Annotated in this window: 39 protein-coding genes (1 of these 39 only partly in view); 19 read left to right on the top strand and 20 right to left on the bottom strand. The window is 64.5% G+C overall.

What is annotated here, in order from left to right; genetic code table 11:
- Positions 1 to 324 precede the first annotated feature (324 nt).
- Both oxlT and C5N93_RS14190 read right to left on the bottom strand, forming a co-directional pair.
- Positions 325 to 1,653, bottom strand: coding sequence for an oxalate/formate MFS antiporter (oxlT, locus tag C5N93_RS14195; protein ID WP_242559765.1), 1,329 nt, complete (start codon positions 1,651 to 1,653; stop codon positions 325 to 327).
- Between the two features lie 1,008 nt (positions 1,654 to 2,661).
- Positions 2,662 to 3,504, bottom strand: a complete 843-nt coding sequence (locus tag C5N93_RS14190) for a FadR/GntR family transcriptional regulator (RefSeq protein ID WP_242559764.1) — start codon at positions 3,502 to 3,504, stop codon at positions 2,662 to 2,664.
- Between the two features lie 335 nt (positions 3,505 to 3,839).
- On the opposite strand from C5N93_RS14190, the gene C5N93_RS14185 reads away from it, so the two are divergent.
- The 8 genes from C5N93_RS14185 (at position 3,840) to C5N93_RS14150 (ending at position 13,235) form a co-directional block, all read left to right on the top strand.
- Positions 3,840 to 5,381 (top strand): FAD-linked oxidase C-terminal domain-containing protein, encoded by a 1,542-nt coding sequence (locus C5N93_RS14185; protein ID WP_150719756.1) that lies wholly within the window; start codon positions 3,840 to 3,842, stop codon positions 5,379 to 5,381.
- The gene (gene glcE, locus C5N93_RS14180) at positions 5,381 to 6,571 is read left to right on the top strand and encodes a glycolate oxidase subunit GlcE (protein ID WP_242559763.1); all 1,191 of its coding nucleotides are present in this window, start codon (positions 5,381 to 5,383) and stop codon (positions 6,569 to 6,571) included. The genes C5N93_RS14185 and glcE overlap by 1 nt, the downstream gene beginning before the upstream one ends.
- Positions 6,572 to 6,589: 18 nt before the next feature.
- Entirely contained in the window at positions 6,590 to 7,858 is a 1,269-nt protein-coding gene (gene glcF / locus C5N93_RS14175; RefSeq protein ID WP_242559762.1) for a glycolate oxidase subunit GlcF, read from the top strand.
- A gap of 218 nt (positions 7,859 to 8,076) precedes the next feature.
- Positions 8,077 to 8,481 (top strand): DoxX family protein, encoded by a 405-nt coding sequence (locus C5N93_RS14170; RefSeq protein WP_242559761.1) that lies wholly within the window; start codon positions 8,077 to 8,079, stop codon positions 8,479 to 8,481.
- 146 nt (positions 8,482 to 8,627) lie between these two features.
- Entirely contained in the window at positions 8,628 to 9,455 is an 828-nt protein-coding gene (locus C5N93_RS14165) for a class III extradiol ring-cleavage dioxygenase (protein WP_242559760.1), read from the top strand.
- An 87-nt stretch (positions 9,456 to 9,542) separates the two neighbouring features.
- The gene (locus tag C5N93_RS14160) at positions 9,543 to 10,490 is read left to right on the top strand and encodes a LysR family transcriptional regulator (protein ID WP_242559759.1); all 948 of its coding nucleotides are present in this window, start codon (positions 9,543 to 9,545) and stop codon (positions 10,488 to 10,490) included.
- 103 nt (positions 10,491 to 10,593) lie between these two features.
- Complete coding sequence (locus C5N93_RS14155; protein WP_242559758.1) at positions 10,594 to 11,952, top strand: hemolysin family protein; 1,359 nt, start codon at positions 10,594 to 10,596, stop codon at positions 11,950 to 11,952.
- Between the two features lie 140 nt (positions 11,953 to 12,092).
- Positions 12,093 to 13,235: a PAS domain-containing protein gene (locus tag C5N93_RS14150; RefSeq protein ID WP_242559757.1), complete on the top strand. Its 1,143-nt coding sequence runs from the start codon at positions 12,093 to 12,095 to the stop codon at positions 13,233 to 13,235.
- A gap of 123 nt (positions 13,236 to 13,358) precedes the next feature.
- Here the strand turns inward: C5N93_RS14150 and C5N93_RS14145 are convergent, their stop codons facing one another.
- The 3 genes from C5N93_RS14145 to C5N93_RS14135 form a co-directional block, all read right to left on the bottom strand.
- A complete protein-coding gene (locus C5N93_RS14145; RefSeq protein WP_242559756.1) occupies positions 13,359 to 14,126 on the bottom strand; it encodes a flagellar brake protein in 768 nt (255 codons plus the stop codon).
- A gap of 312 nt (positions 14,127 to 14,438) precedes the next feature.
- Entirely contained in the window at positions 14,439 to 15,077 is a 639-nt protein-coding gene (locus tag C5N93_RS14140; RefSeq protein WP_069342236.1) for a LysE family translocator, read from the bottom strand.
- A gap of 268 nt (positions 15,078 to 15,345) precedes the next feature.
- Positions 15,346 to 15,549, bottom strand: coding sequence for a cold-shock protein (locus C5N93_RS14135; protein ID WP_044456973.1), 204 nt, complete (start codon positions 15,547 to 15,549; stop codon positions 15,346 to 15,348).
- A gap of 596 nt (positions 15,550 to 16,145) precedes the next feature.
- Between C5N93_RS14135 and C5N93_RS14130 the strand changes: the two genes are divergently transcribed.
- Entirely contained in the window at positions 16,146 to 16,868 is a 723-nt protein-coding gene (locus tag C5N93_RS14130) for a peptidoglycan DD-metalloendopeptidase family protein (RefSeq protein ID WP_347403307.1), read from the top strand.
- A 163-nt stretch (positions 16,869 to 17,031) separates the two neighbouring features.
- On the opposite strand, the gene mdoH is transcribed toward C5N93_RS14130, so the two are convergent.
- The 3 genes from mdoH to C5N93_RS14115 all read right to left on the bottom strand — a co-directional run bounded on the left by mdoH (position 17,032) and on the right by C5N93_RS14115 (position 22,239).
- Positions 17,032 to 19,662, bottom strand: a complete 2,631-nt coding sequence (mdoH, locus tag C5N93_RS14125) for a glucans biosynthesis glucosyltransferase MdoH (RefSeq protein ID WP_242559754.1) — start codon at positions 19,660 to 19,662, stop codon at positions 17,032 to 17,034.
- Positions 19,659 to 21,182, bottom strand: coding sequence for a glucan biosynthesis protein G (locus tag C5N93_RS14120; protein WP_139133190.1), 1,524 nt, complete (start codon positions 21,180 to 21,182; stop codon positions 19,659 to 19,661). Before C5N93_RS14120 ends, mdoH begins: the two co-directional genes overlap by 4 nt.
- 397 nt (positions 21,183 to 21,579) lie before the next feature.
- A complete protein-coding gene (locus C5N93_RS14115; protein ID WP_242559753.1) occupies positions 21,580 to 22,239 on the bottom strand; it encodes a LysE family translocator in 660 nt (219 codons plus the stop codon).
- Positions 22,240 to 22,536: 297 nt separating this feature from the next.
- On the opposite strand from C5N93_RS14115, the gene C5N93_RS14110 reads away from it, so the two are divergent.
- Entirely contained in the window at positions 22,537 to 23,439 is a 903-nt protein-coding gene (locus C5N93_RS14110) for a LysR family transcriptional regulator (protein WP_242559752.1), read from the top strand.
- Between the two features lie 16 nt (positions 23,440 to 23,455).
- Here C5N93_RS14110 and C5N93_RS14105 read toward each other — a convergent pair whose 3' ends face one another.
- The 6 genes from C5N93_RS14105 to C5N93_RS14080 form a co-directional block, all read right to left on the bottom strand.
- A complete protein-coding gene (locus C5N93_RS14105) occupies positions 23,456 to 25,039 on the bottom strand; it encodes an MATE family efflux transporter (protein ID WP_242559751.1) in 1,584 nt (527 codons plus the stop codon).
- Positions 25,040 to 25,047: 8 nt separating this feature from the next.
- On the bottom strand, positions 25,048 to 26,079 hold the full coding sequence (locus C5N93_RS14100) for an alpha/beta hydrolase (protein WP_242559750.1): 1,032 nt from the start codon (positions 26,077 to 26,079) through the stop codon (positions 25,048 to 25,050).
- A 319-nt stretch (positions 26,080 to 26,398) separates the two neighbouring features.
- Positions 26,399 to 27,685 carry an MFS transporter gene (locus C5N93_RS14095; RefSeq protein ID WP_242559749.1) on the bottom strand — a complete coding sequence of 429 codons (1,287 nt, stop codon included), beginning with the start codon at positions 27,683 to 27,685 and terminating at the stop codon, positions 26,399 to 26,401.
- On the bottom strand, positions 27,682 to 28,899 hold the full coding sequence (locus C5N93_RS14090; protein ID WP_242559748.1) for an amidohydrolase family protein: 1,218 nt from the start codon (positions 28,897 to 28,899) through the stop codon (positions 27,682 to 27,684). Before C5N93_RS14090 ends, C5N93_RS14095 begins: the two co-directional genes overlap by 4 nt.
- Positions 28,896 to 30,371 carry a sodium:solute symporter gene (locus C5N93_RS14085; RefSeq protein ID WP_242559747.1) on the bottom strand — a complete coding sequence of 492 codons (1,476 nt, stop codon included), beginning with the start codon at positions 30,369 to 30,371 and terminating at the stop codon, positions 28,896 to 28,898. The genes C5N93_RS14090 and C5N93_RS14085 overlap by 4 nt, the downstream gene beginning before the upstream one ends.
- Complete coding sequence (locus C5N93_RS14080; protein ID WP_150719773.1) at positions 30,368 to 30,625, bottom strand: DUF3311 domain-containing protein; 258 nt, start codon at positions 30,623 to 30,625, stop codon at positions 30,368 to 30,370. The genes C5N93_RS14085 and C5N93_RS14080 overlap by 4 nt, the downstream gene beginning before the upstream one ends.
- 427 nt (positions 30,626 to 31,052) lie before the next feature.
- On the opposite strand from C5N93_RS14080, the gene C5N93_RS14075 reads away from it, so the two are divergent.
- From C5N93_RS14075 to C5N93_RS14060, 4 genes are all read left to right on the top strand, one after another.
- Positions 31,053 to 31,838, top strand: a complete 786-nt coding sequence (locus tag C5N93_RS14075) for a GntR family transcriptional regulator (protein WP_242559746.1) — start codon at positions 31,053 to 31,055, stop codon at positions 31,836 to 31,838.
- A 120-nt stretch (positions 31,839 to 31,958) separates the two neighbouring features.
- Positions 31,959 to 33,260, top strand: coding sequence for a UDP-N-acetylglucosamine 1-carboxyvinyltransferase (locus tag C5N93_RS14070; protein WP_069342225.1), 1,302 nt, complete (start codon positions 31,959 to 31,961; stop codon positions 33,258 to 33,260).
- A 298-nt stretch (positions 33,261 to 33,558) separates the two neighbouring features.
- The gene (locus C5N93_RS14065) at positions 33,559 to 34,512 is read left to right on the top strand and encodes a response regulator (protein ID WP_277990315.1); all 954 of its coding nucleotides are present in this window, start codon (positions 33,559 to 33,561) and stop codon (positions 34,510 to 34,512) included.
- Entirely contained in the window at positions 34,509 to 37,376 is a 2,868-nt protein-coding gene (locus C5N93_RS14060; protein WP_242559745.1) for a hybrid sensor histidine kinase/response regulator, read from the top strand. The genes C5N93_RS14065 and C5N93_RS14060 overlap by 4 nt, the downstream gene beginning before the upstream one ends.
- A gap of 13 nt (positions 37,377 to 37,389) precedes the next feature.
- On the opposite strand, the gene C5N93_RS14055 is transcribed toward C5N93_RS14060, so the two are convergent.
- The 3 genes from C5N93_RS14055 to C5N93_RS14045 all read right to left on the bottom strand — a co-directional run bounded on the left by C5N93_RS14055 (position 37,390) and on the right by C5N93_RS14045 (position 40,651).
- Positions 37,390 to 38,742 (bottom strand): MFS transporter, encoded by a 1,353-nt coding sequence (locus C5N93_RS14055; RefSeq protein ID WP_242559744.1) that lies wholly within the window; start codon positions 38,740 to 38,742, stop codon positions 37,390 to 37,392.
- A gap of 75 nt (positions 38,743 to 38,817) precedes the next feature.
- The gene (locus C5N93_RS14050) at positions 38,818 to 39,471 is read right to left on the bottom strand and encodes a DUF4286 family protein (protein ID WP_242559743.1); all 654 of its coding nucleotides are present in this window, start codon (positions 39,469 to 39,471) and stop codon (positions 38,818 to 38,820) included.
- Positions 39,472 to 39,697: 226 nt separating this feature from the next.
- Positions 39,698 to 40,651, bottom strand: coding sequence for a LysR family transcriptional regulator (locus C5N93_RS14045; protein ID WP_069342222.1), 954 nt, complete (start codon positions 40,649 to 40,651; stop codon positions 39,698 to 39,700).
- A gap of 307 nt (positions 40,652 to 40,958) precedes the next feature.
- Between C5N93_RS14045 and C5N93_RS14040 the strand changes: the two genes are divergently transcribed.
- The 4 genes from C5N93_RS14040 to C5N93_RS14025 all read left to right on the top strand — a co-directional run bounded on the left by C5N93_RS14040 (position 40,959) and on the right by C5N93_RS14025 (position 43,933).
- Positions 40,959 to 41,171 carry a hypothetical protein gene (locus tag C5N93_RS14040; protein ID WP_069342221.1) on the top strand — a complete coding sequence of 71 codons (213 nt, stop codon included), beginning with the start codon at positions 40,959 to 40,961 and terminating at the stop codon, positions 41,169 to 41,171.
- Between the two features lie 58 nt (positions 41,172 to 41,229).
- Entirely contained in the window at positions 41,230 to 41,580 is a 351-nt protein-coding gene (locus tag C5N93_RS14035) for a hypothetical protein (protein ID WP_242559742.1), read from the top strand.
- A 138-nt stretch (positions 41,581 to 41,718) separates the two neighbouring features.
- The gene (locus C5N93_RS14030; protein ID WP_242559741.1) at positions 41,719 to 43,023 is read left to right on the top strand and encodes an O-antigen ligase family protein; all 1,305 of its coding nucleotides are present in this window, start codon (positions 41,719 to 41,721) and stop codon (positions 43,021 to 43,023) included.
- 16 nt (positions 43,024 to 43,039) lie between these two features.
- Positions 43,040 to 43,933 (top strand): glycosyltransferase, encoded by an 894-nt coding sequence (locus C5N93_RS14025; protein WP_242559740.1) that lies wholly within the window; start codon positions 43,040 to 43,042, stop codon positions 43,931 to 43,933.
- A gap of 41 nt (positions 43,934 to 43,974) precedes the next feature.
- Here C5N93_RS14025 and C5N93_RS14020 read toward each other — a convergent pair whose 3' ends face one another.
- A complete protein-coding gene (locus tag C5N93_RS14020; protein WP_242559739.1) occupies positions 43,975 to 44,157 on the bottom strand; it encodes a DUF2333 family protein in 183 nt (60 codons plus the stop codon).
- Between the two features lie 128 nt (positions 44,158 to 44,285).
- Entirely contained in the window at positions 44,286 to 45,347 is a 1,062-nt protein-coding gene (locus tag C5N93_RS14015) for a YeiH family protein (RefSeq protein ID WP_069342216.1), read from the bottom strand.
- 244 nt (positions 45,348 to 45,591) lie between these two features.
- Here C5N93_RS14015 and C5N93_RS14010 point away from each other — a divergent pair, with 244 nt between their 5' ends.
- Positions 45,592 to 46,263 carry a 2-hydroxychromene-2-carboxylate isomerase gene (locus C5N93_RS14010; protein WP_242559738.1) on the top strand — a complete coding sequence of 224 codons (672 nt, stop codon included), beginning with the start codon at positions 45,592 to 45,594 and terminating at the stop codon, positions 46,261 to 46,263.
- A gap of 50 nt (positions 46,264 to 46,313) precedes the next feature.
- Here the strand turns inward: C5N93_RS14010 and C5N93_RS14005 are convergent, their stop codons facing one another.
- A protein-coding gene (locus tag C5N93_RS14005; RefSeq protein ID WP_242559737.1) for an SGNH/GDSL hydrolase family protein crosses the window boundary here: on the bottom strand, positions 46,314 to 46,987 show its end. Its footprint extends 748 nt past the window's final position; only the last 674 of its 1,422 coding nucleotides appear in the window; its start codon lies off the right edge, out of view; the stop codon is at positions 46,314 to 46,316.

The raw sequence follows: 46,987 nt of genomic DNA, 5'->3' as shown, positions 1-46,987 counted from the left end.
GGTAGAGCGCCGGACTGTTAATCCGTAGGTCCCTGGTTCGAGCCCAGGTCGAGGAGCCAAAACACGAAAAAGCCCGTCTTTGACGGGCTTTTTTGTTTTCTGCGGCCACGCAGCGAGCGAGATGGGTTTCCTAGCTGCCCCGTCGTCTATCTGACCTATATCCGATCGATGAGACGGCCACACAACGGCGCCTCATCACCCCAACGAAAACGGGGCGCCATCGCTGGCGCCCCGCTTCTGTCCTTCCGACGGACTCACGTCTTACTTCATCTCAATCACCGGCCAGACGCCTCACGGCAATCTGTCCGATGTCGAGCGTGACACTCACTCGCTGGCCGGTGCGCCGATGGCAACCGACGGGCTTGTGGACGCTTGTGCAGCGCTATTGCTGTTCTCCGACTCGATCCAGCGGCGGCGCATCGGTGCGAGCAGGAACTTCGCCGCCACCGCCGCCGTGATGCTGATCACCGCAGCCGCAATGAACACGCGATCCCAGTGACCGCCCACGGCGAGCACCGAAGCCAGCGGCACCAGCAAGGCTGCCGTGCCCTTCGCGGTGTACAACGTGCCAGCATTCGATGCTGCGTTCTTGCTACCGAACGTGTCGGCACACAACGCCGGGAAGATCGAGAAGATTTCGCCCCAGCACAGGAACGTCATCGCAGCGAAGAACACGAACATGTACGGATTCTGACCGAAGTGCATCAGGCCCAGCATCGCCACCCCTTCCCCAAGGAAGATGATGAACATCGCGTTCTCACGGCCGATCTTGTCCGAGACGAAACCACACAGCGGACGCGTGAAGCCGTTGCAGAGGTTGTCGATCGACAGGGTCATCGTCAGCAGCGGCAGCGTGGCGCCGAACAGCGTCATCGGCATCGATGCAATGCCATAGTCCTTCGCGATCGGCCCGATCTGTGCCGTCGCCATCAGACCGCCAGCGGCCACGGCAACGAAGCAGACGTAGATCACCCAGAACACCGGCGTGCGAATCATCTGGCCCGACGTGTAATCCTGCTTCGTCGCCAGATTGCGGCGCGACACGCTGACACCCTTCGGTGCACGCGGCTTGACCAGCAACAACGCGAGGATGAAGATCGCCACGCCCTGCACGATACCGAAGTTGAAGAAGGCCGCTTCGTAACCCGATTCGCGAATCATGTTCGCAATCGGAATCACCGTGATGGCCGCACCGGCACCGAAGCCTGCTGCCGTCAGACCGGCAGCCAGACCGCGCTTGTCCGGGAACCACTTCAGCGCGTTACCCACGCAGGTGCCATACACGCAACCCGCACCGATACCGGCGATGACAGCGGCCGTGTACAGCACGGTCAACGTCTCGGCGTACGAGTACATGATCCACGACAACGCCACGCAAATCGCGCCGCCCGCGACCACCGGGCGCGGCCCGAAGCGATCGACCAGCCAGCCCTCGATCGGGACCAGCCACGTTTCCACCACGATGAAAATCGAGAATGCCACCTGAATGGCCGCCACACCCCAATGGTGTTTGGCTTCCATCGGCTCGACGAACAACGTCCACGAATACTGCAAATTGGCCACCAGGCCCATACAGATGATGCCGATCACCAGTTGTGACCAGCGCCCTCCCAGAAAAGAGGTCTTCTCCTCCGGTTGCGCAGCTGCTTGCATGACTTGCCTCCTGTTCCTGTCAGACGATTGACGCCGACCCGCGATTCGTTGTGCGGTGCCCGACGTCATCGCGTGCTGCCGCGCGTCCCCGACGGGGATATGCGCAGACGGCACGCCTCCTGGCGTTGCGTGCGGCTCATGCTTGGCCGCTTGATCGCGGAGCACTGCCTGGCGGCAGGCTCGCAGGGCTTAAGCCCCGGCTGACTGACTCTCGGAAGTGCCAAAGGACACTTCCGGCCCCCACCTCGGCGCGGCGACGCAGACTTTTCAGGGTCCGCGCCGGCAAGTTGCCGGCTGCCAAGGGGTGACTGGTAAATAAATTCGAGTGCGGACCGGCTTGCGCTGTCGGCGTATCACGATGGATCGCATAGATCGCATCGCAAGCCAGATCCCATCACTCAGGCGGGCGCGCCTCGCGGACGCGTGATCGCCAGATCGCCTGCCCGGGACACGCAGCAGGCCGGTGAAGAACACCCCAGCACACGAACGACTTCCGTGAACACTGAAGGCGGATACGACAGGGCAGCCGGTGCGTCACAACCGTCGCACGAGGACTGCCCGAAAGAAAATGCGTGCTTACCCAACTGATGTCTCCGATGAATGCCGCGCCGACTCGACCACCACCCGGCAATTTCACGGGCACTTCCGGGGGCCGGTTCGTCACTTTGAATCTGATATACAAGATTCAATATATCGAATTAAGTATTTTTTATGGTTCCAAAATTAGTCCATGGCCGAACCACTGTCAACCCGAGAGCGCCCGCATACGGGAGACAAGCGCCGGGCGCGCGAGGGCGACTGCGCGTTCGCTGGTAAGCGCTCGATAACTTGAAAACCGAGGTAAACCGTGCCATTGCGGGGTGTGACGCCCCTGAGCGACGAGGAGATGGCATTCAGGCGACGAGCGTCGCCGGATGCACGAGTCAGGGAAAACGATGAGGGTTTGGCGGGATTCTTTTGCCCTCGGGCGAGGGCCCCGCCAGCAAGAAAAATCGGGGTCAGACGGGATCAGGCGGGATCGACGTCGCCCGAATTGTTGCGGATGAAGGTCAGATGCTCATGCAGGGATCGCTGCGCGCTGGCCGCATCGTGAGATGCCACCGCATTGAAGATACGCCGGTGCTGATCGATCAGTTCGGCCAGATCGGCGCCATGCCCGACGATCGCACGGTAGTTATCGACCACGGAGCCACGCAGCAGCTCGAAGATCGCATGCATCAGATGCACCAGCACGAGGTTATGCGTCGCCTCGGCCAGCGCCAGATGGAAGTGGGCGTCGAGTTCCGGCACGCGGGTCAGCAACGACTGCCCGCGAGCGTCGCCCTCGCCGTCGCGTCCGTCACGCCCCGCCGCAAAGGCGGCTTCCAGCGCTTCGAGCGCCTGTGCGAGACGGGCGATGTCCTCGGGCGTGGCACGCTCGGCGGCCAGTTCCACGGCCTTCGCTTCAAGCACTTCGCGCATTTCCAGCACGTCGTCGACGGTCTTGCTGTGACGCGACATCAGTTGCGACAACGGCTCCGCCAGCAGCGGCTGGCTGGCGTTGGCGACCAGATACCCGCCCCCGGCCCGGCCGACGATCAGTCCGCGCGACTCCAGCCGCAGCAGCGCCTCACGCAGCGACGGACGCGACACGCCCATCTGCTGCGCCAGATCGCGCTCCGACGGCAGCGCCGAGCCCGGCGCGAGCCGGCCTTCGACGACCATCGTCTCCAGTTGCTCGTACACCATGTCGGACAGACGCAGACGCGGCGGTGGCGTGACCGGTGCAAAGCTTGCGACGGCGCCCGGCAAATCGCCGACAGTCGGCGAAGTCGGGGAAGAAGCCGGGGAAGAAGACGAGAGAGAGGACATAGGCAGGGACGACTCGTTGGACGGCATAGTCGGCTTCGGTTCTCGACGGAAAAATCACAGACGCCACGATACAGGATGCGGCTTCGCTCAGGGCAGGCACACGGCCTCGCCTCCAGCACCGCTAGAGGATCTCCCTCAAATTACGGGTTAACCCTGTAGTTGAAATCGGATCATTCCCTTTACGATGACGTCATCCGACAACTGGTCGACCAGTCTACCAGTAGACCAAGAATGGTCAAATGTCCCATCACGTCAACGATCGTCCGAGAGCAAGCCCGATGACATCGAATGCGTCGCCCCTGACTTCTGCGCCGACTGCACCGCCCACTAGCGCGATGCCGCCCGTTCCTCTGTCACCACCGTCGTCGCTCCCAGCCACTGCGGTGCGTACCGACGAGCCGGTTTTCGACGCGCTGAGCGCCGCCACTCGCGACGCCCGACTCGCCGCCTTGCGCGCTGCGGTGCCGGACGCTCACTGGCTCACCGACCGCGAGCAGATCACGCCGTACGAGTGCGACGGCCTCGCTGCGTACCGCAAGTTGCCGTTGGCCGTCGTGCTGCCCGCCGACGAGGATCAGGTCTGCCGCATCTTGCGCGCCTGCCACGCGAACAACGTGCCGGTCGTGCCGCGCGGCGCCGGCACGGGCCTCTCCGGCGGCGCCATGCCGATCACCGACGGTATCGTGCTCTCGCTGGCCAAGTTCAAACGCATTCTCGATGTCGACGCCTACGCCCGTACCGCCACCGTGCAGCCGGGCGTGCGCAACCTCGCCGTCTCGGAAGCCGCCGCGCCTTACGGCCTTTACTACGCGCCGGACCCGTCGTCGCAGATCGCCTGCACCATCGGCGGCAACGTCTCGGAGAACTCCGGCGGCGTGCACTGCCTGAAGTACGGCCTGACGGTGCACAACGTTCTGCGCGTGCGCGCCGTGACGATGGACGGCGAGATCGTGGAGTTCGGCTCCCATGCGCTGGACACCCCGGGCCTCGACCTGCTGTCCGTTTTCATCGGCAGCGAAGGCATGTTCTGCGTGGTGACGGAAGTGACCGTGAAGCTCGTACCGAAGCCGCAGGTCCAGCAGGTCATCATGGCGAGCTTCGACGACGTGGAAGCCGGCGGCAACGCTGTCGCGGCGATCATCGCGGCGGGCATCATTCCGGCGGGTCTGGAGATGATGGACAAGCCGGCCACACAAGCCGTCGAAGAGTTCGTGCACGCCGGTTACGACCTCGACGCCGCCGCCATCCTGCTCTGCGAATCGGACGGCACACCGGAAGAAGTCGCCGAAGAAATCGCACGCGTCTCCGCAGTGCTGCGCGCTTCGGGCGCGACCCGCATCCAGGTCTCCGCCTCCGAAGCCGAACGCCTGCGCTTCTGGTCGGGACGCAAGAACGCCTTCCCGGCCGCCGGGCGCATCTCCCCCGATTACTACTGCATGGACGGCACGATCCCCCGCCGGACCATCGGCACCCTGCTCAAACGCATCGAGGCGATGGAAGCGCAATACGGCCTGCGGTGCATCAACGTCTTCCATGCCGGCGACGGCAACATGCATCCGCTGATCCTGTTCAACGGCAACGATCTGGACGAATGGCATCGCGCCGAAGCCTTCGGCAGCGACATTCTCGAGGCCTGCGTGGAACTCGGCGGGACGGTCACCGGCGAGCATGGCGTGGGCATCGAAAAGATCAACTCGATGTGCGTGCAGTTCTCGCCCGAAGAGCGCGACGCGTTCTTCGCCGTCAAGCGCGCTTTCGATCCGGCCGGTCTGCTCAACGCCGACAAGGCCATCCCCACACGGGCGCGCTGCGCCGAGTACGGCAAGATGCACGTACGCGGCGGGCTGCTGCCCCATCCCGATTTGCCGAGGTTCTGATGTCGCAAGTCTTCCAAGCCACGACACCGGCATCGTCCGTGTCCACGTGCGCCGACAGCGAAGCGAGCGCCGCCGCGCAGGCGCTCGCCGGGATTCGCGAACGCGTGCTGGCCGCCACCGCCAGCGGTGTGCCGCTCGACATTCAGGGCGGCAATACGAAGCGCTGGTACGGTGAGACGCCGATCGGCGAACCGCTCGACATGCGTGCGTATCACGGCATCGTCTCGTACGACCCTGCCGAACTCGTGATCACGGCACGCGCGGGCACACCGCTCGCCGAGATCGAAGCGGCGCTGGCCGAACGCGGCCAGATCCTGCCGTTCGAGCCACCGCACTTCGGCCCCGGCGCCACGCTCGGCGGCTGCATTGCCGCCGGACTCGCCGGCCCGCGTCGTCCCCATGTGGGCGCGCCGCGCGACTTCGTACTCGGCGCGGTCGTCATGAATGGTCAGGGACAGATCCTGCATTTCGGCGGGCAAGTGATGAAGAACGTCGCGGGTTACGACGTCTCACGTGTACTTGCGGGCGCGCTCGGCACGCTCGGCGTGCTGCTCGAACTCTCGATCAAGGTGCTGCCCTGCCCGGTGGCCGAAGCCACGCTGCGCTTCGAACTGCCGCAGGCGCAGGCCATCGACCAGCTCAATCGGTGGGGCGGCCAGCCGCTGCCATTGATGGGCTCGGCGTGGCACGATGGCGTGCTGAGTGTGCGTCTGGGCGGCGCCGCAGCCGCCATCGACGCCGCACGTGCCGCGATGGGCGGTCGCCATGTCGACGCCATCGAAGCGCATGATTTCTGGGTGTCGCTGCGCGAACAGACGCACGCGTTCTTTGCCGCAGCGCCGGTGCCGGTGGCGCCGATCGATGTGGCAGATGACGCACAGCCCCTGTGGCGCCTGTCGGTTCCGCCGACGACACCGCCGCTTGCGCACGGCGACGAGCATCTCATCGAATGGGGCGGCGCGCAGCGATGGTGGATCACGCGGCGTTCGGCGTCCGAAATTCGCGCAATCGCCGCAGCGGTCGGCGGGCATGCTACGCTGTTCCGCCATGGCCGTCGCGCAACCGGCATGTCGACCGACGCGGGGAGTGTGTTCACACCGCAACCGGCAGCGCTGCGCGCCATCGGCGAGCGTCTGCAACAAGCCTTCGATCCGAGCCGCATCTTCAACCGTCATCGGTTGTACCGGTAAATCGCCAGATATAAAACGATGCAAACGAACCTCGCAGAATTCCTCCGTCAGACACCGGACGGCGACGAAGCCGAAGCCATTCTCCGCAAATGCGTGCATTGCGGATTCTGTACCGCGACCTGCCCCACGTATCAGTTGCTCGGCGACGAGCTCGACGGCCCGCGCGGACGCATCTATCTCATCAAGCAGATGGTCGAAGGCCAGAGCGTGACGCGCGAGACGCAGCGTCACCTGGATCGTTGCCTGACCTGCCGCAGTTGCGAATCGACCTGCCCGTCGGGCGTGCAATACGGCCGTCTGGCCGACATTGGCCGCCGTCACATCGACGCCAAGGTCGGCCGCCCCGCCCGCGAACGCGCCGTGCGCTGGACACTCGCCCACGTGCTGCCCAACCGCACGCTGTTCTCGCCCGCGCTGCGCCTCGGTCAGCAGTTCCGTGGACTGCTGCCGCGCGCCTTGCGCGAGAAAGTGCCGCATCGCCAGCGTTCGGGGAGCTGGCCGCAGACGAAACACACGCGCCGCATGCTGATGCTCGAAGGCTGCGTGCAGCCGTCCATGTTGCCCAACGTCAACAAGGCGACCGCGCGCGTGCTCGACGCCCTCGGCATCGAGATGCTGCGCCCCTCGTCGGCCGGATGCTGTGGCGCCATTCGTCTGCATCTGAACTATCACGACGACGGGCTCGACGACATTCGCCGCAACATCGACGCCTGGTGGCCCGAGATCGAAGCGGGCGCCGAGGCGATCGTGATCAATGCCTCCGGTTGCGGCGCGACGGTCAAGGAGTACGGCCATCTGCTGCGTCACGATTCCCAGTACGCGGGCAAGGCACAGCGCGTCTCTGAACTCGCGAAAGACCTGTCGGAAGTCCTGCTCGACAATCTCGAAGCGCTGCAAAAGCGCGTGCCGAATCATAAGAACAGCAAGAATGGCAAGACCGGCAAGATCGCCTATCACCCGCCCTGCACGTTGCAACACGGCCAGCAGTTGAAGGGCGTGGTCGAGAAGGTGCTCGCCGGTGTGGGGGTGAGCGTCATGCTGCCGCAGGACAGTCACATCTGCTGCGGCTCGGCAGGCACCTATTCCGTCACCCAGCCGGAACTGTCCCATCAACTGCGCGATGCCAAGTGGAAGTCGCTCGACGCGCTCGATCCCGAACTCGTCGTGTCGGCCAACGTGGGCTGCATCTGCCATTTACAGGCGACGGCCAAAGGCGAACACGCCCGCGACCACGCGCCGGTGCAGCACTGGATCGAACTGCTCGACCGGATGATCGCATCGGCCTGAGCGACCGAACGGGCGACGCCGCCCCCTCACCGCTCGGTATGCGTCATCCCTGATTGATTGTCCCTATAGCCGGGACAATCAATCCCTTTCCCGCTCGTTTATCTGTACGATCCCGCTCCCTAGAATCGGGGCTAAGTCAGTCGTCAGCGTCGTTGAAGACGTTGCACGGCTGAGCCGACCCTTAGCCCGTAACACCGATTCCCTCACCGGAGCCCGTCATGATCGATACCAAAACCGCCCCGTACGCCGCCCTATTGCTGCGCGTCTCGCTGGGTATCCTGTTCCTCGCCCACCTGTCGCTCAAGGTGTTCGTCTTCACCATTCCCGGCTTCGTCGGCTTCATGGGCTCGCTAGGTCTGCCGCCGGCGCTCGCCTATGTCACGATGGCGCTTGAGCTGATCGGCGGGCTGATGCTGATCACCGGCTTCTACGCACGCTGGGCCGCCCTGCCGCTCGCCGCGCTGATGCTCGGTACCATCGTCTCGGTGCATGGCCACAACGGCTGGTTGTTCACCAACAAGGGCGGCGGCTGGGAATTCCCGGCGTTCTGGCTCGTAGGCCTGCTGTCGGTCGCCTTGCTGGGCGACGGCGCCTTCGCCATTCGCCGCGCTCGCGCCGAGTGATCCAGGCCGATGCCATCGGCCCCGCCATCACCCCGTCATCGCCCTGTCGGGGGATGATGGGGTGATGGCGATGCCAGTCCGTCGTTACCGCTGATTCGCGACGTCATGTCGCAACGTCGATTCGCTGTTTTGCAGGAGTGATTGCCATGTCTGCCCTTCCGACCCTCTTCGTCTCCCACGGCTCGCCGCTGCTCGCGGTCGATCCGGGCCGCACCGGCCCGTTGCTGACGGCGCTGGGGCGTGCGGTGCCGCGTCCCAAGGAAATTCTCGTGATTTCCCCGCACTGGTCGACGCCTGCACCGCGCGTGGGTAGCCTCGCGCAGCAACGCACGATCCACGATTTCGGCGGCTTCCCGCGCGAACTCTACGAACTGGAATACCCGGCGCCGGGTGCGCCGGCGCTGGCCGAGCGCACGGTGCAGCGCCTGCGCGATGCCGGGCTGCCAGCGGTGACCGACGATCAATGGGGACTCGATCATGGCGCATGGGTGCCGCTGAGCTACCTGTTCCCGGACGCCGATATCCCCGTCACGCAGTTGTCGCTCCAGCGGCACATGCGTCCGGAATATCAGTATCGGCTCGGGCAAATGCTCGCTCCGCTCGCCGACGACGGCGTGCTGATCGTGGCGTCCGGCAGCTTCACGCACAATCTGCATGAGGTGTTCCGCGCGCCGTCGGAGGACCGCGCCGAAGCGCCGTATCTCGCCGAATTCGTCGCCTGGTTCACCGAGCATCTGGCGAAGATGGATCTCGACGCGCTGTTCGACTACCGGGCACGCGCGCCGCACGCCGAGCGCGCCCATCCGACCGACGAGCACCTGCTGCCGATCTACATCGCGATGGGCGCGGCCGACAATGCGCTCAGCCAGACGCACTTCGACACCGGCTCGACCTACGGCGCGCTGCGCATGGACGCCTTTGCCTTCGGCAACGCGGCGCCGTCGCTCGCGCGCGCAAACGCGCTGGCACAATAGCGACAATGACAGCGACGGCGGACAAGGGTTGTCCGCCGTCGCTGTCGTGCCATCTCATCGCACGACTCAGAGGAGTATCGCCCCGGCATGAACAAACTTCGCGAGATCGAGTGCTTCATCGCCGTGGTCGAATCGGGCAGCTTCGTGAAGGCGGCCGATTCGTTGGGCATCTCGAAGACGGCCGTCTCGCGCTACGTTGCCGACCTCGAAGCGCGTCTGGGCACGCGCCTGCTTCAGCGCACCACGCGACGCCTGTCACTGACCGAGCCCGGCCAGCGCTATGTCGAGCGCTGCCGCCAGATCCTCGCGGAGCTGGACGAAGCCGACGCCATGGCCGGCGAGCAGGACGGCCAGCCCGCCGGCGCGCTGCGCATCAACGCGCCCCACACCTTCGGCGTGCTGCATCTCGCGCCTCTCTGGCCCACGTTTCTCGCGCAGTTCCCGCAGGTCTCCCTGGACATCACGCTGAGCGACCGGCTCGTCGATATCGTCGACGAAGGTTACGACCTCGCCATCCGCATCTCACGCCTGCCGGATTCGTCCCTCGTGCATCGGCGGCTGGCCGGCACTCGCTTGCTGCTATGCGCATCGCCGGGCTATCTCGCGCAGCACGGCACACCGGCGCATCCCAGCGAACTCACCCGTCACGAGACCGTCGGCTACAGCAACTTCCTGCACCGCCGCGAATGGCATTTCGACGGTCCGGACGGCCCCGTCTCCGTACAGACACATGCCCGGCTGATTGCCGACAATGGCGACACGTGCGTGGCGGCGGCCATTGCGGGCAGCGGCATCATCCTGCAACCGGCGTTTCTGGTGCAGGACGCCGTTCGCGACGGCCGTCTCGTCGAATTCCTGCCCGAGTACACGCAGGGTGAGCGCGGCATCTATGTGGTCTACCCGTCGCGCAAGTACCTGAGTGCGAAGGTCCGCGCGATGATCGACTTCCTCGTCGAGGCGTTCGCCATGCCCGGCTGGCTGGCGCTGGACCAGCCTGTCGCAAACCTGCCTGCATCCACCGCGAAAGCCCCTTGAACCACCTGCGAACGGTTGGCAAAACACCGCGAGACCACGGATATTTATTGGCGACGGCGTTTGTCACTTATACTGGTGGGCCTGTCGTCCCATTACTGATATTTTGGAAAACTTCTTACTGATCGTCGCTGCGATCCTGCTGGTGTTGCTCAACGGCTTCTTCGTGGCGGCGGAATTCGGCCTCGTCAAACTGCGCCAGACGCGCGTTCATGTCATTGCCCGCCAACGAGGTTGGCGCGGTCGTATCCTGGCCAAGGTCCACGGCCAACTCGATACTTACCTCTCTGCGTGCCAACTCGGCATCACCCTCGCCTCGCTCGGTCTTGGCTGGATCGGTGAACCCGCCTTCGCGCGCATTCTCACCCCGCTGTTCGAACTCGTGGGCGTGAGCTCCCCGGAGCTGATTCACGCGCTGGCGTTCTTCATCGCGTTCTTCACGATTTCGTACCTGCACATCGTCGTGGGCGAACTCGCGCCGAAATCGATGGCGCTGCGCATGCCGGAAGCCGTCTCCGTATGGACAGCCGCGCCGCTGTACGGCTTCTACTGGCTGATGTATCCGGCCATCTGGGTGCTCAACCACAGTGCCAACCGTCTGCTGCGCTGGACAGGACTCGATCCGTCGCACGGCACCGACGCGCACTACTCGGCCGACGAAATCAAGCTGATCGTGCGCCGGGGCGCCTCAAGCGAAAAGCTCTCGCGCGACGACTGGAACGTAGTCGCCTACGCCATCGATTTCAGCGATCTGACGGTGTCCGACCTGATGCGTCCGATGAGCGAAGTGGCAGCCTTCCGTCGCAACGCCACGTTCCGGGAGAACATGGACACGGCCTATCGCCATCGCTACAGCCGCTATCCGTTCTTCGACAACGACGGGGAAACCGTGCTCGGCGTGGTCCACCTGAAGGATCTGTTCCTTGCCGAACACCACGGTCAGTCCATCGAGGATCTGGGCAGCATGGCGCGTCCGGTCGAACGCGTGAAGCCCGATATGCCGGCGCGCGAGCTCTTCAGCCGCTTCCGTCGGGGTGCGCCGCACTTTGCCATCGTGGGATGGCCGGACCAGAAACCCATTGGCTTCCTCACGCTCGATAACCTGCTCTCCGCGCTGGTCGGCAAAATCCGCGACGAATTCCGTCAGACGGAAGACGACTGGACCCGCATGGAAGACGGCACGCTCATCGGACGCGGCAGTCTGCCGATCCTCACGCTGGAACGCGCGCTCGGCCTCGACATTCCGAGCGAGCATGCCGAATCCGTGGGCGGTCTCATCATGAACGCGCTAGGCTATCTGCCGCGCGAGGGGCAGAAGGTCGATTTCAACGGCTTCTCGGTGGTCGTCAAGAAGATGCAAGGCCCGCGCATCGTGCTCGTTCGTATCTACCCCGACGGCGTACGTGAGGCGCGCGGCGAGGCCCCCGTCGCTCACGATGTGGCGGTGCAACAACGCGAGCATTGATCCCCGATTGATGGCCGTGATATCGCTTGCCAGAATACCCACTATGCGTGACATCGCCCGACAGAGGCCAACGTAAAGGTTACGCAAGGCGTTACTGGGCACGGCAACGGTAGTTCGTCGAAACAGAGCCAGGGGAGGCGATGGTGGACGGCACGGGGAAGATGTCTCTCGATGCGCTGATCGGCACCTGCTATGACGGGGTGCTCGACGACGCGCACTGGGATCAGGCGTTGCGCGATTTCAATCAGTGGGCCGGCGGCATGGGGTTCCACTCGGTGACCTGGGATCGCGTGCGCCACTGTGCCACGCGCGACTCCAATTCGCTCGACGCCTCGCCCGATCTCATCCGCGAGTTCGTCGAGAAGCTCGCCCCCACCGACCCGCGCGTCGCCCTCATGCTGCGTCAGCCCGTCGGGCATGCCATGCGGTGCCACCATCACCTGAGCGACCGCTACGTCGCGCGCAGCGAGCTGTTCAACGACTTCCTCATTCCGAACGGCGTGCGTTACACCTACGGCCTGCATCTCGATGGCGCGGACGGTACCAGCGAGTTGCTTGCCATCCTGCGCAGCCCGGATCACGTGCCGTTCGAAGACGCGGACAACGCGCCTGAACTGGAAATCCTGACGAAGCACATCGCACGCGCTGCGCGCTTGCGGGCCGGCACACGGCATCTGCAAGCCCAGGCGGCGATCGGCATGGCCGTGCTCGACCATCTCGAGATGGCCATCGTCATTACCGATGACACCAGTCACGCGCACTACCTGAACGTCGCGGCACACCAGATCCTCGGGGCGACGCGCAACGTCGGCATTCGTGGCGGGAAGTTCTCGGCGCTGCTGCCGAGCGACGAGCAGGCGGTGCGACGCCTGATCACCAACGCAACGGCGGCGATGCCCGTGGCAGGAAGCCATCGATTGCATGGGGACAACCAGCACCACTGGGTGGTCACGGTGCTGCCGCTGCGCGAGTCGCACGCCTGCTCGGCGCCGTGGCAACGTCCGATGGCCATGCTGACGATCGGTGAACTGGATCGTCGCATGACGCTCGGCCCGTACACGCTCAAGGTGCTGTTCGGTCTGTCGCCGGCGGAGGCTCGCCTCGCCCAGGCACTGGCAGAAGGCCGCGAACTGGCCCAGTACGCGCAGGACGCCAATGTCGCCATCAACACCGCACGCACCCAACTGCGTCACATCTTCGACAAGACGGGCTGCCGCCGGCAAGCGGACCTGCTGCGGCTGCTTCACGCGATTCCGGCGTTGAGGATACAGGCACCGGGTTGACGGCCGGCAGCGTCGACGAAGCGCTGCGGCAAAGACAAAAGGGCGACCAAGGGCCGCCCTTCTTGCTTTTGCCGATCGCAGGGATCAGCGGCGTCGCTTAGCCCGTTAACGGTTAACCGCGGGTTAACCGCGCGCGAACGCCTTGCGATTGAGTTCAAGCTGCGTGATGAGCTTTTGCAGACGCGATTCGGCCGTGCGCGAGAGCGCAATGAAGCGGCAACCGATGTGGTACTCGATATCCTTCGCGAGCGGCACGGCACGCACCGCGCAGACCTCCAGATCGACCTGCACCGTGCCGTAGTCGCGCAGCTCGATCTCCACGTGCATGAGCATCGAGCCCTTCGGAATCTCGGCAGCCGCCTCCGCTTTCGTGCGCAGCCCGACACCGCCCAGCGAAAGATCGAACACCGCCAGACGCATCGGCGTGTCGTCCGGGAATTTGACTGTGCACTGATACGGATCCAGGATCGGCGTCTTCACACGGAAATAGTCACGGCGCTGCAAGCGCACGAGCGTTTCCGGATACGACGAATAGAACGCCGGATAGCCTTCGTATTCGCGTTCCTCGACATCGCCGATGGGGAAATGCACCTGAATACCTTCGGGCACACCGACGAACAGCGCGCGCTTGTTGGCGAGCAATGCGCGGTTCTCCGTCTCGATGCCGCCCCAGTCGAAGTAGAAACCGCGGGCTTGCGGCTCGACCTTGAGTAGACGCGTGACGAGCTGACGCTGGCCGTTCGCGAAGTACACCGTCATGAAGTCGCCGCGGGTCGCCAGATGACGCAGCACGCCGCCGATCTCCAGCGGGTTGCTGATGCGATACGAGTCATGCAGTTGAGACTCTTCGTCCGTGGGCGCCGGTGTCACCTGCGGTTCTGTCGTTTCCATACCTGATCTTCTATTTGTCCCCGTGACGGTCGCGCGCAACCACGCGATCCGTACGTAATAAAGCCGCTGCGATGCGCAACGCCAGGGCAACTCCCCGCCCATTGGCTCCGGCACCGCGTATCGGGTCATGAACGTTAACGGTCACCGACCGGAAATATTGAGTGCTCCGGTGCGCCAGCATACTGCTCCCCGTGCCGCGCGCCGCACCCGGGCCTTTCCAGAGCCCTGCCATCGCTTTCACATCCTTATTGCCCGGCGCCGTGACCCAAGCCACCGTCACATCTGCATCCCCCGCGCACTCCCCGAACCCGATCAGCGATGCACCGCTGCCATCAACGCGCCGAAGCCCATGAACACGCCGCCGCTGATGCGGTTGAACGCCTTGAGCACGCGCGCTTCGCGCAGATACGGCGCAATGCGCAGGCCGCCAGTCGCGTAGACCATGTACCAGCTCACCTCGATGACGGCGAAGGTGCTGAGCAGAATCGCGAACTGCGGCAGCTTGGCAGCCGTCGGATCGATGAACTGCGGCAGGAAAGCCGCTGCGAAGAGAATCGCCTTCGGGTTGCTGGCCGCGACCAGGAAACCGGACTTGTACAGCTTGCCGAAGCTCGAATCGGCGGCCAGCGCCGGCGTAGCGAGCTTTGCTGCCTCATCCTGCGTATTCACCGGCGAGCGCCAGCTCTTGTAACCGAGATAGACGAGATAGGCCGCGCCGATATAGCGCAACGTGTCGAACAGCATCGGCCAGGCCTTGAGCAGTGCGCCCAGACCAGCCGCCGAGATCGACATCATGGCAATGAGCGCCGTCATGCAGCCGGCCATCGTCCCCAGCGACGCGCGCAATCCGTGGCGTGCGCCGTGCGTCATGACGAGCAGCATGTTCGGCCCCGGCGTTGCCGAGACAAAAAAAGTGGTGACTATGAACAGCCACCAGGTTTGCAGGCTCATGATTGCCCCGGAAAAATGCGTATGCGTGCGCGAATGGAAATGCGATCAGGCATTGTAGCGTCGAACCGTGACGGTGACATCGTCCGCGTGCACGTCCAATACGATTCTGCACGTTCTGGGAACGCATGCGTCAGGCAGTCAAAATACGACGGGGAAATACGACAGGCAGAAAACAAACAGGCCCGATGACTTTCGTCATCGAGCCTGTTGATCGCGGGACATCGCGTCGCCCGAAAGCGAGCGCGACATCACGAGAAGCGGTCAGCCCTTAGATGGGCTTGATGTTCGCAGCTTGCTTGCCCTTCGGGCCAACCTTGACTTCGAACGAGACCTTTTGGTTCTCTTGCAGCGACTTGAAGCCGTCGACCTTCACTTCCGAGAAGTGAGCGAACAGGTCTTCACCGCCGGCGTCCGGGGTGATGAAGCCGAAGCCCTTTGCGTCGTTGAACCACTTAACAGTACCGGTTTCCATGTTTTTTCCTAATAAAACAATAGCTTGAGGTCGGAATGACCTCGTGAAGCGCTGACAATCAAGGGAAAATGAAGGACTAGAAACCAGCGAGAAGCAGGAAAACTACGTCTGACAACAACTTCGCGGCTTGACAATCTGCAGTTGGTTTTATACGTGTCGCGCCGACGCTTGTCAACAGGGGAAATACCGCAAATTAAGTAACAAATTCCGCAAATAGGCGGGAATTTGGGCGCTCTTCGAATGTCCGACGGCCTGTCGACGCCCGTACAATGGGCGTTTTGTCCCGCGCCTATGCCGTTGTCGCGCGTCCAGCCCGAGTTTTGTGCTGTCCGGAACCGTTTTCCGACGTTTTTCCCCTATTCGACGCACACACCTGAAAAGTGCCGTGGCTGGCACGTCATGCAACCGCCAGCGGGTCTCCACCCTCAGAATCTTTTACCTGCCCACGGATGGAGCCTAATCGTCTTTTCCGCTTTTTGAGGCCGCTACCCCTGCTGCGACCTCTGCGACTGTTGCCTCTGCTGCAAACTTCGCCATCGCAAGCCGACGTCGGCACGCCCGCCCGGTCTCACAGGTTCGCGCGCTGTCGCACCCATCTGCTCAGCCTGACCGTGTGCGCCACGCTGGCCGCCTGTGCCGGTTCGCCGACGTATGGCCCGGTACCCGCTGGCAGCTATCGCGTGCAGTCCGGTGACACGCTCTATGGCATCGCTCGCGCGAACAACACCAGCACGGCCAATCTGGTGAACTGGAACAGTCTGGCCGACGCCGACAAGATCGAGGTCGGGCAGGTGCTGCGTGTCGTGCCGCCGCCGGGGGCCACGAGCACGCCGGCGCCGGTGGCATCGTCCGGCGGGAGTTCGCCGTCGACGGCGTCACGTCCGCGTGCGCAAACCCGCCCCGCGCCGAAACCGGCACCGGCGCCCGCCGCACCGCGCACGGCCACGAACAAGATCCCCATGACGTGGCCCGCCACCGGCAACGTGCTGGCGAACTACAACGGCAGCAGCAACAAGGGCATCGATATCGGCGGCAAGGTTGGCGATCCGATTTTCGCGGCGGCGGCTGGCAAGGTGGTCTATGCGGGCAACGGGCTGCGCGGCTACGGCAACCTCGTGATGGTGCAGCACGAAAATGGCTACCTCACGGCTTACGCGCACAACAGCGCGCTGCTCGTGAAGGAAGGCGCCACCGTCACGAAGGGGCAGCGAATCGCCAGCATGGGAGACACGGACTCGCATGGCGTCGTGAAACTGCACTTTGAAGTCCGACAGAAAGGCACGCCGTTCAATCCGAGCGATTTCCTTCCGCCGCGCTGACAAACCTCAGACAGCCCACGGACAACCGATACGCAACGGCACGCCGGACGTTCTCTCGACACGTGTCCTGTCAGCCGATCGGCACAAACAAAAACGGCAAGGCGCGACGCCTTGCCGTTTTTTATCGTGCAATCGAAGTGGCGTCAGGCCGCCTCAACCGACATCATGCCGACGCCAGAAATCCCTGCGACAGTCCGTTGGCGCGCGCGTCGCACCACTCCGGGTTCGCACGAGGATCAGTCCACACCAGCAAGTGAAGCGCCGCGAGTGCACGTGGATCGTTGAGCAACTCCCACTTCTGCATGTTCGTCAGCTTGGTCGGGCCTTTGAGCAACGCGGTCTCGACACGTCCCGCACGCAGCGCATCGCGCTTCGCATCGTCAAGCGTCGGCTTCACGCTCGACGCGATGAGCGCGTTGGCCATCGGATCGATCACGGCGTCGACGAACCCGACATGCTTGCCTGCCTCGGCGGTGTACTTCTCCGTCATCCGCAATTCCTTTGGCGGCCACGACTCTTCCGGAATGAGAAACAGACGCGCGCGCTTGAGACCGCGTCCGAGCGAGACCCGGCTGGAGAACACCGACACCGGGATCGAGATCATCATCGAGCCCACGATCGGCATCAGCCACCAGATGAAGTCCGGGTTGAGCCAATAGACGACACCGCCCCACGCCATCCCGATCACGGTCTGCAACCCATGGCGGCGAATGGCTTCGCCCCAATGCGTTTCCGCATCTTCGCGCGGCGGCGACTTCCATTGGATCGCAATGCCCGTGAGCGCCGCCAGCACGAACTGCGTGTGGAACAGCATGCGCACCGGGGCGAGCACTGCGGAAAACACCATCTCGATGAACATGCTCACCGTCACGGCGAACCAGCCGCCGAAGCGTTTCGCGCCCTTCACCCAGATCAGCAGCACCGCCAGGATCTTCGGCAGGAACAGCAACGTGGCCGTGGCCGAGAACAGCGCCAGCGCCCGCTCCGGATGCCACTCAGGCCAGACCGGGAACAACTGACGCGGCGCCGTAAAGTATTCGGGCACCACCAGCGTGTGCTTGGCCAGCAGACACGTCGAGAGAATCAGGAAGATGAACCACAGCGGCGCCGACACGTAGGCCATTGCGCCCGTGACGAACACCGCGCGATGCACCGGGTGCATGCCTTCCGCGAGGAACAGACGGAAGTTCATCAGGTTGCCCTGACACCAGCGACGGTCACGCTTGAGTTCGTCGAGCAGGTTCGGCGGCATTTCTTCGTAGCTGCCGGGCAGGTCGTAGGCGATCCACACGCCCCAGCCAGCACGACGCATGAGCGCCGCTTCTACGAAATCGTGCGACAGGATCGCGCCCGACATCGCGCCCTTTCCCGGCAGCGGCGCGAGCGCGCAGTGCTCCATGAAGGGCTTCAGACGAATGATGGCGTTGTGGCCCCAGTAGTGCGATTCGCCGAGTTGCCAGTAGTGCAGACCGGCGGTGAACAGCGGGCCATACACACGCCCTGCGAACTGCTGCAAGCGGGCATAGAACGTTTCGCGTCCTGCCGCGAGCGGGGCCGTCTGGATCAGCCCTGCGCTCGGGTGCGACTCCATCATGCGCACCAGCTTCGTCAGGCATTCGCCGCTCATGACGCTGTCCGCATCCAGCACGATCATGTAGCGATAATCGCTGCCCCAGCGGCGGCAGAAATCGTCGAGGTTGCCGCTTTTGCGCTTCACGCGACGCTGTCGACGGCGATAGAAGATGCGACCGAAGCCACCGACCTCACGACACAACGCCTGCCAGGCATCGACTTCCGCCGTGCAGTTATCGGCCTCGTTGGAATCCGACAGGATGAAGAAGTCGAAGCGCTCCAGCGAGTCGGTCCGGGCGAGCGACTCGTAGGTCGCGCGCAGACCGGCGAACACGCGGCCGACGTCTTCGTTGCAGATCGGCATGACGATGGCGGTACGCGCGTCCGGCGCGATAGGCGCATCGCCCGCCGCCATCTTCGAGATCATGTGACGCTCGCCGCCGAACAGCAGGACGAAGAAGCCGAAGATGGCCGTCCAGAACCCGGCAGACACCCAGCCGAAGAGCAGCACGAACAGCACGAGCACGGAGAATTCGAGCGGATCGGCGCCGTGATACGGCAGCACCGACGCCATGAAGTGCGTGGCGAGCGCCGTCTGCGCAATCATCAGCGCGAGCAGCATCCAGCGGCGACGCCGCCCCGCTTGCGACCACTTGCCCTTAGGATCGGGGGCGTCGCGCACTAGCGGATCGGGGTCTTGGCGGCCGGTGATCTTGCGCCACAGGCGGGCGAGCGGATTGAGCGACCAGGCACGCGGAATCAGCGACGTGCGCCGCACCGGCGGCGCCACGCGCAACGTCTGCACGCCGCGTACGTCGTTCAGGCCGGCCGCAGCGGCCAGTGAGCCACCTTCGGTCAGCGAAAGACGCACCGGTTGCGACGCGAGCACGGCATCGCTGTCGGATTCGATCTCCGCGAGATCATGGGCGTGCCATGCCGCCGTCGCCACGGCCGTCGGTGCGACAGTCGCGTCGGTCTGGCCGTCGATCTGCGACGTCTTGCCGACGTCAGTCGACGCAGGTTCAGTGTCAACAGACGGTGTGCCCTCGCCGGCGACATGCGTCCCGCGTGCGGCGAGCAAACGCTGCAAGCGAGTCAGGATGTCGAGCGAATCGCCGCCGTCACGCTTCGCCTGCGCGAGCAGGGCGCGACGTTTCTCGGCGGGCAGGGGCAGCCGGTCGACATAAAGCTCGTCGACCGGAATATCGGAGCGCTCGCTCACTCGGGGGGTAACAGGTAGCTCCACGTTTCGGATAGGGTGTTACTGCCGTTGCGCAGGTAAGCGCGCATTTCGACGGGTTTCTCGGAATCGAGGCGGCGCATGCGAAGCATGACGCGATAGCCTCCCGTGACGTCATTGCGCTGCGTCTGCACTTCAAGGATCTTGCCGTTACCATCGATGGACACATTGCCTTCGACCTTGGCGTCATCCGGCAATTTCTTGAGCGCCGGGCCCTCGAAATCGAGCGCGAACAGCAGACTGTCGTCTGGTTTTCCCCGGTAGCCGTGACCACGGCGGCTTTGCGTCACCCACGCGAGAGGCGGGCGTTTGTCATTATCTTTTTGCCACGTCAGCCGGTACTCCAGCCCATACGGCTGCTTTGGCTTCGGCGGTGCATCGGGTACCCAGTAGGCGACGATGTTGTCGTTGGTTTCGTCCGGTGTAGGAATCTGCACCAACTCTACACGACCTTGTCCCCATTTGCCCTTGGGTTCGACCCAGGCGCTCGGGCGCGACTCATAATGGTCTTCAAGGTCCTGATAATTGTTGAAGTCGCGATCGCGTTGCACCAGCCCGAAACCACCGGGGTTGGACAGCGAGAACGACGACACGAGCAGACGCTTCGGATTGACGAGCGGACGCCAGATCCATTCGCCGGTGCCGGACTGAATGGAGAGGCCGTCGGAGTCGTGCACTTCGGGACGATAGTCGGGGGCCGGCGGCTGCTGGTTTTCGCCGAAGAAGAACATGCTGGTCAGCGGGGCAATGCCCAGCTTGGTCACGTTCTCGCGCAGGAACAGTTCGGACTTGACGTCGACGGTCGTGTCGACTCCCGGACGCAGCGTGAAGCGATACGCGCCGGTAGCGCGCGGCGAATCGAGCAACGCGTAGATGATCAGCTCTTTGGCGCCCGGCGCGGGACGCTGAATCCAGAATTCGGTGAAGCGCGGAAACTCTTCACCGGAGTTCAGCGCGGTGTCGAGCGCGAGACCGCGTGCGGACAGGCCGTACGTCTGGTTCTTGCCCAGCGCACGGAAATAGCTCGCGCCGAGGAAGACCATGACCTCGTCTTTGTACTTCGGCGTGTTGACCGGGTAGTGGATCCGGAACCCGGCAAAGCCTAAGCCTCGCAGTTGCTTCGGGTCGACCTTGAGCGCACCGAAGTCGAACATGTCCGGGCTGTAGCGGATTTCGCGCACGCTGTTGCCCATCAGTTCGTTGATCTTGACGGGACGGTCGTAGTACGAGCCTTCATGGAAGAACATCAGTTCGAACGGCAGCTTCTGCGCACGCCACAGCGCCTTTTCGGGCTTGAAGCGAATGTTGCGATAGCGGTCGTAGGTGAGGTTCTGAAGGTCTTTGGGAAGGTTCGGATCCTTCGGCTTGTAACGGCTGTTCGCGAGCGTGCGGGCCTGTTTGGCGACGTCGTCGAACGAGAAAGCATGCGCGGCGCCTGAGACGAGCGCGCAGACGCTGAGCACACTGGCGATCGCCAGGCGCAGGGCACGGTGGGAAATCATGCGGGAAACCGCGTTGGGCAGGAATTCCATCGGCAGTGGGAAGGGCATGTAACGCGCGTGCCGACCGTAGCCAGCGTGCGCCGAACGCGCAATTTTACCCGTTCATTCACCGATTGACTAAAGATGCATCGGCAAAACCTTCGAAGCGGGCACTCACATTACCCCTATCGTCTGCTGTGACGGTGCTTCCGGCGCGTCATAAATTTGTGACTATTTGTGACCAAAGGGGCATTTGAAAGGATTTCCCTGCCTTTCCTGCCACTTTTCAGTCATTTTTTCGACATTCCTGCGCCATTTCCCTGCCATTCGGGGCGAATTTCGCGCGAAGCGTCACAACTTCGCTCACGACTTTGTTTCCGCCCCGACGCAAACGCCCTCCGCCGTCATCTGCCGCCCGCTAGCGGCTCGCCATCGCGAGCAGTCCCCCCAGCGTCATCAACGCACCGCCAATGGTGCGTCGCACGAGATGCTGCCGCCGGACCATCGCTGCACGCATCCACCCTGCCGAAAAGCCAAGCGCCACGAGGCTGAACCACACCCAATGGGCAAACGACATGAATGCGCCGTACGCTAGTCCCAATCCCCACCCGGTGCCCGGATGAACGACCTGCGTGAAGGTACTCACGACGAACAACGTGCACTTCGGATTCAACGCGTTGGTGAAAAAGCCCGTGCGGAAGGCTTGCAGGTCCTCACGCCAGCGAGTGGATGTCTGTTCATCCAAATCGATCGCTGCGGCCGACGACGAAGGCGACTCCTCGGTGACATCGACGACTGGCGACCGATCCTTCAACGTCCGCCAGCCGATGTAGACCAGATACGCCGCCCCGACCCATTTGATGCCGGTGAACAACCACGGCAGCTGCGCAATCAACAAGCCGACGCCCACCAGCGTGTACGCCACATGCACCTGCACTCCCGCCGCAATACCCAACGCCGCCCATAACCCCGCCCTGCGACCGTGACGCCAGCTCTCACGCGTCACCATCGCGAAATCCGCGCCCGGGCTGATTACCGCCAGCACCGTGATTGTCATTACCGCCAATAACTCTTGCATGATGAATTCTCACTGATTGATTTGAGGCCGACGGTCTGCGCGAGACCGCTGTCCTGGCCGGAATTGACATCTGGACCGATGCCCACGCCGCGACGGACCGGGGCCCTATTCCGCCCCTCAGACATAGACCCAACTCGGTTCAGAACAGGGCCCCGATCCGTCGCTCATCGCACTTTTAGCGTTTGAGTCCTGACGTCTTTTCGTCATTTCGGCGGTATTTTCCTTGGTCTTTTCTCGCCCGAAAAACGATGTTTTTGGCCCCCGATCCGTGATAATTTCTCACGTATGACGCGCCCCTTGCCTCTCAACGCCCTCCAAGTCTTTGACGTCGCCGCCAGCGAACTCAGCTTCGCCCGCGCCGCCGACCGACTCTTCGTCACCCACGGCGCCGTCAGCCGGCAAATCCGCACGCTCGAACTCGCCCTCGGTTTTCCCCTCTTCGAACGCCGCAACCGCGCCGTCTTCCTCACCCCCGCCGGTACCCGCCTCCACGCCACCACCCGGCAAATGTTCGACCAACTCGCGTCCACCGTCGCCAGCCTCCACGCCAACGCCGCCTCCCGCACACTCGTCGTCTCCTGCGAACCCACCCTCGCCATGCGCTGGCTCATTCCCCGCCTCGGCACGTTCGCTCAGACTCACCCCGACATCGCCCTCCACCTTCACTCCGCCGGTGGCCCGCTCGACTTCGAAAACGCCGGTGTGGACGTCGCGATCCGACGCAATGACTTCTTCTGGGGCCATACCCTCGCCGCCGAACCGCTCGCCGACGAATGGATCGGGCCGGTCGGACTGCCCGCCTCGTTTGCCGCCCCACGTCTGAATCCACTCGGCACGCGCACCCGCCCCAGTGCCTGGCAAGACTGGCTGCGCGCCATGCAATCGACCCGACGCGATTCGCCGCCCACGCTTCCCTCACTCGAAGCGCACGGCAAGACGCCACCGTTCGAACACTTTTATCTGAGCCTGCAAGCCGCCGGCGCCGGACTCGGCGCCGCCATCGGATCGGTCTACATGGTGAGCGACGAACTGAGCGCAGGTCGCCTCGTCGCCCCCTACGGCTTTATCCGCGACGGCTCGGGTTATGTCGCGCTCTCACGCGAACCCTTCGCCGCAAACCCCGCCAAGGAAGCCCTGCTGACATGGCTGCGCCACGCGCTGGCAGACGCCGCGTCGCCATGGATCGGAAACTCGCAGTGAACTGGAGCAGGCGCTGTCAGGCGCGAGGGTCGCGCGGCGCGTTGCTGGAATCGGAATCGGAATCGGGGGCGGGACCCGTGGCCGCGGCGCGGGAAGCGGACGGTTGAGACTCCGCAGGCGGTGAAGCCGACGAAGACGAGGGCGATGTCGACTGCGCAGCCGCGACAGGCACCGGCACCGGCGCAGGACCTGCCGCCGCGCTCGCCGCATCTTCGGTCTGGGCAACGGCAGGCGGCCCCTTCGGCAGCATTCGCACGCCACGCCAATTGCCCCACTTGTAGTACGACAGCGCCATGAGGAGCGACACGGCGAAGCCGAGCGGGAAGCTCCACCAGATCGCATCAGCCCCCCACGTCTTCTGCATCTGCCACGCGAACGGCAAGCGGATCACCCACTGCGAGACGAACAGGATGACGAGCGGCGCCGTGACCGCCCCCGTCGCCCGCACGACGCCGAACAGCACGATGGTCACCCCGAACAGCACGAACGACCACGCCACGACCGCATTGATATGCTGCGCCACCGAGATGGCATAGCCATCGCCCGGCAAGAAGGCGTTCATGAACTGTTTGTTGAACAACAGAATGGCGATGACCAGCGCGCCGGTCATGACAAAGTTCAGTCCGACGCCGACACGTCCGATCTTCGATACGCGATCCCATAACCCCGCACCGACGTTCTGCGCGGTCATGGACGACACGCCCGCGCCGATCGCCAGCGCCGGCATCTGTACGTACGTCCACAACTGCGACGCGACGCCGTAGGCCGCCGTGGTCTGCGATCCGTAACCGTTGACGAATCCCATCATTACCATGGCCGACGACGAGATCACCACCATCTGCAATCCCATCGGCAATCCCTTGACGACGATCAGCCGCAACAGCCCCGGATCGATGCGCAGATACTTCCAGTCGCGACGCGTAAGCCACAGCGGATCGCGCCGCCGGTACAGGGTGTACATGAGCGCCGCGAGACTCACCGTCTGTGCGATGAGCGTGGCGCCCGCCGAGCCCGCAATGCCGAACGGCGGGATCGGTCCCCAGCCGAAAATGAGTAACGGGTTGAGTGCGATGTCGAGTCCCGCCGACAGCAGCATGAAGCGAAACGGGGTGCGCGCGTCGCCCGCGCCTCGCAGCGCCATCATGACGAAGTTGTAGAAGTACATCACCGGCAACGCCACGAAGATGATGCGCAGATACGCGACCGCAAACTCGCGTGCATCGCCCGGCGTCCCCAATGCGCCCAGCAACTCGGGCGTGAAGACGTAGCCGAACACGGACACGGCGACCGACATCAGCACGAAGAACGTCGCGCTCGTGCCGACGATGCGCTGCGTCAGCACATGATTCTTCGCGCCGATGGACTGACCGATGAGGATGGTGTTGGCCATGCTGATGCCGAAGACGACACCGAGCAGGAAGAACAACAGGATGTTGGCGTTGGACGCGGCAGTGAGCGCCGACTCGCCGAGATAATGGCCGATCCACATGGCGTTGATCGACGCGTTGAGCGATTGCAATACGTTACTGCCGAGCACCGGCAGCGAGAACCAGAACAGGGTCTTGCCGATGGGGCCGCGCGTGAGATCCTGTTCGGCCATGGTCCGCCTTATTTGGTGTCGAACTTCACGCCGGCCGCCGGTGACGGCACGCTACATCGATGGCCACGCACGTTGTCGAGGAATCGCTGGATCAGCGGCAGGATCTTGGCTTCGATATCGCCGTGCCCGTAACCGAAGCCCGCAAAGTTGAAATGCGTCGCACCGTCGACGACCGCCAGCCAGTGACATCCCGGCGGCATATCCGCAAACGGTTCGGTGCGCGTCTGCCACTTGCCTTCGAGCGGCTCGTCCCGAGTGCCGGTCACCAGCAGCACCGGCTTGCGGATGTCATGCCACGCGCCCGCCGGGAAGATCGCACCCTTGCCCTGCGGTGAGAGCGCGATGTAACCGTCGAAGCGATCGTCGCTATCGAGCCCCAGCTTGTTCTTCGCCCCCGCCTCGATCATCACGGTCACCGCGCCCATCGAATGTCCGGCGAAGACCGCCGGTCCCGCATGACACTGACCGCGCGCCCAATGCAATGCCGCCCCGGCATCTTCGAGACGATCGTCATACGCTTCGGGGTCCGTAGTGAGCGCAAGCAAACCGTCGCGCAACCCGCCATTGCGCACCCGGTCCCGCAAGGAGTCGCGACCGCTTTCCTTATGCGCCATCGTCACCGCCAGCCAGCCGGACTTCGAGAGCGCACGGCCAAGCCACGACAGCGCATCGCGGTCGTCGCCCGCACCGGGACTGAGCACGACCACGCCGTTGCAGGCCCCGGCAGGCCGAAAGACGTGAAGGTTCGCATACGCTCCGTCGCTGCGCAGCACGCGCTGGTCGGTGCCAGTGGACAGGGAGGCGGAAGCGGAAGACGAGGAAGAAGACGATGCGCTGGAAGCGGAGGCCGAGGGAGTCGACGCGGGCTTCGCAGCGGTGGCGGACACCGCAGTGTCGGCAGCCAAAACATGCGCAGGGAATGTCGAGACGAAGGTGGCGACCAGTGTCGTGATGAACGCCGCGAAGATCGTCGCGGCAGTGGACGTGCCGACGCGGTAGACACCACTCGCGACGCGTAACGTCCCGAACGATCGTCCCACCGCCCTGCGCGCCTTTCCGAGCATCCGTTCTCCCCTGGTATCCGGCAGCACGCAGCCAACCCGGGCCCGAAGGGCGCTAGTCCGAAATCTTCTGAAGGACCGAGGGATCAGGTTGAGCCGGGGGCAACGGTCTCGCGACGACGCCCCGCTGCGACATCACACGATGAGCCATCTTAGCGCGGATTGCGTATGTGCTCGCATGAATTTTGCATCGTCCTGACGTGTCTCGCGTGCGCAACGCATGTCTTGCAATTCGGACTCACATGCGTTGCCTTTTCGAGGACATTTGGCGGGCATTCGTCTTAGGGACGATGTCCGCTCAGGCGTGCCGATGCCCGCCCGCTCGTGCCTCCGGCTCCTCTCGCGACAGGCCGAGCGCCGCCGCGTATCCCTGCGGATCGAAGCGCCACGTCAGTGCGATCAGCGCGACGTTGATGACGACGAGCCCGATCCACGACGGCAGGAAGCTCCCCGTCGCCGCCACGATCGCGCCGGCCGCAAACGGGGCGAGCGCCGCGATGCAAAAGCCCACGCCCTGCATGAACGCCGCCAGCGCCGCCGCGTGACGCGGATGCGCGTGATGGTCCAGCGCCAGCACCAGTCCCAGCGAAAATGTGCCGCCCAGACCGAACCCGATGCCGCCGATCCACACCCACGGTGCGGCGTCCGGCGCGATGACCAGCCCGACGAGACCGCCCAGCGTCGCCGCGAGCGCCAACGTCAGCCAGCGGCGGCGGTCGACGTGAGCGCGTGCGAGCCAAGGCAACATCAGCGCCGCCGCGACCTGACACGCCGTGAGCCCGGCGAGCAACGCGCCGCTGTGCGTCGCGCTCATGCCCCGCGCCTGATAGAACGGCGGCAACCACGCGACCATCGTCGTGTAAGTACAGTTGATGAGACCGAAGTAGACGGCCAGCGTCCACGCGCGAGACTTGCGCAACAGATCGAGCATCGACGGCGCCTGATCTGCGATGCGCGCCGTTGCGGCCTGACATGCCGCACGCAGTGCATCCGCCGTCGCCGGTGTTGCGGGTGTCGCCAGGGTCGCGGCCGAAGCCGCCGCGCGCGCGAACGGCGCGCGCCACCACGCGAACGCGGCCAGACCGACGACGGCCAGCCACATCCCCAACCCCGCGCGCCAGTCGCCCGCCTCGGCAGCCACCCACGGACTCGCGGCGGCCCCGAGACCGCCGCCGCCCATGAGTGCCGCTGAGTACAGCCCCATCATCGACGTCATGCGCGCGGCGCTGTAGTTCGCTTTCACCACGCCGGGCAACAACGCCTGAATGATGGCGATGCCGGCGCCCGACACCAGCGCCGTCGCGATCATCGTGACGGTGTCATTTGCCACGAACCTTGCACCGCACGCCAGCGCCAGCGCGGCCAGTCCGAGCAGCACACCGCTGCGCTCACCGAAGCGCCGCGTCAGCCCGCTCGCGGCAAACGCGCCCGCCCCCATCGCCAGCACGGGCAACGACGTGAGCAAGGCGGCGACGGGATAGCTCATGCCCGTCGCCTCGCGAATCTGCGGCAGCAGCGGGCTGATGGAGGTGAGCGTCGGGCGCAGCGTAAGCCCCACCGCGACGATGGCCAGCCAAAGCGTCATACCGCCATGCCCTCGCTCACCACCACGTGACCGTTCGCGACAACCCAACGGCGCGGCGCACGGGTGACGATCGCCTGCGCCGCGTTCAGGGCATCGACCAGCACGAGATCGGCCCGAGCGCCGACGTGAAGCCCGTAGTCCTCGAACCAGCACGCACGCGCACCCTGATGCGTGACGCAATCCAACGCGATGTCGAGTTCGTCGTCGCGCCGCAGGTTGTAGCGCAGACCGATCATCATCGCGCGCTCGAGCATGTCGGGCGAGCCGTAGGGCGTCCACGTATCGCGAATGCCGTCGTTGCCGCCGGCGAGCGGCACTCCGGCGCGACGGCAGGCCATGAGCGGCGGCACGATACGCGACGGCGGCGCCGTCGTGATGAGCGCCACCCCGGCATCCGCCAGACGCGCCAGCAACGCGTCGGCACGCGCGGCGTCGAGTTCGCCCAGGCAGAAGGCGTGCGACACCACCACCTTGCCCTGCATGCCGAGCGCCGCAATGCGCTCCAGCATCAACTCGAACGAGAACACGCCCATCTCGCCCGGTTCGTGCAGATGGATGTCGACGGGACAGCCATGCTTGTCGGCGAGCGCAAACATGGCGTCGAGCGATGCTTTCGGGTCGCGGTCGATGGCGCACGGATCGAGCCACCCGAGCACGTCCGCCCCACGGGCGAGCGACGCGTCGAGCAGTTCGACGGTGCCTGCGCGATCGAGCACGCCCGACTGCGGGAACGCCACGATCTGCATGTCGAGCCGGTCGGCCAGCGTCTCACGCGTGGCGAGCACGCCGTCGAGATGCCGCAAGCCCGCCTCCGTGTCGATGTCGACGTGTGTGCGCAGTCGCGTGGTGCCTGCCGCGAGGAACGCGCGACCGAGCGCCAGCGACGCAGCCCCCGCATCGTGCCCGCTGGCCGCGCGCCACGCGCGCTCGTTGTCGATCCGGTCGATGAGTCGCGAGCCGCACTCGTTCACGTACCACGGCATGCCCCACGTGGTCTTGTCGAGGTGCGTGTGCGATTCGACGAAACCCGGCATGAGCAGCGCCCCGCCCGCGTCGATGCGATGCACGGCACCGTCAGCACCATCAACACCGACGGCCGCCGCCGGATACGGCGGTAGTGACGATCCGATGGCCGCGATCTTGCCCTGCTCGACACGCACGTCGACCGGCGAACCGTCCAGCCCCCGTGCGTTGCGAATTTCCAGTGTTGTCATACTTTCCTCAAGATTCCGGCTTCCACGTTGCGCGAACGGGTGAGCGCGCTCACCGCCACGAACGTCACCGCATTGACCGCCAGCGCGACCAGTCCCATGTTGATCGACGCCACCGTATCCGATGCACCCGGCATCAACGTGCGAAGGTTGACGTCGAACCCGACGGCGGCGAGCAGCACGAGCGCACCGGCGCCGATGCCAGCGAACGCGCCGTACTTGTTACCGAACGGACGCGGCAGCAGACTCGCCACGAACGACGGGAACAACTGCGTGAGCAGACTCGACGCGAACAACGCCAGCGCCACGAACGTCGCACCGCCGCGCAGCACGAAGAACACCGCGACCAGCCCGAACAGCGGCAACACACGCTTGGCGAGCTTGCCGACGAACGCTTCGCTCGCATGCGGCGCGAAGCCGTCGCGATAGATGTTCTTCGCGATCAGCGTCGACGCGTTGAGCAAGATCATCGAACCGGGCACCAACGCGGTCAACACCCCCACGCCGCCGATCACGCCGACGAACCATGGCGAGAACGTCTGCTTGACGATGCGCAGCAGCGCCAGATCCGAATCGGCGCCGGAGAGTCCCGGCACTTGCAGAATCGCAGCAAAGCCGACGAAGAACATGAAAGCGATGACCATCTGATACAGCGGCATCAGAATCGTGTTCTTGCGCACCGCACTCTCGGTCTTCGCCGCATACACCGACGTGAAGACGTACGGATACAGGTAGTAGCCGAGCGACGTGAGCAGGATCGTCGAGTTGTACCAGGACAGGGTGAGCCCGCTGGTGGGCATTTGCAGGAAGCCCGGACGCGCCGCCTCGATGCGGTCGAACATCTCGCCGAAGCCGCCGAAGTAATGCAGCGGCAGGTAGATGCCGAGGAACACGGCGATCACGAGAATCAGAATGTCCTTGTAGATCGCAATGCTTGCGGAACCGTGAATGCCCGAGACCGTGATGTAGACCACCATCGCGATCGCACCGCACCAGATCGCGACCGCTGGCGGGATCGTGCCGTATGACGCCTCGGACACGATGATGCCCAGCCCACGCAACTGGATGATGAGCAGCGCGCTCATGCCCAGCACGGCGACCAGCGAGACCACCACCCCCAGCGCGCGCGAGTGGTACGCCGTGGCGAAGAAGTCGGAGAACGACACGCAGTGGTGCTTCGTCGCATGACGCCACGCCGCAGGCAACATCCAGTAGCCGAGCAGATACGCGAGGGCGCCGTAAGCGAGGATGTAGAACGCGGGCGGCCCCTTGCTGTAGGCCCATCCGCTCGCCCCCAGGAACGTGAAGGTCGAGAAGGCCTCGCCCGCCATCAGCAGGAAGACGAGCAGCGTGCCGAAGCCGCGTCCGCCCACGGCCCATTGTTCGAGGCTCATGGTGCGACCGCGTCGTGCGCGCAAGCCCACGAAAAGCGCGAAAGCGAGAAATGCCGCGATGACGGCGAGCGCGGCGTTCATGATGCGGCTCCGTCGTGATCGCGACGACCGGCGTCGGCAACATCGGCCGCCAACGCCTGACGGCGGGCGGCGTCGCGCGACCCGTCGAAACGGAACATCACGACCATGACCAGCGACGTGAGCAGCAACCAGACGATGTTCCACGTCATCAGAAAAGGCAGCCCGGCCAGCCGGGTACCCACGTGTTCGGCAAGCCAACCGCCGCTATAGAAGGCCGCGACGGGAAGCGCGGCCAGGCAATGTACAGGTTTCATGACGTCTCCAGACCCAAAGGGATTCACAGGGCAGTCACGCGTTGTCTCGCTGTCGTTCGCATCGGGTGATGCGCGCAAGGCAGTCGGCAATCGCGGCGGCCCGATGGTTTCGTCCATTTCGCGAGCGGTCGACGGGATGGCATGTCTTCGCGAATTGCCATATCATCAACCAAATAACACAAAATGGTTAACCATTTTTGTTGACCATTATCGGTAACGATTTGCCGAAATGCAAGGTCGCGAGCGCCGACGGGCCGAAATCGAGGGTTTCCGATACCTTCCGTAGGCCAGACATCATGGGAGGGTGCGACCCTGACGGCGAATGCGAAGGCGCAGGTACAATGCGCCCCACACCCGCGCGATCACGCACAATCAAGCACGATCGCTCACGACGGATTGCGATCCGCGTATTTCCAGGAGAACCGGCTTGAGCCGCACCGCAGCACCGCCCTCGCCTTCGTCCCCGCCCGCCACCGCCGCTTCGACTGCCATGTCGGCTGACGACGACAGCACGCCGGGCAGCGCCGGACAGCAGATCGAAGCGCGCGTCTACGCCGCGATCTCGCAGGCGTTGCTCTCGGGCAAGCTCCGGCCGGGCATGCCGCTGCGTGAACGGAATCTGGCGCAGGCGTTCGACTGCACGCGCGGTGCGGTGCGCAAGGTGCTCGCGCGGCTCGGCTTCGAAGGCAAGCTGGTGCTCGAACCGAATCGCGGCGCGTTCGTGCCCCAGCCGTCGCTCGAAGACATTCGTCAGACGTACCGTGCGCGGCGCGTGCTGGAGACCGGGGTGATCGCGAGCATCTGCGGCAGGCTGGGCGACGCGCAACTCGCGGCGCTCGACGCCCACGCGGCAACCGAAGCCCGCTCGCATGCCGACGGCACGCACGAGCGCTCCATCCAGCTCGCGGGCGAATTCCATCTGAAGTTGATCGGCATGGCCGATAGCGCCGAACTCGATGCGTTCGCGCGTGCGCTCGTCGCCAAGACAGAGCTATATAAGGCGCTGTACGACCCGGCCGAGTTCATGCACTGCGCACCGACCGAACACGCGCAGCTCGTGGGGCAATTGCGCGACGGCAAGACCGACGCGGCGATTGCGCTCGCGACGGCGCATCTCGACGAGCTCGAAACCCGCGTGCTGACGCGTGCGGCGGCCGCCGAGACGCCGGACTTCCGCGCCATCTTCGCCGAGGCGTTTGCGGGAGGTGCATGAGGCGAATGCCCAAATCGGGGTATATTGCGCCTGATCGCGAGGAGCCCACGGCCCGCATGCCAATCCCGCCCCCCGCTTGAGTACGAAGCCATTACGAAGCACGAAGCCCGAAGGAAGCCCATGTCCCATCTGGTAGTCCATGGCGGCCAGCCGCTGCGCGGCCGCATCACCCCCTCCGCTAACAAGAACGCCGTCCTCCCGGTGCTATGCGCCACGCTGCTGACCGATCAGCCCGTGCGCCTCATCGGCGTGCCCGAGATCACCGATGTCCGCAAGATCCTCGACATCTTTCGTCAGCTCGGCAGCGATGTCAGTGTCGATTTCGACGCCGGCATCCTGGACGTCCATCACCTGAACACCCGTTTCGACCCGCGCACCGACCATCTGCCCGAGGAGATGCGCTCGTCGATCATGCTCGTGCCGCCGCTGCTCGCGCGGTTCGGCGTCGCGCGCATCGAAGACAACATCAAGGGCTGCACGCTCGGCGTGCGCGAGATCGATCCGCACATCGAAGTGCTGCGCCATTTCGGCGGACGTGTCGAGCGCACCGCTGGCTCGCTGCTGATCCACGCGGACGAAGCACGCCCCGCCATCCACCACTGGCTCGATTACGCGTCGGTGACGACCACGGAAAACTTCGTGCTGTGCGCGGCGACCGCCAACGGACGCTCGCAGTTGAACAACGCCGCGTCCGAGCCGCACGTGCAGGAGTTCTGCCGCTTCATGCAGATGCTCGGCGTGCCGATCGAAGGCGTGGGGACGTCGCAGCTCGCCATTGAAGGTGTCGAGCGCTTCGGCGGGGGCGAATTCCGCTTCGCCGAGGATTTCCACGAGATCACCACGTTCCTGGCGCTGGGCGCGATCACGGGCGGCGAGATCACGGTCAAGAATTCGGCGCCGGAGCAGTTTCCGCTGATCGACCGTACGTTCGCCAAGTTCGGCATCAAGGTCGAGCACCGCGACGGCTGGTCGACGGCAACCGCGCAGGGCAAGCTCAAGGTGCAGGCACCGTTCACGCAGAACATTCTGACGAAGGTGGAAGCGGCGCCGTGGCCGTATTTCCCGGTGGACCTGCTGCCGATCTTCATCGCGCTGGGCGTGAAGGCCGAAGGCAGCGCCATGTTCTGGAACAAGGTCTATGACGGTGCAATGGGCTGGTCGACGGAGTTGTCGAAGTTCGGCGCGCACGTGTTCCAGTCGGACCCGCATCGTCTGATCACGTTCGGTGGCGTGCCGCTCTCGCCGGCGGTCGTCGAGAGCCCGTACATCATTCGCGTGGCGATCGCCTTGCTGATGGTGGCCGCGAGCATCGACGGACAGTCGACCATCAAGAACGCGCTGCCGATCCGTCGTGCGCATCCGCGCTTCGTCGAGAATCTCTGCTCGGTCGGCGCGAACGTCGTCTGGACGAACCCGGAGTAACTTGCGTCGCTGCGGCGGCGTCGAGATCTTCGATGTCGTACGGTCCGGCCCCCCCGGGGGGGCCGGGCTCGCGCTGCGGCACCCCTGACGGCAGACGACCCCCCGATCACCTACACGCCGGTCGTCGCCGCTGCGAACCCGACGGTTGACCTTACCTGAGCCGATCCGGCGCGCGCTTGCCGCACCTTTGCCCGACGGCATCCCACGTTTGCCTGACGGAAAATTATTTCCCGCCCACCAGCATTCGCACCGAATTGACGCAGCGTGTCCGGGCGAATGTGAAAGAATGACGACCATCATGAGCGATCGTCACCTGCCCCCGCAGTCGTTTGCCGCCTCCGCCCCCACCGCGACGTCGTCTCGTCCGGCAGGCGCATGGCCCGCCTCGCCCCATGCCCGGCAGTTGTCGGGCGTGCGTGTGCTCGTGGTCGACGACAATCAGGAAGACCGCATGCTGCTGATGGACTTCCTCAGTCAGCAGGGCTGCCGGGTCTATATCGCGCAAGACGGTCGCGACGGCTACACCAAGGCCCGCACGGTGCAGCCCGATCTCATCCTGATGGATATCCGCATGCCGGTCTGCGACGGCCTCGGCGCGTGCCGTCTGCTCAAGGCGGACCCGGGCACCCGCCACATCCCGCTGATCTTTCTGACGGCGGCCGCCCTGCCCGGCGAACGTGTTGCAGGACTGACGGCCGGTGCGGTCGATTACGTCACCAAACCTTACGACTTCGAAGAAGTGCGGCTGCGGCTGTCGATCCATCTCAAGGCGACGACGCCCTCGCCCGCTCAAGCGACGTCCGGTCCCGGCAGCGAGGGTACGAGACTCACGCCGCTGCCCGTGCAGGCGCATACGCTCGACGCCGTGCTGTTTCGGGCGACGCGCGCCTTGCTGCTCGATCAATTGAGCACGACGCCCGAACTTGCCGGACTGGCGAGCGCCGTGGGCACGAACACGCGGCGCCTCAATCTGGCGTTCCGGCGCTGCGTCGGCGTCACGGTCTTCGACTTTCTGCGCGAAGAACGCATGAAGGAAGCGCGACGCCTACTCTCGGAGACGTCGCTCGACGTGCAGGACATTGCAGCGGCCGTGGGCTTTGCCAGCGCCGCCAATTTCGCGACGGCGTTCCGCGAGCGCTTCGGCATGCCGCCCAGCGGCTTTCGCGAGCAGGGCGCGCAGACCTATCTCGCGTCCGACGGGACTGACGGTGCCGACACCCCGCCCATGCCGCCCACACCGTCCACGCCATGAGTGCTGCGCCATCGGGCACTCCCGGCACAGTCCTCGCCCGCGTCTTCCCCATCGTCCACGTCTGCCACTTCGCCCGATTCTTTTGTCTGGCGCTCATGGCGCTCATCGTGCTCATCGCGCTCTGGCTGCCCATCGGCGCCGTCGCGGCTGCCGGGGCAACTGCACCGACGCCTTCCGGTAAGCCAGTCGCCACCTCCGTCGCCATCGACCTCGCAACCGCCCCGTCGCCGCTCAAGCTCGACACGCAGTTGCGCATGCTCGAAGACCCGACGCGCCGGCTCGACGCGACACAGGCACTTGCCGCGCCCGGCTGGCGCCAGGTCGTCCCGCGCATGCTCAACGCCGGCTACAGCCGCTCGGCGTTCTGGCTCACCGGCAACGTCGAGAACCTGGGCGCGGCGCCGGTCACGCGCTGGCTGAGCGTGGGCATCGTGCGGCTGGAGGACATCCGCTTCTATGCGATGCCGTTCGGCGCCACGCAGCCGAGCGTTAGCTGGCGCGCGGGACACACCGTGCCGCTGACGCAGCACCCCATTGCGTCCGAGACCTCCGTTTTTCCCATCACGCTCGCCCCCGGCGAGCGCATGACGTTCCTCGTCCGGGTGGAGACGCGCTCGTCGGTCAGTCTCGTGCCGCATCTCTGGCGTCCCGACGACTTCCGCATGGCCGAGGCGCACAACGCCATGATCGCCATGCTGCTCGCGGGCTCGATGATCTCCATCGGGCTCTACGCCCTCGTGCTCGGCATCGCGCGACGCGATCCGGTTTTCGTACTGCTCGCGCTCACCACCATCACGCAGGTCGCGCAGGACATGGCGTTTCAGGGCTTTCTGTATCGCTATGTTCTGCCGCAAGGCGGCGAGTTCATCGTCCGGGCGCCGAGCTTCTTCTCGACACTGACGGCCGGCGCGTTCAGCGCAATGCTGCTGGCCTTCGCAGGTCTGAACGGCGTTGCGCTGTGGCGCTGGACGTACCGCGTCATGATCGGGATCATGGGCTTCATGGCGGTGTGGGTGCTGTTCGGCGACCACCGTGTGGCGGCCTTCACCCATCTGCAATTGCTGACGGTCTTCAACGTCATCTGGGTCGTCTCGCTCATCGACGGCTGGCGGCGCGGCTGCAAGAACGCACGCCTGAGTCTGCTTTCGTTTTCGCCGGGTTGCGTCGTGCTGTTCTGGCGGCTGGCGATCATCAACGGCCTGCTGCCCGAGGAGTGGCTGGCCAACACGGCGATGGCGTGGAGCACGAACATCTCCGTGCTGCTGATGCTCACCATCATCGTGGCCGGACGCTCGCGCGAACTGGTGCGCGAGCAGCGCGCCGCGCAGCGCGAGGTGTTGCAAACGCGTCGAGAAGAACAGGCGCGGCTGGCCAACGCCGTCGACACGCGCACGCGCGAATTGCAGGCGGCCCTGATTGCGGCCGACGAAGCCAACAGCGCCAAGAGCGACTTTCTTGCGCGCATCAGCCACGACCTGCGCACGCCGCTCACGTCCATCATCGGTTTCGCGGACCTCGTCCAGTCCGGCGGACGCGAAGACGCCGACCGTGGCCGCATCATTCGTCGCAGCGCGCATCACATGCTCGCGATGGTCAACGATCTGATCGAATACGCAGGCGGCGGCGCGGCCGATGCGCTGCACGTCGCCCCGGTCTACACCCACGCCTTCATCGACAACATGGCGCACGAAGGCATGAGCCTCGCGCGCAAGCACGACAACGCGTTCCTGCTCGACGTGCGCGCGCCGCTGCCGCCGCTGCTCGCCTTCGATGCCAAGCGGGTGCGTCAGGTGTTGGGGAATTTGCTGGACAACGCGGCGAAGTACACCGCCGACGGCACCATCACGTTGTCACTGTCGGCCACGCCGGACGCCACGCGCGCCGACATCGTGCACGTGTGTTTCGGCGTGGAGGATTCCGGCTGCGGGATCGCGAAGGAAGACCTCCCCCGCGTGTTCGAACCGTTCGCGCGGCTCGACGGTGCACGCCGTTTGCCGGGCGTGGGGCTCGGGCTCGCGATCGTCAAGCAGTGGATCGAGCGCATGAACGGCACCATCGCCATCGACAGCACGCCCGACGTCGGCACACGGGTGACGTTCTCGCTGCCGCTGCACGTGGCGCGCGAGACCGACCTCGTCGCGCAATCGTTCGCGGGCGCCACGCATGCGCTCCCGCCGCTCGACGGCACCGGCTATCACATCTGGCTTGCCGAGGATTCGCCCGAGATCCGGCAGTTCCTGCACGACGAACTCGCCAGTCTGGGCTTCTCCGTGCGGACCTTCGGTGACGGCGTGGCGCTCATCGCCGCGCTGGGCAATCCGAGACAGACGCTGCCGGATCTGGTGCTGACCGATCACATGATGCCCAATGCCGATGGTCTGGCCGTAGCACGTGCCGTGCGCCGACGCTGGCCCGACGTGCCCGTGCTGGCCGTGTCCGCCTCACCGCAGGTGGTGGCGGGCAGCGGCGTCGGGCGTGCCGCGGGAGAGGAAGGCGGAAAGGAAGGCGGAAAAGCAGACGACGCCAGAGGGTACGACGCCTGCCTGCTCAAGCCGGTCGAGCTCGCGGACCTGCGTCACACGCTGGCGCGGCTGCTCGACCTGCAACGCATCGACGCCCCGCTCGCCGCCAACGCGGATGGTGAGGCAGACGCCGACAGCGCTGCGCTCGTACGACCGTCACGCGATCTGCTGGTGGAAGCCCGACAGTTGATCGCCATGGGCGCGATCACCGATCTGATGGACTGGGCGCGTCACCTGAGCACGCTCGCGCCGCAGTACGACGGCTTCGCGCACCACGTCCACCAACTTGCCCAGCGCGGAGACCTTGCCGGGCTGGAGACGTTGTGCGCGGCGCCGTATTAGATCAGTCGTTAGATCAATCCCGCAGCGGCTGGTGTGCCGTCTCGCGCGCGGCGAACAATGCGATGGCCGTGACCGCAAGCGCTGCCGTCACATACAGCGACACCGCGAACGTCGTGCCGTATTCCTTGTACAGGCTCACGATGATCAGCGGCGCGAAGCCACCGCCCAGAATCCCCGCCAGCGTGTAAGCCAGCGACGAACCGGCATAGCGCACGCGCGTCGGGAACTGTTCCGTGACGAACGCCGCCTGCGGGCCGTACATGATGGCGTGAATCACCAGACCGATAACCACGGACAGCACGATCAGCGCCGGGCTCGATGTATCGAGGAGCACGAAGAAGCCATACGCCCAGATCACGGCGCACAGCACGCCGAAGCCATACACCGGACGGCGGCCGAGCTTGTCCGAGAGCGCGCCGAACAGCGGCACCGTCAGCGCGTTGAAGGCGGTGCCCACGAGCACGGCCGTCAGCGCCAGCGGACGCGACAGATGCAGCGTGCCGGTCACATACGTCAGCGTGAAGACGACCATCAGTGCGTAGAGCACGTCCGAGCCGATACGCGAGCCGCCGGCGACCAGCAGATTGCGCCAGTGCTTGCGGAAAACGTCGGCAATCGGCATCTCCGCCTGACGGTCCGAATGCTGCATCTCTTCGAACATCGGCGTTTCTTCCACGCCACGACGCACCCACAGACCGAAGGCCACGAGCACGAGGCTCAGCAGGAACGGCACACGCCAGCCCCACGTGAGGAAGTCGTCGGGCGAGATTGAAAGCGTAATGAGCGCAATCAGGCCCGTCGCCAGCAGCGTGCCGAACGACGGCCCGACCTGCGTCCACGAGGCATTCAACCCGCGCTTTTTCTGATCGCCATGCTCCACCGAGAGCAGCACCGCGCCCGCCCATTCGCCGCCAAGCGCCACGCCCTGCACGAAGCGCAGGGCCACGAGCAGCACCGGACTCCAGATGCCGATCGACGCGTACGTGGGCAGCAGGCCCATCAGCCCGGTGGTCAGGCCCATCACCACGAGCGTGAGCACCAGCACGGCACGCCGTCCGATCTTGTCGCCGAGGTTACCGAACACGAAGCCGCCGAGCGGACGCGAGATATAGCCGACGGCGTACGTCGACAACGCGAGGATGGTGCCGGCCAGCGGATCGACCGACGGGAAGAACAAGTGGTTGAAGACCAGCGCAGCCAGCGTGTTGTAGACGGTGAAGTCGTACCACTCCAGCGTGGTGCCGACCATGCTGGCAGTCGCCAGACGTCCCTTGTTGGCGCCTGGCTTCGCGGTCGCGGCGCTGTCGACCGCACCCTCTGCCCCGCTGTTTTCCCGTACATCGCGGGTATTCGAATACGTTGTCATGAATGTCTCCAGAAGTGCGCGAGATCTGCACGAGACCCGCCGGAGCGACCGGCCTCGCGAATGAGCGTTGGGACGTCAGTCGCCGCTGGCGCCGAGGCGCCACAGCATGGCGAAGCGGGTCACGTCGGCGGCCGGTACACCGTGAGCGGCGGCCAGCGTCTCGGCGGCGGCGCGCACGGCGTCCGGGTCGGTGCCTTCGATGAGAACGACGGCATCGGCCGGCGGCAGCGGCGCGTCTTTGGCCGTCAGCGAGACGGACAGCGTCGGCACCGTGACTTGCAGCGTGGCGCGCACGATCCCGTCGCCCTGAGCCAGTTCGGCCAGTTGGCCGTTCAGACGCGACCGGGCCTGCGTCACGACCGCCTCCGTCAGCACGAAGGCCGCGAGCATGCCGCCCTGACCTTCGCCGGCTTCGACGTCGAGCGTGCCGACACGGCGCTGCGTGCCCTGCATGCGCGCGAAGTTGCGCAGCGACCATTCCGTCTGGTGATTGAACGCCTGGGCGTAAGGCTCGCTCGTGAACACAGCGGCGTCTTGCGTGCAGTAGAGCGCGAGGTACGGACGGGCGCAGTCATGCAACGCCTTGAAGCGGCGGGCGAACTGGAAGCCCGGAATCGCCACACGCTCCTGCATGTGTTCACGGTCGTACCAGCGGTTGAAATCCGCTTCGGAGGCCGGATCGATATTCGTCCAGATACAAAGTTGGGCGCGCGGGGCAGTCACAGTCATGAGGCATCCATCGGTTTTCGACAATCGGAGAGGCCGGCCGGTGCACGCTTCGCAACGAAGACGAAAGCATGCGCTACAGGCCGACCGTCCAGCCGAGTGTGCAAAACGACGGAAAATGCGTCCAACAAGAAATCAAATTCGCCGCGACAGCAAATTCTTATGACCGCCCAAACCCTTGCCGGGCGGGGCTTCGTGCCAGATGATGCGGGGATGAGACCGGGACGAATCAGGAATCGCCGGCGCCCCACACGGGGGCCGTCATGGCAGCCGCAGGCGGAATGGCGATGTCCGGTCCCATGTTCAGGGCGAACTCGCTGGCGGTGCGTTGCGCCAGACGGGCGACGTTCTCGGCAAGCAACGCGCCCGTGCGGAACGACCCGACGAGCGGCAGATTGGGGAAATTGGCGTTCACGCGCAGCAGGTGCAGGCTGTGCTCGCCCAGTTCGCGCTGGATGATCGCCGGGGGCAGCATCGCCACGCCGAAACCATCCGCCACAAGGCGGATGATCGCCGCGACCGACGTCATGCAGTTCACCCGCACCGGGCGTTCGGCCGCGACCGAGAACATGCGCTCCAGCGTCTTGTGCGGTCCGGAATTGCGCGAGAAGCTCACCAGCGGGTAGGCGGCCAGATCGGCCACGTCGAGCGTTTCCCCTTCGAGATTGAGCTTGGGACTGGCCACCCAGCGCATCGGAAACTCGGCCAGCGGCAGGTTTTCCACGCCGGTGCCGTGCTGCATGTCCGTCTGCAGCACCAGATCGAGCGTGCCCGCTTCGAGCTGTTTGCACAGATTGATGGTCGTCTCGCTCGTCACCTCGATTTCGAGCTGCGGGTACTCGCGGTGAATGCGCGCCGCGAGATCGGGAAACCAGCTGTGCACGATCGACTCGACCACACCGATCTTGAGCACCCCCGGCGGCATGTCCGGGTCGCTCAGTTCGCGCTTCATCTCCTGCCCGAGCATGACGATGCGCTCGGCATACGCGAGCGCCTTCTGCCCGGCGGCCGTCAACGTGACCTCGCGCGCGCTGCGGTCGAACAACCGCACGCCGAAACTCTGCTCCAGCGAAGCGATCCGGCTCGATACCCCCGCCTGCGTCGTGTGCAGGCGTTCCGCCGTCAATCGGAAGTTACGCAGCTTGGCGAGCCAGACGAAGGTTTCGAGAAAACGCAGGTTCATGCTTACGGGAGATGCGGACAACCTTTGGGGAAAGGCCCATTTTAACGGGAACACAAAAGACGTCGTTAAACGCATCCTGCGTATCGTCAACAACCGTCATTTGACGGGGGCCTGTTACGGCCTGGCGTTCCCATCATGTTTCGTGATGTTTCGTTTTCGTAACGTTTTTCGCCGACGCGGCGCGCCTCATCTTCCCCATCCCCTTACGAATCAAGCAGTTAACCGTCTCAAGAGGACTGGCACGGGATTTGCTGAATCTTGTGCAACGGCCCGTCGAGGCCGGAGGGCCAAATCTCTGGAGACTGTCATGTCAACCGCCCATTTCCGCCGACCGCATCCGACAGTGGAACTCGCGCGCTGTGTGTTCCGGCAGCATTACATCCGCATCATGCAGGCCGAGTACCCCGGCAGCTATGCGGTGCTGGTCGACATCTGGCCCATGGACGGCCGTACGTTCTCGAGCATCGATCAGGCCAAGCACGCGGCCATGCTGTTCATCCGCAATATGGAAAACGAGTGAGTCCACGTAAGTGATCCCGCGCCGGCAAGCCTGGCGCGGCCAACGAGACGAGACCGATATGAAACACCACCACACCCGTCAGAGCGCCGCCGAGCGCCACGCCATGGCCGCTTCGATGGCCCGCCCGTCGGCATGCCAGCCGGTTGTCCTCGACCCGGCGGCCGATCCGTACGCCCGGGTCGCCGTCGAGGCTTACGCGCAAGCCTGCGCCGAACAACAACCGTGGCTGGCCGAAGCCTTGCAGCGCCAGTACCGGCTGTCCGGGGGCACGCCGTCAAGCGCAGCCGCCATCTGGCGCACGTTCCACGAAGCGCAACAACTCGCCCGGGAAGGGGATAGCTACGACGAAGCCGCCTGGACACACGTCGCGCTGCACCTTTGCGGCGTCCTTGGCGCGATGAACCTGTAAGAATGTGAATTTTTGAAGGGGAGGGCCGTCGGGCGTTGCGCCGCGCCGACGGAAAACCCGGGTTGGCGGGCATTTCTGGCATACTTCGTGCAAAGAAAATTCCCGCAGTTTGCCTGGTACCCAATGAGCAAGTCCGTCATGTCGGCAAAAGCCCCAAGCCGACTCTTTTTCGCCAAGATTTTCGGTGCACTGATCCTGCTGTTTCCCGCTGCCACATTGGTCGTGCCGCGTGGTGGAAACACCGTCATGTTTCTGACAGTCGCGCTAGGTGCCGCCATTCTGCTCGTCGAACGCCAACGGGGCGACCTGTCGTGCCTCGCGCGCGAGCTCAAAACGAGCGCTCACGTCCGGATCCTGATCGGTTCGTTGCTGTTCCCCTTTCTCGCCATTCTCCTCGTAGAAGTACTACACGGCCACGTGGTCGCGAATACGCTTGACTCCCCGCTGCGATTCTTCCTTGCCGTCGTCGTTTTCCTCGGATTGCGCCGCATCGTCAGCGTCGTCCCCAAATGGACCGATCTGACATTCGGCATCGGCGCCGTCTGTGCGGCGCTAATGGCGTGGTACGCCACCGCAGACCTGCTGGCTTATCGCGCTGAAAGCTCCTTTCTGAACGCGATCCACTTCGGCGACATCGCGTTGTTGCTGGGCATTCTTTCCGTGGTATCGATCCATTGGCTGCGCCGTGATACCCCATGGACGATCGCATTCAAGATTCTGAGCGCCGCAGCGGGTTGCTATGCCTCATGGGCGAGCCAGTCGCGCGGTGGCTGGATTGCACTCCCCTGCCTGCTGATCGTTTGGTTCCTGTGGCACAAGCATTCGAGCGGCATGGCCCGACGCGGCGCAATCGCGCTCGTGGCGATCGCTCTGCTTGCCGGCACTTTTTCGTCGAAAATGGTCCGGGATCGCTTTGAATCCATCCGGACCGATCTGACCAGCCTCGCCGCCGGGCACACTGACACCTCTGTCGGCATTCGCCTCGAATTGTGGAAAGTCGCGGGCAAGCTCATTGCGGAACATCCCGTGCTGGGACTCGGCGCCCACGGTTACCGTAACGCCATGCCAGCCATGGCAGCCTCTGGCGAATTGACGCCGCTCACAGCCGATTACGGTAAGGGCGAAGTCCATAATCAGATCCTCGCCTACTTTGCCGATTACGGCCTGCTTGGCCTGCTTTGCATTCTGGGCGTCTATTTTGGCCCGGCGTACTTCTTTATCCGCGCCGCGCAATTGCGCCATAGCCATTCGGAGCATCGAGCCGCCTTGATGGGATTGATGACGGTCGTAGCGTTTGCCGTCTTCGGCCTGACCGTGGAGACGTTCAATCTCAAGGTCACGGTCGCGTTCTACGCGACGATGCTGGCCCTGTTTGCCGCGTTCGCCTATCCTGTCGGCTCTCCGGCAGACGACGAAACGCCCGCCAGCCCTGCCCGCCGTTAATCGCAGCGCTCACGACATGCTAAGCATCCTGATCCCTACCTGGAACAATCTCCCGTTCCTCAAACTGTGCATCGATAGTGTTCGCCGCCATTCGAGCGAGGCGCACGAGATCCTCGTTCACGTGAACGACGGAAGCGATGGAACGCTGGAATGGGTCCGCGAGCAGGGTCTGCGTCACACACACAGCAGCGGTAACGTGGGCGTCTGCCTGGCGCTCAATCAGCTCGCGCCGCTCGCCACGCACGATCAGTTGCTGTTCCTGAACGACGACATGTTCGTCACCCCTGGCTGGGACACCGCGCTCATCGACGCCGCCCGTGCGCTCGATACGCCGATCTATTACCTCTCGTCGGTGATGATCGAACCCAACGCAGGGGTCAGCAAGCAGGTGGTCTCGAAGGATTTCGGCACGACGACGGAAACGTTCGACGAAGCGGGCCTGATCGCCTTTGCCGCCTCACTGGGCCGGGAAGACGTCAACGGTGTGCCCACGCAGCCCACCCTCGTGAGCCGGAGTCTCTGGCACCTCGTCGGGGGCTACAGCATCGAGTTCGGACCGGGGATGAGCAGCGACGACGACTTCCTGATGAAGCTGTGGCTGGTCGGCTGCCGCACGTTCCGGATCGTCGGCAAGAGCGTCGTCTACCACTTCGGCTGCCGCTCGACCGGGCGCGTGGTGAAGAATCGCGGTAGCCGCGAGTTCCTGATGAAATGGGGGATGACGCAGGCGGAATTCAAGCGCGACTATCTCGACCTGGCGGGAACGCCCGAGGGCGCCGCCCTACCGAACGTGCCGACGCCCAGCGGCAAGAGCCGCATCAAACGCGCATTGCACGGCAGCAAGCCCTACCCGCTAGAAGACCTCGCGCGTTGGGATACCGACGTGCCGCGCCATCTGAAACTGGACTGAGCGGTCACCGCGCTGGCGGCCTGACGGTCGTCAATGCAACCCTAATGCGGTGGGTGATGCCGCGGGTGGCGGATTCGCGCCCACGCATGCTCAAGACGCTTCACAGCTGGGCTATCCGGGTGACGCGTCCACCACACCCCCAGCTCCCACACCATCCCTGCGAGTACGGCGATCACCACCAGCGCGCCGATCGTGTACCAGAGCTCACCGAACGAGGTTGTCATCCTGGCCTCCCGAAAACGCTTCACGGACGACAAACTGTCGTCCGTGATTGCATTCTAGGTGACGAAACCCGGCTTGCCCGCCGGGTCTGCCCTAAGCCGCAGCAAGCCTGCGCAATATACCTACCGGATCAGAGTTGCCCCATCGTGAGTTGCACCACGAGGCTGCTCACCGATACGGCGGCCCAAACCCCAAGACCGAGCAGGATCGGACGCACCCCCGTCGAGGCCATTCGGCGCAGGTTCGACGACAGGCCGATGGCGGTCAGCGCCACGATGATCAGGAACTCGGCGGCGTCGTGAATCCACGGTTGCAGCGATGCCGGCACGAACCCGGCCGTGCGGATCCCCGAAGCGATCAGAAAGCCGAGGATGAACCACGGGAAGATACGGGCGAGGCTGAAGTTACCGGCACCGGCGCGCTTGGCGCGGTAGGCCACGATGGCCGCGAGCGTCAGGCAGATCGGAATGATCAGCGTGGCACGGGTAAGCTTGACGATGGTGGCATAGTCGCCCGCCGCCTTGCTGTAGCTGTAACCCGCGGCCACCACCGACGACGTATCGTTGATCGCCGTACCCGCCCACATCCCGAAGCCGAGATCCGACAGGTGGAGCGCGTGGCCGAGCACCGGGAACAGCAGCACGGCGGCAATGTTGAACAGGAAGATGGTCGAGATGGCGAACGCCGTTTCGTGGTCGTCCGGCTTGACGATGGGCGTGACCGCAGCGATGGCAGACCCGCCGCAGATCGCCGTGCCCACGCCGATGAGCAGCTTGAGCTTGTCCGGCACGCCCAGCAGACGGCCCAGCCCCCACGCCGACAGGCCGGCAGCGGTGATCGTCACCGCCGTGACGGCGAGCGATTCGAGCCCCGTGTGGGCCACTTGCGACAGGCTCAGACCGAAGCCGAGCGCGATGATCGACCACTGAAGCACGTATTTCGAGGCGAATTTGATGCCGGCCTCGTATCGCGCACCAGGCGAGAACAGATTGCGCACGAGAATGCCGAGCAAAATGCCGAACACCGGGCCGCCGACGAGCGGCATCTGACGACCCAGCAGCAGTGCAACAAAAGCGATGGCGGTCGAAAGGATCAGACCGGCCCACGGGTTGTGCTGATCGGGGACCAGCGTGTCCGGCCGACTGGCGGCAGTGGATCCGGCGGACGAAGCGGTGTGGGTTTTTGTTGTCATTGCAGGCACTCCTTTCGAATGACTGCAAGTCTAAAAACTCCGCTTCAATAATAAAAATCGTTATATCGGATACAGAATATCCATATTTCCGATATTTATAACGACCCGCCGTAATGCCTTGATTTGTATGGCTTTCCCGCCTCCCCTACAGCGTGGCGTCAGCGCCCGTTACACTGTCTCGAGCGCCAGGGCACGACACGACGCCGTGCCGATCAGAAAACCAGACCAAGGAGACCGCGCCCCCATGTCGCAAGCCACGTCTACCGCCGACACCCACGTTCGCCGCGCCCAGTGGTATTTCGATTTCGCTTCCCCCTTCGCGTACCTGCAATTCGAGCGCTTCGACACGCTGCCACGCACGCTGTCCGTCGAACTGAAGCCGATCGTGCTCGGCGCGATCCTCGTGCATCTACAGACGCAGGGGCCGGCGGAGACTCCGCACAAGCGCATCTTCACCTACCGGATGGCGCAATTCCGCGCCGAGCAGGACGGCATTCCCTACAAGATGCCGCCGGTGCACCCGTTCCATCCGATTCGCGTGCTCAGGCTCGCCGTCTCGCTGGGGGCGACGCATGATGTCGTGCGCACGATCTTCCGCTTCATCTGGGCGGAGGGCCGCGATGTCTCCGACGCTCAGGGGTGGGCCGACCTGAGCCAACGGCTCGGACTGTCCGCTGACGAAGCGCTCGCCCGTGCCGAAGCACCGGACGTCAAGACCGGCTTGCGCGAGAACACCGAAGCCGCGATCGCCGCAGGCGTGTTCGGCGTGCCGACGTTTGCGTATGAGGGGGAGTTGTATTGGGGCGACGATGCGACAGCGATGTTCCGTCACTGCCTCGCGCACCCCGAGTGGCTGCAATCGCCGGACGTCAAACGTCTGCAACAGGTGACGGTAGGCGTGCGACGCGAGCGCTGAAGCGCTCGTGCCACGTCAGGCAGACGGTCAGGCTGACGGACGATCCGGCATTATTTGCCGGCGCCCAGCACCAGCGGTAACGGCACGGCCTCAGCCATGGCGGCGTAACCGGCATCGCTCGGATGGGTGCCGTCGCCGCTGTCCAGACGCGGCAGCATGCGCGTCGGCTGCGACGGATCGCGTAGCGCCGCATCGAAGTCGATGACACCGTCGAACCCGCCATTGCCGGCACTGCTACGGACCCAGCGATTGACCGCCTCGCGAACCCCCTCCCGCTCGGGCGGCAATTTGCCAGGCGGAATCGTGGTGCCGAGAATGCGCACGTTGCGCGCATGGGCCGCGGCGATCAGCGACTGATATCCGGCGATCATCTCCGGCGCCGTCACGATCACATGGGGTACGTCGCAATCGAGCCCGGCGTGCGGCGGCACGTAACCGAAATTGATGTCGTTGATGCCGATCTGCACCACGACCGTCTTCACGCCCGGCTGCTCCAGCGCGTCGCGATGAAAGCGGGCCACGAGCCGCTCGCCGTAGCAGGCGGAATCGTGCAGCAGCCGATTGCCGCTAATGCCTAGATTGAGGACGGCCACGTCGCGTCGCCCGGCGGCGGCCAGACGCCGCGCGAGTCCATCGGGCCAGCGACGATTCGCGCCCAGCGTGCTGCGCATGCCGTCGGTAATCGAATCGCCGATGGCGACGATGGCATGCGACGGCATTTCCG

This window comes from Pandoraea sp. LA3 (genome assembly GCF_022696215.1).
GTDB classification, from domain to species: Bacteria; Pseudomonadota; Gammaproteobacteria; order Burkholderiales; family Burkholderiaceae; genus Pandoraea; species Pandoraea capi.
Note: the sequence above shows the minus strand (reverse complement) of the source record. Positions and strands in the feature narration are given on the sequence as shown.

Bases quoted from the DNA above. Each gene is read 5' to 3' on its own strand.
- oxlT (WP_242559765.1), bottom strand. From the start codon at position 1,653: ATGCAAGCAGCTGCGCAACCGGAGGAGAAGACCTCTTTTCTGGGAGGG.
- C5N93_RS14190 (WP_242559764.1), bottom strand. From the start codon at position 3,504: ATGTCCTCTCTCTCGTCTTCTTCCCCGGCTTCTTCCCCGACTTCGCCG.
- C5N93_RS14185 (WP_150719756.1), top strand. From the start codon at position 3,840: ATGCCGCCCGTTCCTCTGTCACCACCGTCGTCGCTCCCAGCCACTGCG.
- glcE (WP_242559763.1), top strand. From the start codon at position 5,381: ATGTCGCAAGTCTTCCAAGCCACGACACCGGCATCGTCCGTGTCCACG.
- glcF (WP_242559762.1), top strand. From the start codon at position 6,590: ATGCAAACGAACCTCGCAGAATTCCTCCGTCAGACACCGGACGGCGAC.
- C5N93_RS14170 (WP_242559761.1), top strand. From the start codon at position 8,077: ATGATCGATACCAAAACCGCCCCGTACGCCGCCCTATTGCTGCGCGTC.
- C5N93_RS14165 (WP_242559760.1), top strand. From the start codon at position 8,628: ATGTCTGCCCTTCCGACCCTCTTCGTCTCCCACGGCTCGCCGCTGCTC.
- C5N93_RS14160 (WP_242559759.1), top strand. From the start codon at position 9,543: ATGAACAAACTTCGCGAGATCGAGTGCTTCATCGCCGTGGTCGAATCG.
- C5N93_RS14150 (WP_242559757.1), top strand. From the start codon at position 12,093: ATGGTGGACGGCACGGGGAAGATGTCTCTCGATGCGCTGATCGGCACC.
- C5N93_RS14145 (WP_242559756.1), bottom strand. From the start codon at position 14,126: ATGGAAACGACAGAACCGCAGGTGACACCGGCGCCCACGGACGAAGAG.
- C5N93_RS14140 (WP_069342236.1), bottom strand. From the start codon at position 15,077: ATGAGCCTGCAAACCTGGTGGCTGTTCATAGTCACCACTTTTTTTGTC.
- C5N93_RS14135 (WP_044456973.1), bottom strand. From the start codon at position 15,549: ATGGAAACCGGTACTGTTAAGTGGTTCAACGACGCAAAGGGCTTCGGC.
- C5N93_RS14120 (WP_139133190.1), bottom strand. From the start codon at position 21,182: ATGATTTCCCACCGTGCCCTGCGCCTGGCGATCGCCAGTGTGCTCAGC.
- C5N93_RS14115 (WP_242559753.1), bottom strand. From the start codon at position 22,239: ATGCAAGAGTTATTGGCGGTAATGACAATCACGGTGCTGGCGGTAATC.
- C5N93_RS14105 (WP_242559751.1), bottom strand. From the start codon at position 25,039: ATGGCCGAACAGGATCTCACGCGCGGCCCCATCGGCAAGACCCTGTTC.
- C5N93_RS14095 (WP_242559749.1), bottom strand. From the start codon at position 27,685: ATGACGCTTTGGCTGGCCATCGTCGCGGTGGGGCTTACGCTGCGCCCG.
- C5N93_RS14090 (WP_242559748.1), bottom strand. From the start codon at position 28,899: ATGACAACACTGGAAATTCGCAACGCACGGGGGCTGGACGGTTCGCCG.
- C5N93_RS14085 (WP_242559747.1), bottom strand. From the start codon at position 30,371: ATGAACGCCGCGCTCGCCGTCATCGCGGCATTTCTCGCTTTCGCGCTT.
- C5N93_RS14080 (WP_150719773.1), bottom strand. From the start codon at position 30,625: ATGAAACCTGTACATTGCCTGGCCGCGCTTCCCGTCGCGGCCTTCTAT.
- C5N93_RS14070 (WP_069342225.1), top strand. From the start codon at position 31,959: ATGTCCCATCTGGTAGTCCATGGCGGCCAGCCGCTGCGCGGCCGCATC.
- C5N93_RS14065 (WP_277990315.1), top strand. From the start codon at position 33,559: ATGAGCGATCGTCACCTGCCCCCGCAGTCGTTTGCCGCCTCCGCCCCC.
- C5N93_RS14060 (WP_242559745.1), top strand. From the start codon at position 34,509: ATGAGTGCTGCGCCATCGGGCACTCCCGGCACAGTCCTCGCCCGCGTC.
- C5N93_RS14055 (WP_242559744.1), bottom strand. From the start codon at position 38,742: ATGACAACGTATTCGAATACCCGCGATGTACGGGAAAACAGCGGGGCA.
- C5N93_RS14050 (WP_242559743.1), bottom strand. From the start codon at position 39,471: ATGACTGTGACTGCCCCGCGCGCCCAACTTTGTATCTGGACGAATATC.
- C5N93_RS14045 (WP_069342222.1), bottom strand. From the start codon at position 40,651: ATGAACCTGCGTTTTCTCGAAACCTTCGTCTGGCTCGCCAAGCTGCGT.
- C5N93_RS14040 (WP_069342221.1), top strand. From the start codon at position 40,959: ATGTCAACCGCCCATTTCCGCCGACCGCATCCGACAGTGGAACTCGCG.
- C5N93_RS14035 (WP_242559742.1), top strand. From the start codon at position 41,230: ATGAAACACCACCACACCCGTCAGAGCGCCGCCGAGCGCCACGCCATG.
- C5N93_RS14030 (WP_242559741.1), top strand. From the start codon at position 41,719: ATGTCGGCAAAAGCCCCAAGCCGACTCTTTTTCGCCAAGATTTTCGGT.
- C5N93_RS14025 (WP_242559740.1), top strand. From the start codon at position 43,040: ATGCTAAGCATCCTGATCCCTACCTGGAACAATCTCCCGTTCCTCAAA.
- C5N93_RS14020 (WP_242559739.1), bottom strand. From the start codon at position 44,157: ATGACAACCTCGTTCGGTGAGCTCTGGTACACGATCGGCGCGCTGGTG.
- C5N93_RS14015 (WP_069342216.1), bottom strand. From the start codon at position 45,347: ATGACAACAAAAACCCACACCGCTTCGTCCGCCGGATCCACTGCCGCC.
- C5N93_RS14010 (WP_242559738.1), top strand. From the start codon at position 45,592: ATGTCGCAAGCCACGTCTACCGCCGACACCCACGTTCGCCGCGCCCAG.